Below are 57087 nucleotides of genomic sequence, written 5' to 3'. Positions count from 1 at the left end.
CGAATACGCCGTGATCGAAGGCGAGGCGCCGGTGTCCGAGATGCGCGACTATGCGATGGACGTGAACCAGTACACGCACGGCCATGGCCGTTTCTCCGCCACTTTCGGCGGCTGCAAGCCATGCCATGACGCCGAACAGATCATCGCAGCCGCCGCTTACGATCCCGAAGCAGATCTGGACAACACCCCCGACTCGGTCTTCTGCGCCCACGGTGCCGGCTACCCCGTCAAATGGTATAAGGTCCCTGAATTCGCCCACGTAGACTACGCCATGTGAGGTGGTGACTACCAAATCTGCGGCCGAATGAATCCGTTGGTCTCCAAGAACCGTTGAATATCGCGCATTTCCGGCATATTAATGGAATGGGCCATGCCCGGATACACTTGTTCGGTCAACGTGCCGTGCTCGTGCCAGAACTCACCCATCGCCGTCACATCGGCTTTCGGGAAGATGTCGTCTGCAGCACCATGCCCGTAGAACACCGGCGGCTTCAACGCAGCCAATTCGGCATCGCCCGCAACGGACCCCGGTGCCAGCCATCCAGAGCAGGAGACGGCTGCGGCATATCGCTTCGGATTGAAACGCAGCAGATGCGCGGCCAAGAGGCCGCCCTGCGAGAATCCCATGGCAACCACCGGCCGAGTGGCGGGAATATGCTCCGCAACCCATGCATCAATGGCTTGGGCGGCTTCAGTCGCCTGCTTGTCTAATGATTCGCCCTCCGGCACACCTTCATGCGCCCACGCACCGAACCATGTATATCCCATGCCATAGGCGATGGGTGCCTGCAAACTGGCATAATCAGCCGAACCGGCACCGCAATAGTTCAGCAGATCGGGCAAATCGTATTCATTGGAACCCCAGCCGTGCAACAGCACGAACACCGGAGCGGTTTCGGGACCGGTCAAACGGGTCAGAGCTTTGGTGATCTTCATAGCCTCAGTGTATCCACCGTTTGGGCGACAATAATGCCCTGATGTTCGCCCATCGAGTAACGTCCCATAAGTAATGCGTATAGCGCAGCGGCCGTGCCACGTGTTCTGATACTCTACGATGACACGGCAGGGGGACAGGTATGTTCGGCCCCCGAAATCGTACATGGGTGGCTAAGACCGTTTATGCGCAGGAGAAGAAACGAGAAGCAAAGGAAGGAGCGCGCCCAATGACATTCGATTGGTCGTTCGTGCAGCGTTACGCGCCTTTCTTCGTCAACGGCACATTGATGACCTTATTCATATCCGTGTTTGGCATATTGCTTGCCATCGCGGTGGGTCTGGTCTGCGCTGGCGTGGAAATCGCGCGTATCCCGGTCGCCCGGCAAATCGTGAGAATCTACATCGAACTCAGCCGCAATACGCCATTGCTGGTACAGCTGTACTTTCTGTACTTCGGCCTGCCCAAACTCGGCGTAGTATGGTCCGCCGAAACCTGCGCGATAGTCGGCCTTGGATTCTTGGGCGGTTCCTACATGGCCGAGGCAATGCGCGGCGGATTGGAAGCGGTGCCCAACGTGCAGCGCGAAACCGCGTACGTGCTGGGACTGACTTCCACGCAAACCATCACCCGAGTCATTCTGCCGCAAGCAGTGTCCACCGCCATTCCCGGCGTAGTGGCCAATGTGATCTTCCTGTTTAAGGAATCGAGCGTCGTCTCCGCCATTGCGCTCGCCGACGTGATGTACATGGCCAAGGATCTGATCGGCATGTATTACAGCACCTATGAGTCGTTGTTCATGCTGGTCGTGGCCTATCTGGTGATTCTGCTGCCGATTTCCATCTTCGGCACATGGTTGGAGCGGAGGTTCGATTATGAGCGGCGCTGAAATACTGCTCCAGCCAGGCGTATTCCCACGTCTGTTGCAAGGCCTGTGGGTCACCGTGTGGATAGCCGGCGTATCCGTAGGCGCGTCCATCCCGGTCGGCCTGTTGATGGGCTGGTTGATGACGCTGAAGAATCCCGTGATCCGGGCCGCGATGCGCATCTACCTCGACTTCATCCGCATTATGCCTCAGCTGGCGTTGCTGTTCCTTGCCTACTACGGTTTTGCTCGATGGTTCGATTGGAATCTCGATGCCACCGGTGCCTGCGTGCTGGTGTTCATCCTGTGGGGAGGCGCCGAGCTGGGCGATCTGGTGCGTGGCGCATTGCAGTCGATTCCCAAAGTGCAGTACGAATCGAGCTACGTACTGGGGTTGAGCCCGTGGCAGACCTTCTCCCGGGTGATTCTGCCGCAGGCTGTTCGCCGTATGCTGCCGGCATCCGTAAACTTGGCGACACGTATCGTCAAAACGACATCATTGGCCGTGCTGCTCGGTGTGGTCGAGGTCATCAAGGTCGGCCAGCAGATTATCGACGCGAACCGATTCCAGTTCCCGACCGGAACCTTGTGGATTTATGGCGTGATTTTCTTTATGTACTTCATCGTGTGCTGGCCGCTGTCCATTGTGGCCCGCCGACTGGAAAAGAGGTGGTCGAATGACTGAACCCGAAACGACCTGCAAGGGTTTCGAGGTGAATCATCTGGTCAAACAGTATGCGAATGCCGACAAGCCGGTGCTGGATGACATCTCCTTCAAGGTGGAGCATGGTTCGGTGCTCGTGGTGCTGGGTCCTTCCGGCTCGGGCAAGTCGACGCTGCTGCGCACCATCGCCGGTCTGGAACCGATTCAGGGCGGCACGATTTCCATCAACAATCAGGTGATCGATGCCGGCAAGCCTGGCACGGAACGAGCCGGACGATCCGACCGGTCCAGTGAACTGCGCACGCGTATCGGCATGGTGTTCCAAAGCTACGATTTGTTCCCGAATAAAACGGTGCTCGGCAACATCACCATGGCGCCGGTGCTCGTGCAGAAACGCGATAAGTCCGAGGTGGAGGCTGAAGCGATCCGGTTGCTTGGCCGCGTGGGACTTGCCGATCGCAAGGACTCTTGGCCGCACGAATTGTCCGGCGGTCAGCGCCAGCGTGTGGCCATTTGCCGTGCGCTGATTCTGCACCCGGAAGTACTGCTGCTCGATGAGATTACGGCGGCTCTCGACCCCGAAATGGTGCGTGAAGTGCTCGACGTGGTGCTCGAACTGGCCAAGTCCGGGCAGACGATGCTTATCGTCACCCACGAAATGCAGTTCGCGCGAGCCATCGCCGACCACATCATCTTGCTGGACGGCGGGCACATCGTCGAGGAATCGTATGATGCGCAGGCGTTCTTCGAACACCCGCAAACCGAACGTGCGCAGCAGTTCCTGCACACCTTCGAATTCGAGTGATTCGATTGTGTCATATCGACGTATTTGAGAAGAAATATCAATAACAACAAGAGAAGGAGAACCCAATGAGTATCAAGGTTGGGAAATCATTCAAAGCACTGATTGCCGCAGGCGCGGCATTGGTAATGGCGGCGTCCATGGCCGCATGCGGTCCGTCGGCAGGCACCCCGAGCGAAGCGAAGTCCTCCGACACGGGCACCAGCTCCAGCGCCAACGCCAAGGCCCGCAGCCTCGACGAGATCAAGAAGAGCGGCAAGATCAAGATTGCCGTCTTCTCCGACAAGGCGCCATTCGGCTACGTGGACAAGGACGGCAAGTACCAGGGCTATGACGTCTACTTCGCCGAACAGCTGGCCAAGGATCTGGGTGTGGAGCCGGAATACACGTCGGTCGACCCGGCCGCCCGTGTGGACGTGCTCACCTCCAACAAGGTCGATCTGGTGCTCGCCAACTTCACCGTCACCGATGAGCGCAAGGAGAAGGTCGACTTCGCCAAGCCGTACATGAAGGTGGCGCTTGGTGTGGTCTCCCCGGAGAGCGCCCAGATCACCGATGTCAGCCAGCTCGACGGCAAGACCCTGATCATCGCTAAGGGCACCACCGCCGAAACCTGGTTCGAGAAGAACGCGCCGAACGTCAAGCTGCAGAAGTACGACCAGTACGCCGATGCCTACAACGCGCTGCTGGACGGCCGTGGTGACGCCTTCTCCACCGACAACACCGAGGTGCTCGCCTGGGCCAAGTCCAACAAGGGCTTCAAGGTCGGCATCACCCACCTTGGTGACGACGACACCATCGCGCCCGCAGTGCAGAAGGGCAACACCGAACTGCTGAACTTCGTGAACGACGAGATCGTCAAGCTCGGCAAAGACAACTTCTTCCACAAGGATTACCAGGAGACTCTGGAGCCGGTCTACGGCAACGAAGTCAACCCCGATGACATCGTGGTAGAAGGCGGAGCCGTCTGACGGACAGTCCGGTGGACTGTCCGTAGGCGACGCCGAGCCGCGGCAGCGGCGAGGTGTGTTGGGCCGGTCGTCAGGCCGTCCATTCTTGCAGGACGGAGAGGTCTGATATACCCGTCCATAACCAACACATATAGCAACGCCGGCCTTCGGGCCGGCGTTTTGCGTTAAGGTCGTAATCGTGCCGCGCGGGGAACGGCTTCGCGCAGATGACGCAACACTTTAAGGGGGTGCGCAATGACCAGGTTCAATACTCAGCTCGTCCACGGACTGCCGGTTGGAGACAACAACACCGGAGCCGTGAACCCGCCGATCTACAATTCAACGACATATGCTTTCGAGAGGGTCGACGCGATGCCCCGTTACGACTATGCGCGCAGCGGCAATCCCACACGTGACTTCCTGGAACAGCAGATCGCCCAGCTCGAGCAGGGAACGCGTGGTTTTGCGTTCGCCTCCGGTCTCGCGGCGATCCACGCGGTGCTGAGCATTTTCAAGCCCGGCGACCGCATCGTGGTCGGTGACAATATTTATGGCGGATCGTATTCCCAGCTCAATGAGTTCTTCACTCGCTGGGGAATCATCGTTGAGGCCGTCGACACTCAGGACATCGCAGCATTGGAGGCCGCCGTCAAGGGCGACCGCGCGAACGGCATCGTGCCTGCCCAAGCCGTCTACTTTGAAACCCTGACCAATCCTCTACTCAAGGTGAACGACGTGCGCGCCATCTCCACGGTGGCCCACCGTTTCGGGGCGCTTTCGATTGTGGATAACACGTTCGTGACCCCGTATCTGCAGAAGCCGCTTGCTTTGGGTGCCGATGTGGTGATTCACTCCGCCACCAAGTATCTGGCCGGTCATTCTGATGTGAACGCCGGTCTGGTGGTCGTTTCCGGTGAGGATCTGGCGAGCCGCGTGTACTTCGCGCAGAACCGTTTGGGTGGTGTGTTGGCTCCTGCTGAGTGCGACGCGGTGCGCCGCGGCATTCAGACGCTGGCCCTTCGCATGGATCGTCAGCAGGAGAATGCCAATGCCATCGCCCGCTACCTGCTGGTGCATCCGCTGGTTAAGGCGGTGCATTACCCGGGTCTGCCCGGCGCAGGCGACCAGCGTCTGGCTGCCAAAGGTCTCAAGGGGGTCGGTGGCGTGTTGAGCTTCGAGGTCGTGCCTGGCGTTGATCCGGCTGACGTGCTCAACAACCTGCACCTGTTCCGTCTTGCTGTGTCGTTGGGTGCGGTGGAGTCTCTTGCCGAGCTGCCGTGTCGTATGACGCATTTCGAACTGCCTCGCGAGGAGCGTCTGAAGATCGGCATCACCGATGAATTGGTGCGTCTCGCCGTTGGCATCGAGGACGCCAACGATCTGATCGAAGATCTCGGCCAGGCGTTCGATATCGCTTACGCCCGTTACATCGATCGGCATGCCGACTTCGACGTGTTCCAACAGCTGACTTCGGGGGTGTTTGCCTGATCTAATACTTTTCTGCCTATTTTTCTACTCCTGGGGAGCGGCGTCGGTTGTGCCACACCGGCGCCGCTTTTTTTATGCTCTGGTTCCGCCTCCGCTGGCAGAGGGCTGTCGGCGTAGCCGACTGGGGGTGGTTAAGCGGACCGCCCGCATTATGCCAACCGCGATATCACAGCATCCCCGTTACGATGAATACGGTTTGATAGTGCACCGCGTAAAAGTCAAGCGCGGCGGAACAAAGAAAGGACCTGATATGACCATCGACGTCTACGGTGCCACATGGTGCGGCGACTGCCGCCAGGCAAAGAACACTCTCGACAAACTGGGCGCGGCATACACTTGGCACAACATCGAGGAAGAGGAAGGTGCCGCCGACCGTGCCGTGGCGATCAGCGGCCAGATGCACATTCCGGTGGTGCGGTACGATGACGGCTCGTTCCAAGTGGAACCCTCTGCAGTGGATATCAGGAACAAGCTGCAGGAGCTGGGGCTGCTGGCTGACTAGGAATCCGTGGTCTGAGCTGCATAAGGCGTGCGTCATCGATCGGTCTTGATGGCGCACGTCTTATCTGTTTATGCGGATCAGAGAGTAGGGGGCTTACGCTTCGGTGCCCACTACTGTTCCAGTTGCCGGGCTTTGACCCCAATGCGATTTCGGTAGTCGGCAAGCATATTGGCAAGCGTAACTTCCCTCATGGAATCCGACATGGCTTTGGCCACTGGAGCATACGCATCTTTGAGAACGTCGTGGATATTCCGAGCCACGGGGCATGTGTGATTCCCTCTCTCGTGGATGCCGATCACATCATCGAGGTTCGTGGATTCCACTGCCTGATGGATATCGAGCAGAGTGATTTCCTTGGGGGGTGCGGGCAAGTTCGGCGCCGCCGGTTCCGCGTGCCACTGTGATGAGCCCCGCGCGTTTGAGCGCTCCCAAGGCGTTACGAATGCTGACGGCGTTCGTCCCGGTGCTTTCGGAGAGCAGCGCGCTGGGCGCCGATCGTTATTTCGACTATCGCATCGAGAACTATGCTGAAGCTCTTTCTGACGCACCGGTTGACCATGTCATCGACACCTTAGGCGAAACGGCAAAGTTGTTATCCGGATGGAGTGACCGAGCGTCTTTGCGCTGATTGCTGATTTGATATGCGTTATCGCCAGATATGAAAAGAGAACCATGACTCCCTTTTGATGAGATTGTCTGAAGGTCAACGATTGGTCCGGATGCAATATGTGTCCAAGGAAGTTTCTGAAGCGTTGGTGTCGCAAATTACTAAAGGGTTCGGCATCGATGTCAACATAATCTTTGGAGATATCGACATCGTCGCGGATACCCCGATAGGGGGCATCGTGGCCATTTTCGATGGTGAACCGGTACGGATTGACGCGGCTTTGAATTATTTGAGGCAGCGTAATATTGCGGCCGAGGTGCTGAAAGAGGGCTGGGCAGCTTGGTGTGTTCCGGCATTCGGCGGATATTCTATAGCCATTGCTTATAAGCGCGCATTGACAATTGCGATACCGATGTGCCGGTGTCGCGTACCATGACTTGCTAAGTTCGGGAATAGAGTCGAGCCCGCCACAATAGAGCGGCATGAGGAAGAAGGATTAATGGACGTTGATTTCCGAACGCAAGCCATCCACGCCGGCTACGAGCCGCTGGATAACGGCCGTGCCGCTGTGCCGCCAATCTATGCCTCGGCCGCATTCGACCTGGGTGACGCGGCGCGCGGCGATGCGCTCGCGGGCGGTGACATCGACGGCTTCGAGTACTCCCGTGTGGCCAATCCCACTGTCGATGCACTGGAAAAGCGGCTTGCCGCGCTGGGGGACGGTATCGGCGCCGTGGCTGTCGGCTCAGGCATGGCCGCAGCATACTGATTGGATGCCGCACTTTTTTATAAGAAGCCAGCATGCACACATAGTGAACAGTTGTACACATATGCGTACGATGTCTACCGCTTTGTTTTGAACGCTGATACGATGGAAATCACGAGTCGAGGCCGAGGGCGGTTTCGACGTGGGTGAAGGGAAAACATCATGGCCGTATTCTTTGCTGGTCCGCTGATTATCATCGTGCTACTCATCGTGCTGCTGAGTGCCGCACTCTTCGTCGTGCCGCAGCAGCAGGCCTACATCATTGAGCGATTCGGCAAGTTCCTTAAGGTCCAGTTCGCCGGCATCCATATCCGCATCCCGTTCGTGGACCGCATCGCCATGAAAACCAACATGCGTGTCAACCAGCTTAACGTGCAGCTGGAAACCAAGACTCTTGACAACGTGTTCGTCACCGTGGTGGCCTCCACCCAGTTCCGCGTGAACCCGAACGATGTGGCCACCGCCTACTACGAGCTGCGTGACCCGGCCGGTCAGCTGCGCTCCTACATGGAGGACGCGCTGCGTTCCGCTATCCCCGCACTGTCTTTGGATGATGCCTTTGCTCGCAAGGACGATGTGGCGTTCGACGTGCAGAAGACCGTGGGCGCCGAAATGAGCCGTTTCGGCTTCACCGTGGTCAAGACGCTGATCACCGCCATCGACCCGAGCCCACAGGTCAAGAACGCGATGGACTCCATCAATGCCGCCCAGCGTGAAAAGGAAGCCACCCGTCAGCGTGCCGAGGCCCAGCGTATCCAGATCGAGACCCAAGCCGCCGCCGATGCGGAGAAGACTCGCTTGCAGGGTGAGGGCCAGGCCAATTACCGCCGCGAGATCGCCAACGGTATCGTCGACCAGATCAAGAGTCTGCAGGCTGTGGGCATGAACATCAACGACGTGAACAACGTGGTGCTGTTCAACCAGTACCTCGACGTGATGCGCTCGCTGTCCGAATCGAACAACACCAAGACCGTGGTGCTGCCCGCCTCCACGCCCGGCGGTTATCAGGATCTCTACGAGCAGGTCACCAAGGCCATGCTCACCGCTTCCGAGACGAAGTAATCACCCCGTTTGCGAATCCCCATCCATCGATAGTGAAGCCCCTCCAAGCGAGGGACTTCACTATCGCTATGCCTGAAGGAATGCCGGAATGGCCTCGGCCGCCGCGTATCCCTTGCGATACATCATTTCCAGACCCTCGAAGTTCTTTTTTAGGGTGTTGAGGCCATAGAGGTCTTCCGGGGCGAGAATCAGCACGCGGCCTTCTGCCTCGTAATGCTTGGCGAGTTCGAGTTCGTCGTTGTAGGTCTTGTAGCGCATGCGCAGCTTCTCGGCCGCGGCGGGGTGGGAGCGTTCGAGGATGCGGGCCGGAGCCAAATCCTTCTGCTGCTTGCGCACTTCGTCACGCAAGCGGGACAGAATCAGAATCACGCGATCGTAGCCGTCCTCCAGCGCCTTCTGCACCGGCACCGGATCGGCGATGCCGCCATCGAAATACGGCACACCATCCACCACATACGGCTCGCAGGCCACCGGCACGGCGGACGAAGCCTTGATGATGTCGAAATCATCAAAACGCACGCGCGATTTGTCGAAGTACTTGGTCGAGCCGTCCTCGGCATTGCAGGCCACCACGGTGAACCCGGTCTCATTGGCCTCGAACGCCGCGAAATCCAACGGATTCTCGCCATCGTGATTGCTCAGCGTGCCGTAGATGTAGTCGAGGTTGGCAAAGTTGTGGTTCTTGAAGAAGCTTTCCGCACTCGCGTACTCCTTGCGGAAGGCGTACTTGGTGTAGAAGGTGTGGTTGCGGCCGTGCTGGCGTGCGATGAATGAGGTCATATTGGCCGCGCCGGCGGAAACGCCGTAGCACATATCCACGTCGATGCCGTCCTCCAGCATGCGGTCCATAACACCACAGCCGAAAATCGCGCGGAACCCGCCGCCGACATCAATCATCGCCGTCTTTGTCATACCAACCCCCTGTTCACTTGAATCTGGTATGAGCTTACGCGTGCTGCACGGACAACGATATGGGCAGTGTGCTGTGAATTTGTCTGGTTCTTCCTTGGCTTCCCTCAGAGAGGGGAGCCAAGAACGGCTCATACGTTCAGCAATTTGCGTGACAACTCGGCAATCCGTTCGGACGGATCGGAATTGGCGAGCTCCACGCCGCCGGTCGCGTCTTCGGGTGCCAGTTTGCCCAGGGACTCCAACACCACGCCCAGATGGCGCACGGTACCCTCATTGCCGTCGATGACAGCAGCCCGTTCGGGCAGCAGCTCGCGGAAGTAGTCGCGGTAGAACACGAAATGCGTGCAGCCCAGCACCACCGAGTCGATATGCTCCATGTCGTACTGGTCGAAGTAGCCGTGCAGCGTGCGCATCACCAGGTCATGGTCGCCGAGCCGCCCGGATTCCACGATCTCCACCAAGTCGGGGCAAGGCTCCTTGAAAATCGTGTTGTTGGAATCGAATCGATCCATCAGTTTGGCGAACTTCCGCTCACGCAAGGTCAGGGGAGTGGCCGCCACAATCACCCTCTGGGGAATATGATGCGGGTCGGAAGGCACGTCACCACGGTCGCACGCCACTTTCAGGGCCGGCTCCATGCCGATGATCGGAATATCGTAGTGTTCGCGCAAATCGTTCACCGCGGCGGAAGTGGCGGTGTTGCATGCGATGACCACGGCCTTGACGCCTTGACGCACGAACCGTTCGACAATATCGAAACTCAGGGCCCTCACTTGTTCAGGCGTCTTGATGCCGTACGGTGCGTTGGCCGAATCACCAAAATACAGCACATGCTCGGCCGGCATATCCTTGGCGATTTGGCGAGCCACGGAAATACCGCCAAGACCCGAATCGAATACGCCGATTGGAGCCGAAGAGCTCATGCCTGAATCCTCCCTATAGCCATGCCTGCAACCGTATGTTGCCGCGACCGATCACAAAGCCGATTGTTTTGCGGTGTTGTTTCGCTCCCTAGAGTACTCTGAAAGCCATGAGTCTTCCGCAACGAGTAACCAAGACACACGCAACCGGCAATGATTTCGTGGTATACCTCGACAAGTCCGGCAAATTCGAGCCTACCGCCGATGAGGTCCGATTCCTGTGCGACCGTCACTTCGGCATTGGCGGTGACGGCCTGATTCGCCTGACACGGCCTGATTTCGTGTCTGATTTAAGCGATGATCAGCTTTCGGACGTACTGGCCGGGGGCACGAAATGGTTCATGGACTATCGCAATGCGGATGGATCGTTGGCGGAGATGTGCGGCAACGGTACACGCGCCATCACCTTGTTCGCTCAGCGTGAGGGTGTGGCCGACTCCACCGAGCCGTTCCGCCTCGGCACCCGTGCCGGCGTCAAGATTCTGACGCCACGCGGCAATATGAGGCCGTACGGAGCCAACGTGTTCCAGGTCGAAATGGGGGAGTGGAAGATCGGCGAAACCGACGCCTACGAGGTCACCATCCCCGGCACTGAGGGCTCGGCGCGCGGTACGTTCGTGGATATGGGCAACCCGCATGTGGTCGCGGTGATCGAGGATGCCTTCGCGTCCCTGCCAGTGGTTGAATCACTGGATTTGGTCACCAAACCAGTGGTGGCTCCGGTCATCGAATCCGACCAGAACGTGGAATTCGTGCGGGTCGACGACATCGACCAGAACACCGGCGTGGGTGAAGCCACGATGCGCGTCAACGAACGTGGCTGCGGCGAAACCCTGTCCTGCGGCACCGGCCTGTGCGCCACAGGCATTGTGCTGCGGGCCAAGACCGGCATCAGCCACTGGGACATCACCGTACGTGGCGGTACCCTGCGCGTGGACGTCACCGACAGCGACGTAAAGCTGACCGGAGCAGCCACGCTGGTCGCCGATATCGATTTGTTGTAAAGGAATCAGGCAGCGAACAGGGCCGCGCCTTCGGTGACGATGATGAGTACCACGATCGCCACGATCCACAGTATATCGACCATGAGGTCGATGTTGAGGCGGTAATACTTATTGAGTCCGGCCGGCACCATTGCGACCTCAGCCTCACCGTCGCTATCATCAGCCGCCACAGCCTTACGCGACGGCAATCCCTGCACGGCCACGGTCGCATGGCTCAACGCCATGAACTGGATGGTGGTGGAGAACATCAGGGTCAGGCACCACGGGCACAGCGCGTGAATCACGAACAGCGACTGCGTGCTCAGCCAGTACGAGTAAGCCAAAGCGGCCAGTCCGCCCAGCCACGTGCAGGTCGCGAACCAACGCGGCACCTTCACACGCGCCAGACCGATCACCGCGATGGTAACGAACACCGATTCGGCGGCGATGCCGAAGAACGCGTTCGGATAGCTCAGCCCGCCGAACTTCGCGATTTCCGCCTGCCAGGACTGGGCCACCGCCGAACAGGACACCGCCGAGTTCAGATCGCAGCCGAGCGCGGACTCCGGATGCCGAGCCAATTGCAAAGTCTCAGCGGACAGAATGAGCGAGGCCCCCAACGCCACTGCCGAGGCAATCAGCATGATGAGATATGTCCAAGTGGCACTGTGGCGCCATCCAATCAACGGTCGTGCCTCCGCCAAGCCAAGCGGCGTGGTGTTCGTGGTGCTGGATGATGTGTCGGTTGCGGTGTTACGAGTCATCATGTCCCTTTCGATAGCGCTGCGCTCCAGATTAGCCTCTGCGGTTGTCAGCTGGGTGCCGAATGTCTGGTTTCGGCCGTTGGCAGAAGGTGACGACCTGTCTGCGCCTTGCGTGGGAATGCTGAAATGAGGTTACGATGGAAGGTATGACTGGATATGTGATGCCTTTGGAACCGCCCGCCGTCGGGTGGGACATCCACTGCCATACCGCCTTCTCGGATGGCACGGAAACGCCGGCCACGTTGGCCGAACAATCCAAGGCATTGGGACTCAAGGGCGTGGCCATTTCCGATCATGACACCACCGCCGGCTGGCCGGAGGCCGAAGCCGCGGCTCATAGGGTCGGTTTGCCGTTGCTCCGCGGCACCGAGATCACCGCCACGGATGAGAACGTCTCCGTGCACATGCTCGGCTACCAGTATGATCCCACGAATCAGCACATCACGGACTTGTTCGCCAATACTCGAGCCGCACGGTTGCAACGCACGCAGCGCATGGTCGAATTGTTGTCTCGTGATTATCCGATTACCTGGCAATCCGTGCTCGCCCAAGTCAAGGAGGGTGGCAAAACCACCATTGGCCGGCCTCACATCGCTGATGCTTTGGTGAGTGCCGGCGTATATCGGACTCGTTCGGAAGCGTTTGCGGATGCGGTCAGCGCCTCATCCAAATACTATATTCCCACGCCTTCGCCGACCTCTCATGAAGTGGTGGCCGCCGTCAAGGGAGCAGGCGGTGTGATTCTGATCGCCCATGCCGGTGATGTGAGCCGTAACCGCAGACTGTTGTCCGATGACCAGATCGAGGCATTGATCAGCGAAGGACTGGACGGGCTGGAGGTATGGCACCGTGGCAATTCACCGGAGCAACGAGAACGGCTGCTCACCATCTGCCGCCGGCACCAGCTGCTGGTCACCGGTGGGTCTGACTGGCATGGCAAAGGCAAACCGAACAAACTGGGGGAGAACCTCACCGACGAGGCCACTGTCGAAGAGATCGTTCATCGCGGCGTGCTTCCGCTATATCGGTGATTCAGCAATACAAAAGCGGCCTTGAGATAATGCCCAAGGCCGCTTATGCGCGATTCATGGTCACAGCGTGCCGAAGCCGACGGCGTGCTTGGTTTCGGAGCCGATGATCGCGTAACCGAGTGCCTTGGCGGGCACGATGATGCGACGGCCCTTGTCATCGGTCAGATCGATCGTCGCGTTGTCGGCCACGGCCTGCGCGATGGCCTGGCTCACATTGTCGGCTGATTCGTCGGTGCTGAAGTTCACCGGTCGTGCCACGTTCTGAATGCCCAGTTCGATATCCATATAAGGCTCCTTGTTCTGCCGTCTTTGTGACGAACATCATGGTAAGTGGCCGTCGCCGGCCGAGGTTCTGTACTCTATTGTGCCGCGTGTCTGCGTCGTCATGTGCGGTGTTACGCGCTCGGCGTGGCGCGGAACACCGCACACGACATTATTTGGATGATGTGGACGATTCGGCCAGCGGATTGCCCTCGCTGTCATACCCGTCCAACCCGGCACGGGCATCGCGCAGAGCGCGTTCTTCCCGCTCCAACAGCGGAATCACCGTGGTTTGGGCACTCGAGGCTCCGTACTGAACGAGACTGTCCGGAGTATCGTCATTCACCGCATCGTCGGTCGGGGCGGCGGATTGAGACGCAGGGGAAGCGTCGGTTGACGTCGTGCCGCTATGCCCGTTCATACTGAGGAGCTCCTTCAGCGTGATCGTCACCGAAGAATGGGAAGCGCCATGTGAGGGCTGCGGTTTGGTCGATCCCGTACCGGTTGCGATGCCGGAGACATTCGCTTGCGGGTGATTGGCGGTCCGGTCAGCATCGGGTTCGACTTCCGGGGTAAGATCCACGTCGCCAGCGGCCACGATGTCAGCGGAACCGGTGCGATCGGGATCGGGCGTGTCGTCCGAGACCTCGGCCGCCGCGGTACCGGTGTCGGACTGCTGCGGTTGTGCGGGTGCCTGATGACGGTCGTCCTGCAACAATGTGCCGACGGTGATTGTGGAAGGCAAACCGGGCTTCGTTGACGAGGCGGCGGCCGACCCTGCGGCTGGGGCCGGTGCCGGAGTGTGCTTGATCACGCCCAACTGGTGTGCGAGTCGTTCGACCTGTGCCTTGAACTGCATGATGTGATCGTTGTCCGCACGGTTCAACGCCTGAATGAATTCGCCCACCTGTTCCATCTGCAGCCACAGGTTGGCCCTGAGCATGATGAGATCGTCAAGTCGAGAGCCCATCATGCGGCCGTATGCGGAAAGCACGGCGTTGCGATGGGATTCGTCGAGCTTGCCGAAAATCCAGGCAAGGTCTCGTGCCGGATCGTTGACCTGCATATCCTGCCAGTTGGTCACCGTGGTGATGGTGGAACCGGAGAACAGGAAGTCGCCGTCGGAAAATCCGCCGTGAACCGTGCAGGTGGAGAACGACCACAATCCCTCGGTGTCCATGATGCGCGCCCAGCTGTCGGTGATTTCTTGGGGAACATGGCCGGCGGAGCGTAAGCGGCGAATCCAGGCGGTCAGCTGCGAACGAATCTGACCGGTGGTAACTACCGGATATTTGGCATTGGCCAGAAAAGTCGAAGGCAGGCGATGAATGGCTCCGATGGCGGTGCCGACGGCCGCGCAGTCATCCAATGTCAACAGGTCGAGAGGCCGCGCCTGGCCATCACGGTGGACGGCAATCATCACGGTCGTCTCGCCTGTGGGACCGGGCTTGCGCGGGGTCAGCGGTGTGGACTCCGCCTGGGTCTGCTGCCCCACGGCCTGTGCGGTGGCCGTCTGGCCGGGTCGGGAAACGTCTCCCGGGGCGAACGCGACCACACGGTCCATATCGAAGCCGAGGCCACCAGGCTCGCGCGCGGCTGCCAGTGTCTGCGCCGCTTTCACACGGCGAATCAGACGCGTACGCCCTTCCTTGGTGTCAGTGGCGTATACGTCGTACAACTTGCCTGAGGCATCTTGGATCACGGTCTGATCGATGCCTTTGGCCTCGTCGGTTGCGCTGGCCTGCACGTTCTCGCGTACGCCGGCCACCCCCAGATTCGGCAGGACGGCTGAGGCGAGTGCCGCCAACATATAATCGCTACGTTTCATCACCCTTCCACACTAATACATCCGTGGCGATTCGCACCGCAGAATGACACGCAAAACGCATGATTCTGGCGATGTTTTGTCGTGAGCCCGATTCAGCCATAGGCATGAGTCGTGCCGTGAGCGCGAATCGTGCCACAATGGACGCATGGAACAGGCGCAGGGGATTCTTGAGGGGCTCGATGAGCGGCAGCGTACCGCCGCGACTACGTTGCAAGGGCCGGTGCGCATTATCGCCGGCGCAGGTGCCGGTAAAACACGCACGGTCACGCGGCGAATCGCCTATGCCTGCGCCACCGGGGCATGGAAGCCGGAGCGGGTGCTTGCCGTCACCTTTTCGGTAAAAGCGGCGGCGGAAATGCGCGCACGATTGGGCCAGCTCGGCGTAGGGGGAGGTACTGGACGTTCCGGTTCGGGTGCGGGAACTGCCGGAGTCACGGCCGCGACCTTCCACTCAGCGGCATTGCATCAGCTCAACAGCGTCTGGGCAGACATATGCGAGGCTCCATTTCCGCATGTGATCGAAGATCAGCGTGACGTCGTCTCCCGCGCGATCATCCGCGCCACCGCACGTACCGATGCCGATCCGCTGACCGTTCGCGATGTGCTCGCCGAAATCAATTGGGCCAAAATCTCGTTGGTGGCGGTGGAAGATTATGCCCGGGCATGTGCCATCGCCCATAGGCAGCCGCCCGCCGGACTCGACACCGCTCGGTTCGCCGACGTCTACAGCGCCTACGAGCAGGAAAAGACCTCGCGTGGCGAAATCGATTTTGACGATATTCTGTTGCTCGTATGCCATATCATGGATGGTTTTCCCGAAGCCGCCGCCCAAATTCGTTCCACCATCGGCTGGCTCACCGTCGACGAGTATCAGGACGTCTCGCCCCTGCAACACAGGCTGCTGACCCTGTGGCTGGGCGGGGGAGGGCCTGACGGCAAGAGCGCAATGAACCGCAACGTATGCGTCGTGGGCGATCCGGCCCAGACCATCTACTCGTTTGCCGGTGCTTCCAGCTGGGATCTGCTGCGTTTCGCCGATGAATTCGGGCCGCTCGCCGCCGATGTCAATCTCAACACCGACTATCGTTCGACGCCGGAAGTCGTGAACCTCGCCAACCGGGTGCTTGCGGCCGCGCCGAACCGTGAGGATTACCTGAAACTGGTTTCCGCCCGTGAATCCGGTCCGCGCGTTACCCGAACCGCTTATGAGAGCGATATGGAAGAGGCACAGGGCGTGGCGGCACGCATAGCCCGGTTGGTTGCCAACGGGGCCAAGCCGTCCGATTGCGCGATCCTCACCCGCATCAACGCCCAACAGCCGGTATTCGGTGCCGCCTTGCGCGCTGCGAGACTGAAATATCGCGTCCGCAAGGATTCGGGATGGCAATCATCCGCGCTCGCCGACGATGCCGCGTCCAAACGCGCACTATTGGAGGCGATGGGTTTGGACGCCACCGGACTTGCCGCAAACGACGATCTCGGGGTTACGATTTCCACGATCCACGCATCCAAGGGTCTGGAATTCAAGCACGTGTTTCTGATCGGCTGTTCGGAAGGGCTCTTGCCGTATGGTTCGCCGGAAACGGGGGATGCGCTGGAAGAGGAACGCCGGCTTATGTATGTGGGCATCACCCGAGCTGAGGATTCGCTGCATTTGTCGTATGCACGGACCAAGGATGGTTATGGAGCGCAGCGCAGACGCCCATCACGATTTTTGTGACGGGCGTCTGTAATGCATACTGAATGCTCCTGAACGTTCAGGAGCGGGAATTGGCTGAAGGCCGGTTGACTATGCCTGCGTATCCTCCGAGTTGCCGTTTTCACCGTCTTCGCCATCTTCGCCGAGCAGCTTGGACAGTTCGGCATCCCAATCGATATCGCCGGTCTTGCCATCTGCGGCAGGGTGAGAAGCGGAACCGTTGGCATCGGAAGAAGAACCTGAAGGGGCGTCGGATGACGGAGACGCGCCATCTGCGGGCTTGTCGCCAGGCAGCGAAGGCAGCAGATCGGGATGCGTCCACTTGGCGTCACGGCCTTCAGGGCCTTCGGCGGCGGTGATCATCTCCCATATCCCGGTGGCCTCGCGCATGCGCTTGGGACGCAGCTGCAAACCGAGCAGACTTTCGAACGTACGCTCGGCGGGGCCACCCATCGCGCGCTCGCGGCGCATCATCTCACGCAACTGTTCGATATGAGGCAGATGGGCCATACCGGCGCGCCACACCACGCAATCCACCCAGCCCTCGACCATCGCCAGCAGCGATTCCAGCGAAGCCAGCGCCTCGCGCTGTTCGGGAGTGTCGGGGATGCCGACCTTGGTGAGATTCACCGCGCCGGAAATCGACTCCGGATCCATCGACGTGGCGTCACGCAGCTGTTCCTCCATCGCATCCAGATCGATGGAGATGCCGCGTGCGTACTTGCCGATGAGCGCCTCGAAACGCGGCATCAGCCACGGTACCGAGGCGTACAGGCGGGCGTGAGCCATTTCCTGCAGGGCCAGGAAGGAAAGCACTTCAGATTCGGGGATTTTCTCGGTGGTCTCGAATCCGGAGAGCGCAGCCTCGAACGCGGCGGCGTCGGCGGCATCGGCGGAAGCATCAGAGCCGGAGACTTGGGCGGTACCGTCAGTTGCCGGAGTATCGCTGTTGCCGGCCGAAGTGAAGCCAATGGGATTGGCAGAAGCGTCGGTGGATGTGGAGAACGGATTGACCGAGTCGGTTGAAGTGCCGGCCGTGTCGGCCTCGGCCGCAGAAGCCTCACCGTTCAGCATCTTCGCGTATTCGGTGGCGTTCTGGGCAATCAGTCCACCAGCCGGGTTCTTCAGCAACGCGATGCCCTGATCGAAGCTGCCATGCACTTCATGGCTCAGATTGCCGGCCGCATGCCCCAACTGCATGGCAAAGGACGTGTTGCCCAGCAGCTTCATCAGTTGGGCTGGGTCTTTCATACCGTCGGGAATCGGAATCGGCACCGGTCCGGCGAACATGCCGGCAATCTCGCCATCGCCGAACGCGCCGCCAAGACGCTCCGAAATCACCGAAGCCAAAGCGTCGTTCATCGACTCGGCCACAGGAGCTGCGAACTTCGCCCACTGGTCGATGGTGCCCTCCACCCAGCCGGCGCGGGTCAGCACATCCGGATCGCCGGGTGCGGGATTGAACTCGCAGGCGGTATCCAGCCACAGGTTCGCCTCACTCATCGCGCGGCGAGCCGCCTCGCCATCCACGGCGGACACGCTGGATGCAGAACCGGAGGCGTTGGCCTGCTGCAAGGCAATCGACTTGGCGAGCTTGACGTTGATCGGCCCTTCCTCGACAGTGCGCTGCATATCACCCATCGTGTTGAGTCCGCCGGCGCTGAACGCGGCCATCATCTGCTGGACTTCAGATGGATTGGGCAGTCGGCTGGGGTCCTGACTCATCAGCTGTTCACGGATCTCCTCAGGCAACTGGCTGATCTGCTGCCAGGCCATCTCACCCTGAATGGGGCCGAAGCATTTGATCAGCCACTCGTGAATCGCGTTGTCGTCCATGCGTATCCTTCTTTGCCGCGGTGTGTTACCCCAAGTGTAGGGTCTGCCCGGGCCTGTTCGCTTGTGGCCGAGCATTATTTTCGGTTTATGTTCGTTTTCGGCCGATTTCGGCCCTCCGCTTACACTGTAGGGTATGTTTGCACGCCACAGGAATCAGGAACCAGACCTCGTCCAGGAGCAGGAGAGCCCGACTGCGGATTCGGAAGCGGGAGATGAGCACATGCCATCGTTCGAAGTGAAGCATGATTCGCGCCTATCTCGTGGAATCAGCCGTGCTCGGGCCTATGCGGCCGCTCGTTCGAAACGCCATTTCGTCGGTGCATTCGCCGTGTTGCTTGGTGTGGTGATTCTGCTGCTGCCCAGCCCGTACGTCATCGAGATGCCCGGACCCACCCAGGATGTGCTGGGCAAAGTTGAGGATGGTGCGGTTATCGACATCACTGGTACCGGCGTGACGACGTATAAGGATTCCGGCAAGCTGCTGCTGACCACGGTGAACGCGTCCGGCGTGCCCGGGTACCCGATCATCAACGCGCAGGCCGTCTGGGGTTGGGGCAATCCGCAGGTGGAGGTCATGCCGCGTGAGGCCACGGTACCGGTGGGCCAGAGTGCGGACCAGTATCAGAAGAAAGTCGAACAAGACATGGCCGGTTCCCAGGATTCGGCCAGTGCCGTCGGTCTGGCGTATGCCAAAGCCCATGCGGACGAACTGGACATTGACGCCAGTGCATTGCAACACGCCAAGGTGACGATGCACGTGGACAGCATCGGCGGGCCGTCCGCAGGCATGATGTACACGCTCGGTCTCATCGACAAACTCACCCCCGCCAACGAGAGCGGCGGCAAGACCATCGCCGGCACCGGCACCATAGACAAGGACGGCAAAGTCGGCAGAATCGGCGGCATAGAGCTGAAGATGCTTGGCGCCAAGCGCGATGGCGCCACATGGTTCCTGGCCCCCGCGTCGAATTGTTCGGATGTGGCAGGCCGCGTGCCGGATGGTCTGCGCGACGTCAAGGTCGCCACGCTGAACGAGGCGTATCAGGCGTTGGTGGCCATCGGCAAGGGGCAGGCCGACGATTTGCCTCATTGCGAGGCATGACACGCGCGGCCAGTCGTTGTTTCTGGTGAGACGACTCGCATGGGTCTGCCCACAATGCGGCGATTTTCGGCCGCGTTAACGCATTTGTTCGCGAAGACTTGCTAATGTGTCCCCTGTGAATCAAACGGCATCACAGAACGCTGAAGAATTTGGTTTCGAGCCCGGCGATATCGTCCAGGAGTGGCTCTGGGACGACGACGTGGACGATTCCATTCGTGCCCAGATTGAAGAGCTCACGGGCGAGGATCTCGTGGACGAGGACTACGACTCCGCTGTGGACGGCGTCATCGTATGGTGGCGCGACGGCGATGATGAGGACGAATTGTCCGATACGATCGTTGACGCCTACGCGGTACTGGGCAATGACGGCCCGCTGTGGATACTGACTCCCAAGCCCGGCCGCCCGGGTGCCACCAGCTCATCCACCGTGCAGTCCGCCGCACAGACCGCCGGTATGAACGCCGCCACCCCGCTGACCGTCAGCTCGGACTGGAACGGCATCCGCCTGCGCGCATTCGGCAAGGGCCGCTGATAAGCCTCAATCAATACGCTTGACTTTAAGCGTGTTGACCGGCGTCGTGTGCTGCGTAGTGCTGCTGGGCGTGACTGAATGTCATCGCGATTGAGCGCTACGGCACGCGTATGCGACACCACGTGTCGCGTAGTGCCGGCCATACGCTATTGTTGTCATTTGCGGGCAATTAGCTCAGTTGGTTAGAGCGCCACCTTTACACGGTGGATGTCGGGGGTTCGAGTCCCTCATTGCCCACTTTCATTTTTCATCGCTTCATGGAATCCCCTCATTCCACGGATATAGGCTGTGACGATATTCCCTGACAGTCTTCGGCAAGGGTTCTGAAATCTCAATGAGATGCGTGCAGAAGGAAACCGGCAGTACTGCTACAAAATCGTGAATTTCGGTCTTCTTGGTCAGATGCGTCTCAATAGTCACGTAAAGTTGTGGCAGAGTGTTTATATCCAGCAGGAGGTCGAATAGCCGATGGCGCAGGAACTTCGTGAAGGGGACGGCAAGTCGGGCATCGCACGTGCGGGCAAGCGCAAGTGGGGGTATGACCCCGCTCAGGTGGACGCTTTCCTGGAGCGCGCCCATGCTTTGTATGACAGCGAGGGCATGAATCTCACCCAGCATGACATTCAGAACGTGTCCTTTGATTTGCGCAAGAACGGCTATGTGATCGCACAGGTTGACGCCGCGCTTGGACGTCTGGAACGTGCCGTGGTCGATAAGCAGACCACATGGGAGATCGCACAGCACGGGCGTGTGACGTGGAAGGCGAAGACCGAGAAGCTGTATCACGAAGTCCAGAACCATGCGGAGCGTAACGAGCGCGAACGCTTCAAGTCCGGAGCGCCCAAGCAGCCTTCGTACGATAAGAAGCAGGTGGATCGTCTGGTCGACCAGATTGTGGACAAGGCGGCGGCCGCATTGGGCGTTGACGGCGTTACCGAAGACGATGTACGGTCTTTGGCCGATCTCAATGCGAATACGGTCAACAATGTGATCTTCACCCAGCGCAAGGGCAAGAAAGGCTATGACGAGCGACAGGTCGATTACTTCCTGAACGCCTGCGTACAGTTGCTGAGTCGCTTGGAATCCTATGCCCGTGTGGCCGATTTCGTGTCCGGCGAGCCTGCGGCTCCTGCCCAGACCGCCACGAACGTGACCGTTCAAGCGAACGGCGTCTCACCGTTGTTCGCTTCCGGAACGCAGCGCCCGGCAACTGACGAACGTTTTGCTCCGGCTGCCGTTGCTCATGACGAATCATTCGATGCCCTGCATCAGGCCGAGCAGAGCTTGTTCACTGCTCCGGCTCCGGTTGCTCCCGCAGCGCCGGCCGCGGCGGCACCGATTGCCTATGCGTCGGCTCCTGCATCGTTCGATGCTTCCACAAGCACCAATAGCACCAATGCGGAACAGCCGGTTTCCTTTGCTCCCGCAGCATACCTGGTGCATGCGTCCAACGAGTCTGCGGCGAAGCCCGTCTCCGAGACGCCTTCCGTGGCTCCTACCGCAGTTGCTGCGGCTGAGCCTCCCGTCAGTGCCCCGTCCGCGCCGGTTTCCGGTGTGACCGCTGGCAGCGTCCCCTCGTTTGCTCCGGCACAGGCAGCTCACGAACCCGCAGCTCCGTCATCGACCCCGTCGGTGTTCGCGGAACAGCCCGTGGATATGGTGCAGAACGATTCCTCTTTGGCCGCTCTCGCCCACATGGCTGCGGTTTCTCAGGAACTTCCGGCAGTGGATGCACCGTCCTTCGCTCCTAAGATGCCCAGCCTTGATGCACCGAATGCGCTGAAATTGAATGAGGTACCGGGTTCGGTTTCATCCCCGGCACCCTCCGCCCCGGCAGTACAGCCTGTGAATAGCACTGCTGACGAGGCTGCGTCCGCTGCTATGCCGGTCTCCTTTGCTCCCACCAGCAAGCCGGATCGTAACACGAACTCCATTCCGGTTCGCGTATCCGATAGTCAGCCTGCAGACAGCACGATCTCCCGTCCGGCTGCGGAATCATCTGAATACGTTGCCGCCTCCCATGACACGGAAGCAGCTCAGCCGTCACAGGATAAGCACGATTCCAGCGATTCGTTCCCGCTGCTGTTCCCGCTTGGCGGTAACTTCGATTCGGATATCCCCGACCTGTCGTTCCCCGCACTGAACAATGACGATACGAAGAAGGAACAGTGAGCATAGCCTCCAACTCCACTGTCATCATTCTCGGATCCACCGGATCCATCGGCACCCAAGGACTTGACGTCATCTCGCGTCATCCTGAACGATTTACCGTCACCGGTCTGGCGGCGGGCGGAGCACATATCGAGCTGCTGGCGCAACAGGCCGCACAGTTCCATGTGTCCGAAGTCGCGGTGTTTGATGAGACCAAGGTTCCAGCGCTGCAAGCAGCTCTCGCACAGGCCGGCGCACAAGGTGTCCGCGTGACCGGCGGTCCGGATTCGGTCATCGCCATGGCCGGCTCCGGTGCGAATGTCGTATTGAACGGCATCACCGGCTCCATCGGACTCGAACCGTCGATCGCGGCGCTCAAGGCCGGTTCCCAGCTGGCATTGGCCAACAAGGAGTCCGTAGTCGCGGGCGGGCATCTGCTGTTCAGCGCGCAAGTGCGCGAGAACCAAATCAACCCGGTCGATTCCGAGCATTCCGCCATCTGGCAATCCCTGCGCTCCGGAACCCACGCCGAAGTCGCCAAGCTTGTGGTCACCGCCTCCGGCGGACCGTTCCGCGGCTGGAAACGTGCCGACATGGAGAACATCACTCCCGAGCAGGCGCTGCATCATCCGACGTGGAACATGGGGCCGGTTGTCACCATCAACTCCTCCACACTGATGAACAAGGGCCTCGAAGTCATCGAGGCGTCCCGCTTGTTCAACGTGCCGCCTGAACGCATCGACGTGACCGTGCACCCGCAGTCCATCGTCCATTCCATGGTTGAATTTGTGGACGGCGCCACGATTTGCCAAGCTTCGCCGCCAGACATGCGTCTGCCCATCGCGCTGGGTCTGTCCGCGCCGGACCGCATGACCAATGTGGCCGCCGCGTGCGACTGGACGAAAGCCGCAACTTGGACCTTTGAACCGTTGGACGATGAGGCGTTCCCTGCCGTGCAACTGGCCCGCCACTGCCTGGCCGCCTCCGAGAAGCATACGGCGGTGCTCAATGCTGCCAATGAACAGGCCGTGCATGCCTTCCTCGAGCATCGTCTGCCATACCTCGGCATCGTGGACACGGTCAAAGCCGTGCTGGACCAGATGGACGCCGAGCTTCGTGGTAACCCGCTGTTCACGGACGTGGAGGAAATGAACCAGCTTGAGCTTGAAGCCCGCCGACGCGCCGACGACCTGATAAACAAGCAATGATGAATACCTTGAATACGGAAAATCCCATCGAAAAGCCGTTCCGCAAAACCGGTGATCCGGTCGACCTGACCAGCGAATCGCCCTTGCACCCGCGCCGCAAGTCCCGCCGCATCATGGTGGGTCCGGTGCCGGTGGGCGGGGGAGCGCCCATCTCCGTGCAGTCGATGACCAACACGCTCACGGCCAACGTACCTGCCACGTTGCAGCAGATCGCCGAACTGACCGCCGCCGGCTGCGACATCGTGCGCGTGGCCGTGCCGAGTCAGGACGATGCCGACGCACTGCCGGAAATCTGCCGCAAATCGCCGATTCCGGTCATCGCCGATATCCACTTCCAGTCCAAATACGTGTTCCAGGCCATCGACGCCGGCTGCGCGGCCGTGCGCGTGAACCCCGGCAACATCCGTAAGTTCGACGAAGTCGGCCCGGACATCTGCAAGGCCGCCACCGACGCAGGCATCTCGCTGCGTATCGGTGTGAACGCCGGCTCGCTGGACAAGGAACTCTACGCCAAATACGGTGGCCCGACTCCGGAAGCGCTGGTGGCCTCCGCCTTGAAGGAAGCGCACATGTTCGAGGACGTCGGCTTCCACGATTTCAAGATCTCCGTCAAACACCATGACGTCATCACCATGGTCGAAACGTACCGACTGCTCGCTTCCAAGGGCGATTGGCCGCTGCACCTCGGCGTCACCGAGGCCGGCCCTGCTTGGCAAGGCACCATCAAATCCTGCCTGGCGTTCGGTGCGCTCTTGGCCGAGGGCATTGGCGACACGATTCGCGTGTCTCTCTCCGCGCCGCCGGCCGAAGAGGTCAAGGTGGGTTGCAAACTCTTGGAATACATGGGATTGCGCCCCCGCAAGTTCGACATCATCTCCTGCCCGAGCTGCGGCCGCGCCCAAGTGGATGTGATCCAGCTCGCCTCCGCCGTCACCGAAGGCCTGAAGGACGTGACCGCGCCGATCCGAGTGGCCGTCATGGGTTGCATCGTCAACGGTCCGGGCGAGGCACGCGAAGCCGACCTCGGCGTGGCCTCCGGCAATGGCAAGGGCCAGATCTTCATCAAGGGCAAGGTCATCAAGACCGTGCCCGAAGACCAGATCGTCGACACGCTGCTCACCATAGCGAACGATATCGCCGCCCAAATGGAGGCCGACGGTCAAGTCCCCGTCAATTCCACCGGCCCGGTCGTGGTCCCAATCCAGCACCCCGGTCACTGATTCGGCCGAATAGGCCCTCGGCATAAATATCGCGGTCAGATTACAATAGCGCACGTGCCGCAAGAAGAAGAGCATCGCCTGACTGTTCGATCCAAGCCGTGGACCAGCACCCACCGGCTGATGGTCAGCCTGCCCATCTTCATTATCCTGATTGGCGTGCTGGTCTCCATTTCCAATCTGACCACGGTGCCTTGGAACATCGAACCCACCGGCCAGTCGATGGCCACGCTCACCGACGATACCGAAGTCACCTTCGATAACCCGTCCGGAGAAACGCTGCCGGCAAAAGGCACGTATGAGGTCACCGAGCGATACATCACGCTGAACATGACCAGCGACGGCAATCTGACCAAGGAGTCCGGTGCTCGGGGCAAGGCCAATGCGGACGGCGTCCAAGCTATCAAGGTATTGATTCGGGAACCTCAGAACGCATCAGGCAAGCGCCCCGGCGTGGTGTTCATGCACGGTGCCGGATACGGCACCTGTGACAACTCCTTTGGCGACGTGGCCTCCGGTATGGCTTCGGCCGGCTTTGTGACCGCAGTGCTCGACAAACCCGTCTGGAACACCACCGACATCAACCGCGATTATCCGGCCTCAGCCAAGGCTTATGATCAGGTCATCGAATACCTGCGAGACCAAAGCGATGTAGACGAGGCCAAGGTCGGCATCTATGCCACCTCCGAATCGACATGGATCTCCTCGTATCTGCTCGAGGACGATCCGGACGTCGCCTTCCAGATTCTCCTGAGCCCGATGGTGTTCAGCCCACGCCAATCACTGGGATTTTTCGTCACCCAGGACTTCACCCTTGTTGGCGCGAACGAAGGCTATCAATCCATCGTCCAACGTGTGTTCAGCGCGGACACCGGCCTGTTCGGACTGAACAATTTCGACCTCGCCACACTCAAACCCGCCGCCTACGCCGTACCCACCTATGTGGCTTACGGTTCGAAAGACGTGATGACGGCGCAGGTCGACGGTGTGCGTGCGATTCTCTACAACGCCCACAAAGCCGATAACTGGAATATGACCGTGCGCAGCTACCCGGTCGCCAACCATGTGCTGCGCTTGGGAGATGAGTCCGAAGCGGGCACCCCGTTTGCGGACGCCTATGTGGACGATCTCATCGACTGGGCCGTCGGCACTTCCGCCGGACTCACGCAGACCAGTGAAAAGGTGGCCGGCACCAATCTGTACCAATCAATCGGTCTGCCGGGCGCTTTGAAGGCAAGACGCGTCGGCACCATTTATGGTGTGATTCTGCACGTCACGGTGGTACTGCTGCTGCTCGCATCCATCGTGCTGGCACTGGTGGCGCTGGGTCGCAAAATCGCGGCGGATGCCCGATGGCGGCGAGAGAAGCGCGAGGCCAAACGTGCGGGCATGCTGATACCGGAACGGCCTGTGGTACTCGGTTTCGCACATGGTTTCGGCAATGCGCTGCTGACTTTGACCCTCACCACTCTTGCCACATTGCTCATCTTCTTCGCCGGACTCGGACAGGTGATCATGGGCGTGGTCAAACTTGCATGGGGTAGCGCACCTACCGAGACGCCGGGTGTCATGTATTGGAGCTGGCCGGTCATCCAAGTGGTGTCCGTGCTGGTGCTATGGGCTTGGTCCCGCGTCTTTATGCATCTGATAGAAGTCGCTTCCGTCCGCGGCCTGATTCAGATACCCCCTCGTCGCGAATCCGTTCGAGACATCGTCACCGGTGCTGACCCGGTACTGGCCTCCACCCGTCTGGGCCGAATCCTGTTCTGGCTGGTGGCCTTCACCATGCTGTACATACTGTTGGTGTTCGCCTTCTGGGGTCTGTTTATTTACTGACTACTTCATTGAGTAGAGTCTGCCAGGCGTCGCGGGGAAAGGAGATGAGATGTCGCTGTACCGAGACGAAGGTGTGGTGTTGCGCACCTCCAAACTGGGCGAGGCTGATCGTATCATCACCATCCTGACGCGTGGGCATGGCAAGATTCGGGCGGTCGCCAAAGGCGTACGTCGCACCAAATCACGCTTTGGTGCCAGGCTCGAGCCGTTCATGCGAGTCGATGTGCTTATCGCTGAAGGCCGCTCGCTTGACGTGGTCTCCCAAGCTGAAGCGGTCGCCGCTTATGGTGCTCCGATCGCGGCGGATTATGCGGCGTATGAGGCCGCCAACGTCATCGTTGAGACTATCGATAAAATCGCCAGCACCGAACATGAGCAGCTGCCGAACCAATATCGGCTGCTCATCGGCGCGTTGAACGCGCTCGCCAAACAATCCCACGCCCCGCAAGCCATAGGCGACTCCTATGTGATGCGCGCCTTGGCCTTGGCCGGTTGGACGCCACGATTGGGCACTTGCGTGGTATGCGGCAAGGCGGAGCCGGCGTACCTGTCCATCGCGTCCGGCGGTGTGATGTGCGAAGCCGACCACACTACCGATGCGCGCCGTATCGCACCGTTCGTGTTAAACCAGTTCGATGCACTGATTCGTGGCGATTGGTCGGTGCTTGATGCCGCGCCTGTGGAGCGGGTTGTGCAGGAGTTGGTTGAAGATTGGGGGGAGTATTACCTCGAACGCCCGATTCGTTCGCTGCGCTTGATAGATTCATGAGTATGGCTTTTGAGAACGTTGATTACACGTCGTTGGACATTCCCGCAGCTCCGTTCAGCGACCCCGCTCGTATTCCCGACTTCCCCAAGAACAAGGTACCCCGCCATATCGGTGTGATTATGGACGGTAATGGTCGTTGGGCCAAGCAGCGCGGCATGGTCCGCACCAATGGCCATCAGGCCGCCGAACCGGTGGTGTTCGACACTATCGCCGGTGCCATCGAAGCCGGTGTACGGTATTTGAGCCTGTACACGTTCTCCACTGAAAACTGGAAGCGCTCGCCACAGGAAGTGCGCTTCCTCATGGGTTTCTCGCGTGAAATCATCCACCGCCGTGTGGAACAGATGGACGAGTGGGGTGTGCGCGTGCGCTGGTCCGGCCGTCGCCCCAAGCTGTGGAAGTCGGTGATCGACGAGCTTGAAGCCGCCGAGGAGCGCACCAAGAACAACAAGGTCATCGATGTGGTGTTCTGCATCAACTATGGTGGCCGTGCTGAAATCGCCGACGCCTGCGCCGCCATCGCTCGCGAAGTGCGCGATGGCAAGATTTCCGGCGACCGTGTGACTGAGAAGATGATTGCCGACCATCTGTACAATCCGGACATTCCCGATTGCGACTTGGTGATCCGTACTTCCGGCGAACAGCGCACCTCCAACTTCCTGCCGTGGGAGGCCGCCTACGCCGAGCTCGACTTCGTGCCCGAACTTTTCCCGGACTGCGGCCGTGACGTGCTATGGCGCTCCATCGACCATTACATCCACCGCGATCGCCGATTCGGCGGTGTGAAATAGTCCTTGTTAGGCCCCCTCTGACGGGCTGAGCCGTAAAGCAAACGCCCGGTGGACTGTTTGTAGGCGAAGTCGAGACGAGAGTCGAGCCAGAAGAATGCGAGCGGCAGCTTGTCCGTAATTGCGGTCGAGCTGCCCGTGTAGCGGACTGAGGGGAGTTACCGGCACACCTCAGCCATCCTCTCTACAAACTCATCCAAAAAACGTCCCGAATCCACACCAAGTGCCACATGCACATGCGGCATGGAATGATTCACCAGCCCAACCGGGTCTCCGGTGGTCCGGCCTCGTACTCCATTGAAATCACCGGTATTGGTCTCCGCGCGCAACGCAAGATCAAAACAATCGACCAGTGAAGAATCAAGTGCAACCGCCGCCGCCAACGGATCATGCAACGGCATGCCGCCAGAGAACAGTGCGGGGTCGGCTTCCAAATTTGCCTTGATGGAAAAGTCCGCGAGATCAGCCAAGAACCGCCCGCGCTTGGTCCCCGTCGCACGCCACCGGTCGGCCGCCGATTGCGGTAGCAAACACTGGTGAGTCACATCAAGTCCCACCATTGTGATGTCTGCGCCGGAATGAAATACACGATTCGCGGCCTCAGGGTCTTGGATGATATTCGTCTCAGCTACCGCATCCCAACAATTACCGGGTTGGGTAAGCGTACCGCCCATCATCACCAGCCTGAGTTTCGATGCAATATCCGGTGCTCGAGTAATAGCCGCATCCACATCCGTCAACGGCCCGGTAGCCAGCACGGTAACGTCTCGGCCAAACTCGCGAACCTGCTCAATCAGATACTCAATCCCATCCGCAGCATCAACGGAGCACCTCCTTTTGCCCCCGCTGGCGAGAGCTGTCGGCATAGCCGACTGGGGATGGTCCACCGACTGAGAGCGGTTCACACGAGAACAAGCACCCAACGCCGGATGAGCATGAACATCCCCCGCCAAATACCCGCCAACAGAAACAACCTCATCGGGCACATCCACAGACATATCATCACTAGGCACACAAGCTCCATCAGCCAGAGCCCCGGACCCTGCCAGCCGAGTATTCCCCAGTCCATCATCCCCATGGAACTGGGCACACCCTGCATCAGGAATAAACGCATCAGCCCAAGAAGGATGCTCAGACCCTAAAAACACTGGAATATCCGCCCGACCAAACAAATCAAGCACCGCGCAAGTATTGGCATAAGCCGTGTTCGCATCCACATTGCCATAACCGGCAATCACGCCACCCAACTCGCACTCATCCGTCGACCCCAACAAATACGCCAACGCCAACGCATCATCAACACCCGTATCTATGCTGGCAATAATGCGGTCAGGACATTGGACCATAGAATCGTCTCCTTGTTAGCGTAATCCGCTATGAATAACCTTATCGGCCGATACGCAAAAATGCGTCCTTTCCTCATGGGAAGGACGCATTTTTGCGTAGATTCAAACTCGGAATATCGGAAATTACTTGCCGATGAATTCGTCGGTGGCAAGGTCCTTGGCCTGTGGGGCCTCATGAATTATCTTGTCATGACTGTCGGTGTATGCGTCTTCTTCAGCCAGGAAGTCGAAGTATTCCTGAGCGCCCTTGAAGTCGTTGGTGCCGAGCACGAAAGAGCCGTCCTTGATCTTGGCCGGATCGCCCCAGTACTGGCCGTCGACGATAACCTGCATGCTCTTCTTGACGAATTCGGGCTTGAGGTTGGCGTCAGGGGCTTCGTCCACGAGAATCTGCGCGGCGTCATCCGGGTTGGCGTACGCGTACTCGTAACCCTTTTGAGTGGCCTGAGTGAACTTCTTGACCAGGTCGGGATTGTTCTTGATGGTCTTGTTGTTGGTGATGATGCCGATGGTGTCGGCGTTGCCGGGCACGCCATAGTCAGGCTCGGTGAAGCAGTTGAGCTTCGGGCCGTACATGTCGGCTTGCACGCCTTCCCACGTGGCGTAGAAGCCGCCGAAATCGGCCTTGCCGGATTCCATGGTCTGGAAGGTGGAGGTGCCGACGGTCACCTTGTCGAATTCGCCCTTGCCACCATCGGTTTGGATCATGCGGCGCACCACGGCATCGGACTCGTTGGAGCCGAAGGTGGCGAAGGTCTTGCCATCCAAATCCTTAGGGGACTTGACGGCGGTGTTGGACGCCAGTGCGCACCAAATGGCGCTCGGCTTCTGCTGCACCTGCAGCACCTGCTTGATGTGAGCGCCCTTCAGCGTGTAGACGCCCACGTTGGTCAGGTTGGACAGGGCGAAGTCGGCCACACCGTTGTTCACGGCCTGTTCGGCACCGGCCTGGGCCACGGCCACGATATCCACGTCAAGGCCGGCGTCCTTGAAGTAGCCCTTGTTCTTGGCCACGTACACGCCGATGTGGTTGGTATCGGGTGCCCAGGAAAGCATGAAAGTGACCTTCTTGAGGTCGGAGGTGTTGGAGTTGGAGGAGTCGGCGGTGTTGGTCTGGCCACATGCGGCGAAACCGAAAGTCATGGCAAGGGCGCCCACGAGGGCAGCGGCCTTGGATACAAGGCTTTTCTTCATAATGATGGTTCCCTAATTCGTTGTCTCTCTATCGTTCTCTGGGATTGCTTCGAACGGAAGTCGGCAGAAAACGATATGGAGGGCCTTGATTTCCGTTCGACCAGCGCCCCCGACATTCCCTATGAAAGCTCGGGAAAGCCGGTTTGCCACACGCTGGTAAAGCTGTTCCATTATAGAGACAGGGTTGGAGACCTCATGAGAAGCCGCCTCGTTCAGTCGGTCCTGGCCGCCGGCTCGTGCCTTTGACGGTAAAAAAGAACTACTGGTCCGCGTCGGGGTCTTCGTCGTCGCCGGCCGGGCCGAGCAGGATGCGCTCGCTGGCGTTTACCGCCAGCATCAGTACGCATGTCATCAGGATAATGACGATGGTGGCGGAGAAGATCAGCGGCGTGCGGAATGAATTGTAGGCAGCCTGCAGCCAGATGCCAAGGCCCTTGCGTGCGCCAAGGTATTCAGCGGTGGATGCCGTGGCGAAGATGTATGCGGCAGATACTCGGATACCGCCATAGATCTGACGTGCGGCAACGCGCAGCTTCACGTGCCAGAGCGTCCAGACCGGGGTCGCGCCGCAGGTCAATGCGACGTCGGAATAGAACTGGGGCACTGCTTCTAGTCCGCGCACAGTCTGCACGGCGATGGGGAAGAGGCCGAATACCGCCACGATTACGATTTTGCCGGAAATCTCAAAACCGAACCAAATCAGGAACAACGGGGCGATGGAAATCAGCGGCATGGTTTGTGCGGCGGCAAGCAGCGGATAGAACGCCGCGTTGAACGTGTGCGAGCAGTACAGTGCAATGCCGATCATAATGCCGAAGAACACGGCAAACAGGAATCCAACCACGCCCTCATAGCCGGTGATTGCCGCGGCCGGGCCGAGCGTGTTCCATGTTTCGATGGTGGCGGCGAAAATCTCGCTTGGCGCGGAGATCATCGTGGGGGAGACATGTCCTAGATCCACCCACGTTTCCCAGACTGCCAGCAATACGATGACGGCGATGACGGTGGGCATGCGGCGCTTGAGGCGCTTGGCGATGGACATGGGATGTCACCTTGCTTTCCGCGCCAGTCCGGTTTGCTGGTGGCGCTTGCGGCCGGGGCGTGGAACAGTAAGGTGAGGAGCCTGCGCGCCTGCCGGTCGTGTGATGGATCGTGTTATATGCCGTCCATCAGTATAGGCGAAGGCGAACGACAGGGCGCACAAAAAAACCTCCCTCGTCAGAGGGAGGTGAAAGAGCTACTCCAGTCCGATGGACTTCATGTGGTGGAGCTTCAGGGAATCCACCTTGAGACTACCGGACTCGGCGACGAGCTTGATGGCGCGCGGGCCTTCGGAGGCGTAGGAGTAGGAGCTCAGCACTTGGTGGCCACCGTTGACGTAGACCTCCACGGAGCCGCGATCCACGAACACGCGCAGGTCCAGCTTGCCGGAGGCCAGTTCGGCGTCGGTCAGTGGGGCGGCGCGGTAGCCGCGATCGCCGTTGGCCATGGCCTGACGATCCACCACCACGCGGCCGATCTGGCCGTCATAAGCCACGTAGGTGTAGGCACCGTCCTCAGTGGCGTGAATCTTCAGACCCGCACGCTCGGCAGTGGAGGCAGCCAAGTCGATGGTCATTTCGATTTCCACGGCCTCGGCGTCGTCGGCGATGATCTGCTCGCCATCCATGTCGAGTGTGATCGAACCATGGTCGAGGGTATCCTCGCGCAGGCCTTCCATTTCGGCGACCGGCGCGGTGACCACGTCGCCGTCATCGCCAAGGGTGATCTCGCGCGGCAGGGTGAGCTGGCCACACCAGCCGTCATCCTCCATGGGAATCGGCTGCACGAACGGGCTCATCCAGCCATAGACGATCTGACGGCCGTCCACATTGAAGGACTGCGGGGCGTAGTAGTTGTGGCCGCAATCCCACAGGCGGAACTCGGTTTCCGGCTTGAATTCGCCGCCCGGCTCCCACGTGCCGATCATGTAGCCGGCGTTGCTGACGTTGCGGTTCATGAAGCCGCTGGGCTTGGACCCCATGGCGGAGAAGCCAATGACCCACTTCTCGTTGCCGTCCTTGTCTTTGATGGGGAAGAAGTCGGGGCATTCGAGCATGAACACATCCGGATCCGGGTGCTGGAAGAGCACACGCTCGTATTCCCAGCGGACCATGTCCTTGGAGGAGAACAGCCACATCTGGCCGCGCTTGTCCGCAGAGGAGACACCGAAGGTCATGTACCAGATGTCGCCGGTCTTCCAGACCTTCGGGTCGCGGTAGTGGTGGTCGACCTTGTCGGTCGGGCAGTCGATGATCATGCCCTGCTTGGTGGCGGAGGTGAGCTCGTCATTGTCCGGCAGCGCGGTCATCTGCACCTGCCAGTCGCCGCCGGTGTTGTCGTGGCCGTTGGCCCAACGGTGGCCGGTGTAGTAGAAGCGAAGGTCTCCGTTGTCGTCGATGACGGCAGAACCGGAGAACACGCCGTCCTTCTCCTGCTCTAGAGACGGTGCGAACATGATGGGCTCGCGCTTCCAGTTGAGCATGTCGGTGGAGGAGACGTGGCCCCAGTGCATCGGACCCCACTGGGTGCCGTAGGGGTGCAGCTGGTAGAACACGTGCCAGCGGCCCTTGTAGAAGCACAGGCCGTTCGGGTCGTTGATCCAGCCACCGTTGGAGGCGATGTGATACTTCGGGTACCAGCGGTTGTTGCGCTTGGCGGCCATCTCAGCCACGCCGGCTTCGGCTTTTGCCAGTTCAGCAGCGTGGTCGCGGATGGGGGTGAGAACAGGGGGTTCGGGAGTGAAGTCAGTCATGGCTGTCCTTTCAGGCCTTGGCCGCTTCCATCTGACGCAGCTGCTTGTCGGTGTAGAACGGGTCGCCGCCGACTTCCTGATCATCATGCTTGATGACGAAGAAGCCGTAAATCAGTGCGCACAGCACGATGGCAGAGATGACCCAGAAGGTCACGCGGGATCCCATGTCGTTGTTCGGCAGAATCTGAGCCATCTTGTCGTGGAAGGCACCCAGAGGGGTCGAGAAGATGACCTGACCCACTTGGGAAGCGATCTGGAAGCCCACCATGTACAGCGTGGCAGAGAGCTTGGTGTCGAAGTGCAGAGTGAAGTAGCGGAATGCCGGCAGGCAGAACAGCGGCACTTCGATGGAGTGGAACAGCTTGACGATGGAGACGGTGATCGGGTCGTGGAACACGCCGCACAAGCCGATGCGCAGGAACATCACGGTAGCGCCGAGCAGCAGAGCGTTGCGCACGCCGATCTTCTTCATGATGATCGGGACCACGCCCATCATTGCGGACTCAAGGAAGACCTGGAAACCGTTCAGGGTGCCGTAGGTGGCGTTGCCGATTTCTTCAGTGGGGAAGAGGTTGGCGTAGTAGGTCGGGAACATCTGCTGATCGAACACGGTGTAGAAGGTGTTGGTCAGCAGCATGAAGACGATGAGCACCCACAGGGTCGGCATCTTGAGAACGGCGACCATTTCCTTGAGGGACGGGTTGGTGGGGGCTGCGTTCGGGTCGGTTTCCTTCTTGAGCTCTTCCTTCTGCTCGGCCGGGACCCAGAAGGCGTACACGAGGAGCATGCCAAGGCCGAATGCGGAGCCGACCCAGAAGTTGATCAGCGGGTTGATGTTGAACAGGAAGCCGGCGCACAGCGCCACGATGGCGTAACCGAAGGAGCCCCAAGCACGGGACTGGCCATATTCGAAACCGAATTTACGGGAGTAGCGTTCGGTGACGGCCTCGAACAGGGAGCAGCCGGACATGAAGCCGGCAGACAGAACGATGGAGCCGATGAGTGCGCCGATCCAGCGGGTGGTGCCACCGGCGAGGATCATCGGGGCGTAAACGAATTGGACGAATGGGCCAACGCAGGCGGCGATTACCGAGACTACGATGACGAGCTTGCGCTTGATGCCGAGCTGATCCTGAATCACGCCGTACACAAACATGATGACCAGGGTGGCCAGCGAGTTGATGGAGTAGATGGTGCCGACTTCAGCATTGGTCAATCCAACGCCTGAGATGAGCCAGCGCTGGAAGAAGGACCACCAGATGCCCCAGGAGCAGAAGAACATGAAGATGCCGAAAGAGCTCTGCAGATAGGAAGGATTCTTCCATGCAGATTTGGTTGCACTTGCCATAATCATCCTTTGATTACTACTTGGTTGGTTATTGGTTATGTAACGCTTCTGCTCGGGCGGCCGTGCCTTTGTAGAAGTTGTTGCGTAGTAATTATTATGCGACGTCAATCGATTTACGTCAATCGATTGACGTAAATCGGCGTGTCGTATCCGTTCGACACGCAAAAGGCCTCCGTGCTGAACGGAGGCCTTGAGAAATCGTGTGGGACTCGGTTACTTCACCGAGGCCTTTTCGATCAGCGTGCAGTGGATCTTCGCCGGAATCGGCGCGTCGATCGGCGGCAGGGGAGCGGTGGTCGCTGGCCATGAGACGTCGTCCATCGAGCGTCCTTCGATAATCGACACCAGCTTGGCCACGGCCCAGTAGCCCATCTCGAAATGCGGCAGTTCCACAGTGGTGAGCATCGGTTCCAGCGTTTCGGCGAACACGCGATGGTTGTCCACGCCGACCACGGAGATGTCCTTGCCGACCGTGAGTCCTCGGCGTGCGGCGCATTCGTACACATACCAGGCGCGGGCATCGTTGAAGCAGAAGAATCCGTCCGGATGCTCGGCATCGAACAAATCGCTGACTGCGGTCAGTGCCGGCCCGTTGTTGAGCACATTGACGACCAGATGATCGTCATAGTCGAGGCCGGCGTCCCTGAGCGCCGCCTGATAGCCTTCCAAACGATCGTCCTGCGCAATCAGCGGCTCCAAGCAACCCACATAGGCGATACGTGCGCATCCGGCCTTAACCAATCTGGTGGTGGCGTCGTAGCCGATTTGGAACTCGTCCGGTTCCACGCTCGGGATTTTGCCAAGCGAGTCGGTGGCATCCACCAACACCAGTGGCGTCTTGGCCAGCGAGGAAGGCACATGGGTGATGCGGTTCGACATCTTGGCGTACAGAAAGCCGTCGGTGCCGTATCGCTTGAGTGCGGCGATTTCCTCGCTCTCGCTGTTCTCGCCGTCGGTGCTCACGGTGATGAGCATATAGCCGAACTGGCTTGCAGCGGTCTGCGCGCCCAGAATCATACCGCCGGCGTACGGGGTGGTGGCCACCTCCTCACTGATGAAACCGAGGATGTGCGTCCTGCCTGTACGCAGCGAACTGGCCAGCGGATTCGACTGGTAGCCGAGCTTGGTGGCGATGGCGCGTACATTGTCCGCAATTTTGGACTTTACGCGCCCCTCGTCGCGTCCGTTGAGCACCAGCGATACCGTAGAGACGGAAACCCCCGCCTTGTTCGCGATTTCCTTCATCGTAACCATGCGTCAAACGATACACCCTAATTGACGGACTGCCAGGAAAGTATCAGTTTTCTCCACCGACTCCGCCGAGGTTGCGCACCGCACCGATGAATAATGGTATGCCGTCCGGGGTGACGTACGAATACAGAAATGGGCGATCCACCGTGAACTCGACGTTGTCCACCGGCGCGCTAACGGAGTCTGCGCCGACCTTGGTGAAGGACATGGCCTTGGCGCCGGCTTCGTTCACCTCGATGCGCGTGCCTTGCAGAATCGAGCCGATATACAGGTTCTCGCCGTGCGAACCGGTGTCGATCATCTTGGTGAAGTCGGCGTCGCCTGCACTGAACGCATCGGTCACCCCCAGTTTTTCGAATGCCTTGATGGTGGCTTCCGAGTCGAACATGCTGTCGATGGTGAATCGCGGTAGCGTGACGTTCACCATGACCGAGTTGACGGAGACGCCCCATCCGGGCATACTGTCCGCGGCGCAACCCATTGCGCCCTCGCCAAGGGAAGCCGTCGAGCATGTACCGAACGCCCAACTGAGCTTCTCGGCATCGCCGGCCAACTCGTCGAAATGCCCTTCGGCCGGCAGCACGATGGCCAGATTGCCGCCGTTGTCGAACGGAATCTCCACCCGCTGCCAAGTGTTGTACTCATCATGTCCGTAAGCCATTTGGCTGAAGGTCCGGTGCATCATCGGCACCTGAGCATCTCCGGCTTCGCCGTGGAAGGTGCCGTTGCCGGTGGACTGCTCTTCGAACGGATCCTTCCAACGGTCATCCGCATAGACGGTGTTGATGATGGACAGGACTTCACGGTCACGCAGCGTGATCTTCGGCTTGAGCGAACCATTCGTATGCTTGGCGATCCAATCGGACATCTTTGCGGCGGCCTGATCGTCGAACGGTAACGTGGTGACTTCGGCCTCGAATATCTTCTTGACGGTGGATTGGTAATCGCTGGCAAGGGAGTAGTCGTTATCGGTCCACAGCGAGTTCGCGGCGCTCATCTCGGATTTCGCCCCCGAATATTGCCCGTTGATCGAACTTAGCAGCGATTGGTAGTCGCTGTCGGCCAGCGAACCGGAGCCCAGCAGCTCATTCAGTTGCGAGCGGGTCGTGCCATTGGCGCCTTGCGCGGCGATGGCCAACGCCATCCACATCGAAGCAGGGGAGTAGTTCACATTGCCGGTGCCTCGGTCGCCGGCTTCCATCGCCAGGAATTCCGGTGCGGTGCGGTAGGCGAAGGCTGCGGTGCTGTTGACTACCGGCTGCGTGGCGGGCGTGGCCTTCGGCTTGAACATATTGCGAACCAATGCGCTGCCATCGCCGGCCGTCCACCATACGCCGCCGGCGACGGCAAGGACAAGCACTACCGTCACGATGGCGGCGATACAAGCGTTACGGCATTTGCGTTGTCCGCGCAACCGGTACTGTTCCATCAGTTGCTCGCTCATGGTTGGCCCCTTTGCTTGGATCGGCTCGTGCATCATTGCATGAAATCGCTGTTTTCATTATATTGCGGCTTTCCCTTGAGCCCAGGAACGGTATGGGAACCCCGGCCGTAAGCGAAGATTGGTCCAGCCGAATGCCAGTGGTCCGATGATTGCGCTCGCCAACGGGAAAGACAGACTGCCGGATCGTGTCGAACCGAGTATCAAGTTGGTGATTCCCAACACCAATGGCCAGTGCAGAACCATACCGGGGAACCATACGAACAGGTTTTTGGCAGCCCTGTCAAGAACCTCGTCGGGCATGAGATACATTGATGAGCTCCACTGCAGTAGCAGCAACACCGCTATCAGTACAACCATGCCAATCCAATGCGCGCGGTTCCATGTGAACAGTCGTTGCATCCCGCGCTCGGCGGCGGCATTGCGCATATCGCTCCTGTTGAGCTTGCTGAGTGCTTGTGCACGGTTCATTGCCGTCCTCCTTTACCGCCTTGTCAAGGATTGATGATGATTCCATCGTAAATCACGCAGGAAATGTGGAATGATAGTTGTCATAGTGACCATGACATGTCAGGACGGAGCAGTTCGGCGTCGGGCACACTGAAGGGGTGAATGTAATGGGAGAAGCGCGCAACCGCAACATACTCATCGGCATTGTGGACAATGACCCATATGCGCTGAAAGTGTTCGGCACGCTAATCGAACGTATGTCCAGCGATTTTGCCGTGATATAGACCTGCGATTTGGGTGCTGTGGCCATCAGCCGATGCCTGAGCCCCACCAAGCGGCCTGACGTGCTGGTTACGGATATGTCTATGGGCGCATTGGATCGCACGCATCAAGTCATTGATGTGATTGAAGGCAGGGGAGAAGCGGCGCACAGTGCAGTGACTCCGCATGATTCGACCGTTGATGCCGCTCCTGGCATTGCATGTGACATCACAGACGCTGATTGTCCGCTGGAGACGCAGACCTATCCACCGGCACCGGCCTCAACCGTTACCAACAATTACTAGAACAACAAAACGGCGCCCTGCATATCACCACGCAAGACGCCGAATGGACATTATCAGCAGTTATTCCACTGTGAGGAAACCGATCACCCAACCGACTTCTGCGCAGTCTCCGCGCCAAAGAAGCCGACAATCAGCATCGATGCAATAGCAATCGCGCTGATGGCCACAAAGATGGACGTGGCACCAAGCGAGGTAAGCATCCAGCCCACCACCATCGGCATCAACACATTGAGCAGCTTGGCCACGGCGTTCGCGAAGCCGACGCAACGGAAGCGAACCTTGGTGGCGAACAGTTCCGGAGCGTACACAGCCACCACGGAAGCCATAAGCACGTACAGGCACATCATGAGCAGGAAGCCAACGATAATTGCGCTCACGGTAGAGGTCTGGAAGGCATACATCAAACCGAACACGCCAGTGAACAGGAAGGCCGGCACAATCGTGCGCTTGCGGCCGATACGGTCGATAAGCAGAGAGCCAATCAGGCAGCCGACCGGGGCACCGAGCATCATCACCGTGGAGGTGAGCAGCGAGCTGGACAGGTTAATACCACGCTTGACCAGAATCGTCGGAACCCAAGAAGTGAAGGCGTAGGAGCACACGTTCGTGGCGGCCACAGCAACCACAGCCACAAGCAGGCAGATGCCGAGCGAACGGCCTCCGGCGTTGCGGGTGTCGCTGGTGTCGGCCTTGGCGGCTGCGTCGATCGGTTCGGAACCGTTGGCCTCAAGCTGCTTGACGATGGCGTCGGCCTCATCGTAACGGCCGCGCACGGCGAGCCAACGCGGGGATTCGGGGATGTCGCGGCGCAGCCACCAGATGATGGCGGCCACCAGGCCGATGGCCACGAACAGCGGACGCCAGGACCAGCGGGGGATGATCCATGCACACAGCAGCATAGCGATTGGCACACCGCAGTTGGCCACGAGCGAGACAATCGCGCACCAGTGGCCACGGCGGTTCATCGGTGCGAACTCGTTGACCATGGCGAAGCCGGTGACGATTTCAGCGCCGAGGCCCAGGCCGGCACCCAGACGGCACAGGGACAGCACAGCCATGTTCGGGGCGAATGCGCCGAGGAAGGTGAAGCCGCCAAACAGCAGCAGGTTGATTTGGTAAGCCACGCGGCGGCCCTTCAGGTCACCGACGAAGCCGGCCAGCAGCGAACCGACCAGCAGACCCAGGAAGCCCGCGGACATAAAGGTGGAATTTTGCGCAACGGTGGACCAGCGGGTAGCCAACGTGCTGGAGGCGACGGCGCTGCCAATATATACGTCGATGCTGTCCATCAGCATGCCAGCGGCGACCAGCGTCACGATGCGATGGAACATCGGGGTTTCATGTGCGCGATCCATGCGCGAGATAATATCCTGAACCTTGGCTTGATCCGTCACGGTGGTACGTGCTTGTGCGTTTTCCATAGCCGCGGGATTGCCGGAAATCTGCTGTTCAGCAGCAGTCATATTTGAGCCCTCTTCTTGCAAACCTGCCCGCGTGCAACTGCTCAATGGTGTTGCGGCGAGCGAACTCTTGATTGGACTGTGTGTTCCGTTCGCCCTCCCATTGTGTGGGATGAACGACGTTTGCGATCCAAGTCTTGAATTCTACGTAGCGAGCCAATCGTTGTGAGATAGCTCACTACATGGGGCTTAACTATAGGTTCGATTTTGTGGCACGCCGCGTTGCGGTCACATCGTGAACGATAACAGAGGTTGTGACGCTCCTATATATGCCCCACTTACGCTCTTACCCCGTCGAAAGAAGGCAGAACCGTGATTCCCATGGGGCGGTAAAACACTCATGGGGCGGTATTTGGCCCATGGGGCGGTTAGCGGATTATGCCTTTCCGCAGAATAGAGCCGTTTTCGACTACCGCCCCATGAGGGTTTTACCACCCCATGGGTGAGCTACCGCCCCATGAAACGTGTAATAACAAAGCATGCCCTTGCTGGTGGAAGCGATGCTTTGCTACTTCGCCTGCTTGTCGGCGAGGATCTCATCCACCAGCTTGGGCTTTTCGGTCAGCTGGCCGGTGAAGCCGGGGCGGATATCCATGTGCAGCACCAGAGAAGTGCGGTAGCCCTGCTCGGCGAGCTTCTTGGCGGCCTCACCGGCCACCTTGAGCACGTCGTCCAGATCGCCTTCCACGTTGGTGAACAGGGCGTTGGTTTCCTGCGGCAGGCCGGATTCGCGAATCACCTCGACGGCCTGAGCCACGTATGGCGAAACCTCGGAGCCCACGCCATTGGCCGACACCTGAATGGCGGCCACGGTATTGAGGTACGGTTTGCCGGTTTCCGGGTCGATCGGCACTTCCTGAGTAACGGCATTACGGTCAATAATCATAATTCTCCTTTTATTACTTGGCTCCCCTCAGAGAGGAGAGCCAGTAGGACTCAGCGATACTTCCAGAAATGATCCATCGGGCCGGAGCCGTGGCCAAGATTCAGCTGGGCCTTCAGTGCACCGGTCAGATACTTCTTCGCATGCTTGATGGCCTTGGGCAATGTGTCGCCAAGCGCCAGATACGAGGCGATGGCGGAGCTCAGCGTGCATCCGGTGCCGTGCGTGTTCGGATTATTGATACGCGCGCCATCAAACCAGGTCACGGTTCCATCCGTCTCGGCAAGCACATCGTTGGCATCCTCGGTGCCATGACCACCCTTGACCAGCGCGGCACAGCCATAACGCTCCACGAGGCGGTGGGCGGCGGCCTCCATATCCTCCTGATCGCGAATCAGCGTATCGGTCAGCACTTCGGCCTCGGGAATGTTCGGAGTCACGACCGTGGCCATCGGGAACAGCTTGCCGGTCAAGGCCGCAATGGCATCGTCACTGATGAGATTGGCACCGGAAGTGGCCACCATAACCGGGTCGAGCACGATGTTCGTGGCGTGATGGAAGGTGAGTCGTTCAGCGATGACGTCGATGATGTCAGTGGCAGACACCATGCCGATTTTCACCGCGACCGGCGGAATATCCTCAAACACCATGTTGATCTGGTCGGCGAGAATGTCCGGTTTGGTGTCCTGAATGGAACGCACGCCGGTGGTGTTCTGTGCGGTGAGCGCGGTGATGGCGCTCATGCCGAACACGCCGCAGGCCAGCATGGTCTTCAGATCGGCCTGCATGCCGGCACCGCCGGACGAGTCGGAGCCGGAGATCGCGAGAACAGCGGGAAGTGTAGATGTTGCAATTTGTGCCATAGTGTTCATTCTAAGTGGGGCCCATGATGTTTTTCGGAGCGGTTTTCCTTGATGTTTTGCCGCTCCTGTGGTGAGACGGGGAAGGTTTGCTGATTGCGATTGATTCATGAAATGTTCGGGAGGAGGCATGGCTGATAACGATGTACTGCGCCGTGACGGCGTCTTGGTGCGCATCACCGGAACTCACCGCATATTTTGGCGTAATGCCTAACGGACACACCACACAGCTCACATTTCCGCGTCAGGAAGTGTTCGATGTGGGCGACGTGTTGCTCGTCGGTACGGATTTCTATCGCAAAGTGCCGCATGATGTGTGGCCGTTGAAGCCCCGTGTGGGCATCGTGCGCCGTGCGCTCAACGAAGGCGTGGTCCTGGAGACTTCCGACGGCCTCGGTCCAGATGGCGCACACTTCGGCACCGCCTTCGAGCGAGTCGAGCGTCGTCCCGAATTAAGACACCACCGGGCATAATAATTGGCTCCCCTCAGAGAGGGGAGCCAGAGAGGTTTACTCCTGGGCGGTGGAGTAGAGCTTGCCGCCCTGGGCGGTGTACTTTTCGCTCATCGCATCCATGCCGGCGAGGATTTCTTCGGGGCTGAGCACGTTGGCGGACACCACGCCGTTATCGACATTGGCCTTGGCCGTAGCCAGTGCCTCGGAGTCGATGCCTGCAGCAGCCTCCTTCACGATTTGCTGCTGAGCGGCCTCGCCACCGAATGCCTTGCGGATGTTCTGGGAGATGGCCATCGAGCAGAACTTCGGGCCGCACATCGAGCAGAAGTGCGCCATCTTGGCCGGCTCGGCGGGCAGGGTATCGTCGTGGAAGGCGATGGCGGTGTCCGGATCGTAGGACAGATTGAACTGGTCGAGCCAACGGAACTCGAAGCGAGCCTTGGAAATCGCATTGTCGCGATCCATCGCGTGCGGGTGGTGCTTGGCGATGTCTGCGGCGTGGCAGGCGATCTTGTAGGCAATCACGCCCTGCTTCACATCATCCTTGTTCGGCAGGCCGAGGTGTTCCTTCGGGGTCACGTAGCACAGCATAGCGGTGCCGTAACGACCGATCTCGGTGGCGCCGATAGCGGAGGTGATGTGATCGTAACCCGGAGCGGTATCGGTGGTCAGCGGTCCGAGGGTGTAGAACGGGGCGTTGTGGCACACGGCCTTCTCCAGCTCGATGTTCATGCGTACGGTGTCGAACGGCACGTGGCCCGGGCCCTCGATCATCACCTGCACGTCCTTGGCCCAGGCGCGCTCGGTCAGCTCGCCCAGAGTCATGAGCTCGGAAAGCTGCGCGGCGTCGTTCGCGTCGGCTAGGGAGCCGGGGCGCAGGCCATCGCCCAGAGAGAACGCCACGTCGTACTTGGCGAAGATGTCGCACAGCTCGTCGAAGTGCGTGTACAGGAAGCTCTCCTGGTGGTGGCGCAGGCACCAGTCGGCCATGATGGAGCCACCGCGGGAGACGATGCCGGTCACGCGGTTGGCGGTCAGCGGCACGTAACGCAGCAGCACGCCGGCGTGGATGGTCATGTAATCCACACCTTGCTCGCACTGTTCGATTACGGTGTCGCGGAACAGTTCCCAGCTCAGCTTGGAGGCATCATCCTCGACCTTTTCGAGGGCCTGGTACATCGGCACGGTGCCGATCGGCACGGGGGAGTTGCGAAGAATCCACTCACGGGTGGTATGGATGTCGTTACCGGTGGACAGGTCCATCACGGTATCGGCGCCCCACTTGGTGGCCCACGTCAGCTTCTCCACTTCCTCATCGATGGAGGAGGTGACGGCCGAGTTGCCCATGTTGGCGTTGAGCTTGGTCAGGAAGGCGGATCCGATAATCATCGGCTCGGCCTCGGGGTGGTTGATGTTGCAGGGCATCACCGCGCGGCCGGCGGCCAGCTCGGAGCGCACGAGCTCCACATCGCAGTTCTCGCGGGTGGCCACGTACTGCATCTCCGGGGTGATGATGCCGTGGCGGGCGTACCACATCTGGGTGATCGGGTGGTCCTTGGCACGCATCGGCTCATGCTTGCGTCCACGCCATTCCTTGGTGGCGCGGCCGCGCTTGATGGCGCGCTTGCCATCGTCCTCAAGGTTGCGGCGGCGGCCCTCGTAGTCTTCGATGTCGCCGCGGTCGCGGATCCAGTCGAGACGCAGGGGCTTCAAGCCTTCCTTCGGGTCGCACTTGGGGCCTTCGGTGTTGTAGTCGTGGAACGGCGGGTTCGGGCCCACGCCGGGCGTGTCGCTCAGCTTGATTTCGGTGTACGGCACTTCCAGGTCGTAGGAACCATACTGATAGGTGAACGGTACGGACTTGGTCTTGCGGATGTGCGCCTTGTCGCGCTGCTTGGAACCACGGGCGGCGATGTCCACGCGCTGCTGCTTGGCAAGCTTCTGGGCATCCTTGGCGTCCTTGGCGTTGGTGAACTTCTTCTCAGTGGCCTCGGAACCGGGCTTCGCGGCCCCTTCCTGAGCAGCCTGAGTGTCAGTAGCGGGGGTGTGGGTTACGACGCGCGGAGCGTAGCCGTGCTTCTTGTCGCCGCGGACGGCCTTCCAGCCTTCGACCATGGTGCGCGCGGCCTCTTCCGGGTTCTCGGCACCCGCGATGGCGGAGACCGCGAACCAGCCGGCGGCCTTGGTGCCGGCGAGCATGGCCATATCGGCTGCGGTCACGCCGCCGCCCACGACCACCGGGAATTCGCTGGCAGCGCAGATGGTGTTGATCTGGGCGGCGTCCAGCGTCTTGCCGGAGCCGTCGTTGCCGCCCACGGAAGCCTCGGGCTTGGTGGTGGAGACGTGCAGAGGACCGGCGCCAATGTAGTCGATGCAGCCGTCGGGCAGCTCGTTGATGAGCCGAACGAGGCTTTCGGTCTCAGCCGACAGGCCCACGATGGCCTCGTCGCCGAGCAGGGCGCGGGCTTCGCGCGGCTCCATGTCGGTCTGGCCGATGTGCACACCGTCCACCTTGATGCCCTTGCGGCGGGCCTGCCACACCACGTCGGCACGGTCGTCGATCACAAAGGCCACGGAATCGGACTTCTCATTGTCCTCGATGATTTGCGCGATGTCGCGAGCCATGTCGGTCAGCTCAGAGGCATCGGCCTCCTTGGCGCGCAGTTGGATGAAGGTTGCGCCGCCGTGCAGAGCCTGATCCACCACGTCGGTCAGCGGACGGCCTTTGCAGTCCTCCGGCCCCACCACGAAGTACGCGGACAGGTCGAAGCTGTCGCGCATGGAGGCGTATGGGTATTCATTACTCATTATTATTCCTACCTTTGTTGTTTCTTGTGGAAGTCTTATTGGAAAAAACTGTTATGAGCTCCCTCATCAGAGGGAACTGAAACTACTGCACCAAAATCTCGGATTCCGCCACCTGTTCGGCGGTCACATTCCACAGCGCGTCAAGGAACGCAACTTGGAACGAGCCCGGTCCGTGCGAAGTTGTATCGGCCACCTCTCCCGCGCGGTTGTACAGCAGAGACGCGGACAGGGCGGCGGTCAACGGATCGGAGACCGCCAAATACATGGCAGCCACGCCGCCCAGCGAGCAGCCGGCACCGGTGATCTTGGTCATCATCGCGCTGCCGCCCGGCAGTCGGTACACGGTTTCGCCGTCGGTCACCAGATCGGCGATGCCGGACACAGCCACTGCACAGCGGGTGGAAGCGTCATGGGAGGAATGCTTGGCATGCTGTTCGGTCAGATACTGTGCCAGCGCCACCGCCGCACCGGTTGCGGACTCCACGTCGTCGACGGATTCCACTCCGGCGGGGCGGTGCTCGGAAGCGTCCCCCACGGTTTCGGTATTGAGCCCCCACATGTTCGCCAGCGCGATTACCTCGGAGGCGTTCGCGCGAATCATGGTCGGGGGAGCGGCCTTGAAGGCCTGAAGAATGGCGGTGCGGGTGTGGCCGATGCCGGCGGCCACCGGGTCGAGCACCCACGGCTTGTCCAAGTAGTTGAGTCGCTGGGCGATTTCGGGCAGTGCGTCCTTATAGAACGGCAGCAGCGTGCCCACGTTGATGTAGTTCGCGCCCGCGATTTTCGCGGTTTCGATCACGTCGTCCGGCAGGAAACTCATGGCCGCAGTGCCGCCGGCCGCCAGTTGCGCGTTGGCAACCAAATTGATGGTCACAAAATTGGTGAATGACTGGGCCAACGGAGTCGTCTCGCGTACGCGGCGAACGGCATCGGCGATATTGTCACGGATGGGTGAATCGGCTGGAACCGGAGTCCCGGCGGTATAACCGCTGGACACGCCGGTAAACGATGATGCACTATTGCTCATTTACTGCTCCCTACGATGGTCTTAACCAACAGGTTCTAAGGGTCAGGCTCAGGCCTTTCTCAACTCGCGAACCACATGCGAGTTCCCCTGCATTACAGTGCCGACGCTATGCGCCAACATGGACATTATCGTGACGGATTTGTTCGATACGTGTCGTCAGGTCTGGCGCGTCCCCGTCCATTCGTGATACATAGACGCCTCCGCCGAGCAACATCTCCCGAATTTGTGACGCTGACGCGATGTCAGTGGCACAAATTCGGGAAGGGTAAAACAACAGGAACAATATGGAGGTGTTGCGATATAGGAATCGCTGCGAACGGCCGCTCGTGAGACGCGGAACATATACCGGACAATGCCGCCTGACCTGTCACCATATACGGCTATCCTGAAGCGGTTGTTATTAGACCCCAAACCGTTCAAACCAGAAGGTGCATTGTGGCTCAGTCCAAACTCGATGAAGTCGTATCCCTTGCGAAGCGTCGCGGCTTCGTGTTCCCCGCCGGCGAAATTTACGGCGGCACCCGTTCCGCTTGGGATTACGGCCCTCTCGGCGTCGCTCTCAAGGACAATATCAAGCGTGAATGGTGGCGCTCCATGGTCGTCACCCGTCCTGATGTCGTCGGTGTCGACACTTCCATCATTCTGCCGCCCGAAGTGTGGGTGGCGTCCGGCCACGTGAGCGTGTTCAACGATCCGCTCGTCGAGTGTCTCAACTGCCACAAGCGCAACCGCGCCGACAAGCTCGAGGAATCCTACGCCGAGAAGCACGGCGACAAGATGCCGGAAAACGGCATGAAGGACATCGTCTGCCCGAACTGCGGCACCCGTGGCCAGTGGACCGAACCGCGCGACTTCAACATGATGCTGCGCACCCACCTCGGCCCGGTCGAGGACGAGAACAGCCTGCACTACCTGCGTCCGGAGACTGCACAGGGCATCTTCGTGGACTTCAAGAACGTGATGACCTCTTCCCGTTCCAGGCCGCCGTTCGGCATCGCCAACATGGGTAAGTCCTTCCGTAACGAGATCACCCCGGGTAACTTCATCTTCCGCACCCGTGAGTTCGAGCAGATGGAGATGGAGTTCTTCGTCACGCCCGGCACCGATGAGGAATGGCACCAGTACTGGATCGACGCCCGCACCCGCTGGTACATCGACCTCGGCGTCAAGCCGGAGAACCTGCGCCACTACGAGCATCCGAAGGAGAAGCTCTCCCACTACTCCAAGCGCACCGTGGACATCGAATACAAGTTCGGCTTCCAGGGTTCCGACTGGGGCGAGCTCGAAGGCATCGCCAACCGTACCGATTACGATTTGAGCGCGCACTCCAAGCACTCCGGCGAAGACCTGAGCTACTTCAACCAGGCCACCGGCGAGAAGTACGTGCCGTACGTCATCGAACCGGCCGCCGGCCTGACCCGCTCCCTGATGTGCTTCCTCGTGGACGCCTACGATGTGGACGAGGCCCCGAACACCAAGGGCGGCGTTGACAAGCGCACCGTGCTGCGTCTCGACCCGCGTCTGGCCCCGGTCAAGGCCGCCGTGCTGCCGCTGAGCAAGAAGCCTGAACTGCAGACCGTGGCCCAGAACCTGGCCGACGACCTGCGCTTCAACGAGTGGATGATCGACTACGACGAGTCCGGTGCCATCGGTCGTCGTTACCGTCGTCAGGACGAGATCGGCACCCCGCTGTGCATCACCGTGGACTTCGACACCCTCGAGGACCACGCCGTGACCATCCGTGAGCGTGACACCATGGCCCAGGAGCGCGTCGCTCTTGACAAGGTGGCCGATTACGTGGCCGCCCGCATCGGCGAGAAGCGCACCCGCGTGCCCCTGAAGCCCGTGGAAATGGGCGGTGAGCCTTGGCCTGAGTCCGGCGTTCAGGAAGCCGGCGGCCTGTACTAAGCCGGAGTCGCACAACTTGGGCTCCCCTCTGTGGGCTGAGCCGTAAGGAAAACATCCCAGTGGGCTGTTTGTAGGCGAAGTGGCGGCGATAGACGCCGGGGCTCCTCTCTCAGGGGAGCCCCTACTTATTTTCTTAGGAATCACATGGCACAATCCGAATCCGAAACAGTGCTCACCGAGCATCACGAGACCGACAACCTCGACCCACGTACGGACGCGCCGGCGCGCCCCGGGACCCCGGTGCATATCGCCCCGGTCCAACTCGGCAACATCACCGTGCCGACCCCGGTGGTGCTCTCGCCGATGGCGGGAGTGACCAACTGGCCCTTCCGCGTGATTTGCGAGGAATACGGTCCCGATGGACTCTACGTGGCCGAGATGATCACCGCTCGAGCCCTCGTGGCGCATAACCCGAAAGCACTGCGCCTCTGTCATTTCGCCAAAAGCGAAAAAATCCGTTCACTGCAGTTGTACGGCGTGAACCCCTCCATCACCGAACAGGCGGCGAAAATCGTGGTCGACGGCAACATGGCCGACCATGTGGATCTGAACTTCGGTTGCCCGGTGCCCAAGGTCACTCGTCGAGGCGGTGGTTCGGCCTTGCCTTGGAAAACCGACATTTTCACTGAGCTATTACAGCGCGTGGTCGCCGTATGCGAGCCGGCGGGCATCCCCGTCACCGCGAAGATCCGCGTCGGCATCGACCATAACCATGAGACCTTCCTCGAAGCCGGACACATCGCGCAGGAGGAGGGCTGCAAGGCCGTAACCCTGCATGCCCGTACCACCGCCGAATACTATGGCGGTCATTCCGACTGGTCCCGCATCGGCGAGCTCAAGGAACACCTCAACATTCCGGTATTCGGCAATGGCGATATCTGGGGTGCCGAGGATGCGCTCGAAATGGTGCGCGAGACCGGCTGCGACGGTGTGGCCATCGGCCGCGGATGCCAGGGCCGGCCGTGGCTGTTCGCCAACATCAAAAACGCCTTCGAGGGCAATCCCGAACGGCTCAACCCGAATCTGGGCGAGGTCTGCCGCGTGATTCACCGTCATGCCGAGCTGCTTACCGAGTTTTATGAGGGCGATGAGATGATGGCCGTCCACGATCTGCGCAAGCACATCGCCTGGTATCTGAAAGGATTCCCGGTGGGCGGCTCCACCCGCAAGGCCTTTATGGAATGCGAGAGCCTGGCCGATGTGGACCGCGAGATCGGCAAGCTCGACCCGACTATCGAATACCCGCCACGCGTGGTCGACAAACCGCGCGGCCGCGTGCGTTTCGCCAAGAAGGTGCACTTGCCATATGGCTGGTTGGAATCGCGTACCACCACCCACGAAGAGCGTGAGGCGCTCTTCGGTGACGACCCAATGGACGCCAGTTACTGAGAAAATACTGAAAATACACGCAACACGCGCCATTCTGCGCGTGAATTTCCCTCCAAGAGTAGCCTGTTTGCGCTACTCTTGGGTGTAACCGTGAAGTGACAGGAGCCAAACGTGAGCGAGATCGCGCAGAATGAGTTCAACGACAAGACCAACATCAAGGTTGTTGGCGTCGGCGGTGCCGGCGGTAATGCCGTCAATCGCATGATTGCCGAGGGATTACAGAATGTTGAATTTGTGGCGGTAAATACCGATGCGAAGGATCTTCTGCGCTCTGATGCGGATGTCAAGATTTCCCTTTCCGATAAGTCCAGTCGTGGTCTCGGTGCTGGTGCCGACCCGGAGCGTGGAGCCAAGGCGGCCCAGGACCACCAGTCGGATATCGAAGAGGCGCTTAGGGGTGCCGACATGGTGTTCGTCACCTGCGGTGAGGGCGGTGGCACCGGTACTGGCGCCAGCCCGATCGTCGCTCGTGCGGCTCATCAACAGGGTGCTCTCACCATCGCGGTTGTTACTCGTCCGTTCAGCTTCGAAGGCCCTCAGCGTTCCGCTTCCGCCGAATACGGCATCGACAACCTGCGCAAGGAAGTCGACGCGCTGATCGTCATTCCGAACGATCGCCTGCTCGAGCTTTCCGACCGTTCCATCGGCATCATTGAGGCATTCAAGACCGCTGATACCGCACTGCTTGCCGGTGTTCAGGGCATCACTGACCTGATTTCGATGAACTCCTATATTCACGTCGACTTCAACGATGTGAACTCCATTCTTCGTGGTGCTGGTACTGCGCTGTTTGGTATCGGTTCCGCACGGGGAGAGGATCGTGCCACGCAGGCCGCCGAAATCGCCATCAGCTCTCCGCTGCTTGAGGAAAGCATCGAAGGCGCACACGGTGCGCTGATCAACATCGCCGGTCCGACCGACCTGAAGCTGCAGGAGGCTTCTGCTGCCACCGAACTGGTGCGCAAGGCCATTCACCCTGAAGCCCAGATTATTTGGGGTCTTGCTCTGGACGATGCTTATGGCGATGAAGTGCGTGTCACTGTTATTGCTGCTGGTTTTGACCCCGTCGCCGCTCAAGATGACGACACTCAGAGCACGGTGACGCCGGTTGTGCCAACCGCCGCCGATCCTGCGACTCCCGTGGCACAGCCAGCTCCAGCACCGGCACCGGCTGCACAGCCCGCTGCCACTGCCCAACCGGCATTCACACCGGCTACCGGTGACTCCGCATCGTTGCCTTTTGATGATCCGACTTCCGCTCATCCGAATATCGCCGTGAACGATCCGGCTGGCGATCTCGACATCCCTGACTTCCTGCGCTGAAAGGATTGATCCATGGCTGGGTTCATGAAAAACGCGATGTCCTATCTGGGCATGAGTGACGTTGTGGACGATGAGGACGACTACATCGAGGAGGACGAGGAGCAGAAGCCGGCTTCGAAGTCCGCATTTGATTCCGACCATACGGTCACGCCGCTGGCGTCAACCACCGCGCCTGCCGCATCGTCGACTACCAAGCCGTTCCCCGGTGGCCGTGTGAACAGAATCACCACCATCCATCCGAAGTCATATGAGGATGCTCAACTGGTCGGCCGCGCATTGCGTGACGGTGTTCCGGTCGTACTGAATCTCACCGGTGTGGCCGAAGCCGTGGCATATCGCATCGTGGACTTCTCCGCCGGCGTGGTGTTCGGCGTGCGTGGTTCCCTCGAGCGTGTCACTCCGCGCGTGTTCCTGTTGAGCCCGGCGCAGGTGAACATCAAGGTCGAAGAGCCGACAAAACCAGCCTCGGCACACGATTTGTTCGCTGACTGACCGGTTCAGTAGTTTTCGCATTCGACGTTATATCGGTATTCGGCCGACTCCCAGCAAGGAGTCGGCCGATTCTTATTGTGCTCCGAGCAAACTTTTCATGCGCGGTTGTTAGTCTGTCAGCATGCTTTCCTTAGTGTTCTCTCTGATCGGCCGCATTCTTGCATGGCTCATTAACGCGTATATCACGGTTCTGTTCGTGCGCATGATTCTGGACTGGGTCTCCGTTCTCGCACGAAACTGGTATCCACGTGGTGTGGTGGCCCAGCTGATCAATATTGTGTATTCCATTACCGAACCCCCTCTGCGCTGGCTACGTCGCTATATTCGCCCATTGCCGCTCGGTTCGATTTATCTTGATGTCAGCTTCATTGTGCTGTATTTTGCGCTGGTGGTACTGGAAAGTGTTGTTCTGATAGTGTTCTGAGGCCGTTTTTGACCCGCCGGAGGCATATATCTGGCATAAAAACCCACGTCGAATGTTCTGAAACGATGGGGTCGTGATAGCATTCTGACTTGAGACCAACGTAAGTGCGGGCGATGCCCCAAAGCGAGGTGCAAGATTTATGGCTCTGTTGACGCCGAAGGATATTAGGGAGCACACCTTCCAGACTGTTCGATTCAAGGAAGGTTATGATGTCGACGAGGTCGATGACTTCCTTGATCAGGTCACGGAAACCGTCGAGGCTCTTGGACGTCAGGCGGTAGCCGGCGGTCAGGCCACCCAGACTCTGGGTCCTGACGTGACCAACCTTAATGCGAAGATCTCCGATCTTACCGGTCAGGTGCAGCAACTCGAGTCGGAGAATGCTGGTTTGAAGAACGCTGTGGCTCAGGCCCAGCAGGCCGCTCAGGCTGGCAATGATCAGGCAGCACAGCTTGTCTCTGCCAAGCTCAGCGAAGCCGAGGAATCCAACCGCGCGCTGTCCTCCCAGAATGAGCAGCTCAAGGGTCAGGTCGATCAGCTGAACGCTCAAATCGATCAGCTCACCGCTCAGGCTGCTCAGGCCTCCGGTGACCAGGAGGCTGTCGGTCAGCAGATCGCCGCCATTCAGCAGGAACGTGATCAGTTCCGCGCGGCCAACGAGGAGCTGTCCCGTCAGCTCGCCGCTGCTCAGCAGCAGGGTTCCGCCGCTCAGCAGCAGTCCGCTCAGATCGCTGAGCTGTCCCGTCAGCTCGAAGAAGCCAAGCAGCGTGAAAACCAGCTTCGTGCTCAGGTTTCTAAGGTCGAGCCGAGCACCGAGACCGGTTCTCTGCAGAAGATCGCTGGCGCCGCTTCCATGCCGGGCACCGAGCCCGAGCGCGCCACCGCCATGCTGACCCTGGCTATGCAGCTGCACGATCAGTACGTGGAGAAGGGCAAGAACAAGGCCAAGGAAATCACCGAGGCCAGCCAGAACAAGTACAACGATCTGGTCACCAAGGCCAACAACTACTCCGAGCGTACCCGTTCCGAGGCCGACGACTACTCCACTCGTACTCGTTCCGACGCCGACACCTATTCGGATCGTACCCGCTCCGAGGCCGACGCTTACCGTGACCAGACTCACGCGGATGCCGAGACCTACTCCCAGAACACCCGTTCTGAGGCCGACGCATACTCCGTCAAGACTCGTCAGGATGCGGACAACTACTCCAAGTCTCAGCACGATGACGCTGACAACTACGAGAAGGAAGTGCAGCAGCGTGCCGCCGAGTATGACAAGAACACTCGTTCCGCGGCTGATGCGTACGACAAGAACACCCGCTCTGCAGCCGATACGTATGCCGAGCAGGTGCGCGACAACCTTCAGGCTCAGTCCAAGGTCGTCGAGGGCAACATCCAGAGCCTCAAGCAGTTCGAGACTGAATACCGCGCCCGCCTCACCGAGTACCTCGGCCAGCTGGCATCGCAGGTTTCCGAGTCGAACAACTACGTCGACCAGACCTCGTCCAAGACCAACTGAGCGTAGGCAGGTACAGGTCGTATGACGAACCAACAGGGACGGCTGCGCACCCGCGTGGCCGTCTTTGCATGTGTGGCCGCGGCTGCGCTGATTGTCGATCAGCTCACCAAGGCTTGGGCGATGGCCGCGTTATCCAACGGTCAGACCATTCGCGTGATTCCCGGACTGCTGTCCTTCACCTTGGTGCGTAATCCGGGCGCGTCCTTGGGCATGGGATCAGGCGCTACTTGGGTAATCAGTCTGTTGGCCGTTGTGGCTTGCGTGGCCCTTGCTGTGGCTGGGGTGCGCACTGTCTCCATGAAATGGTCGGTGGCGATTTCTTTCGCGTTTGCAGGCGCTCTGGGCAACCTGATTGACCGTGTTATGTACGCTGACGGCTTCCTCGACGGCAAAGTGGTGGATTTCCTTAACTATGGCTGGTCCGTTGGCAATGTGGCGGATATCTATCTGGTAGTCGCCGGTGTGGCCCTGGTGATTCTGATTCTTATGGGGGAGCCGTTCTCACACAAGGATCTCATCGAGCAATCCGACGAATCCCTACAGTCTGAGCCGGAGGCGGACGCCAAGTAATGAGTCGAATAGTCCCTGCTCCCGATGCATTGGTGGGTAAGCGTTTCGACGTAGCCGTGGCCAAAATGCTGGGTATTTCACGATCTAAAGCCGCCGATCTGGTTGACTCCGGGCAGGCGCGCGTTTTAGGACGTGAAGTTGCGCGGTCCAGCACATTGCAGGCGGGGGAGACCGTCGAATTTGATTTGGCGGAGGAACAGGCCGAGCCTGAGCCTATCGCAACTGATATGGCCGTTGTCTACGAAGACGATGATGTCGTTGTAGTCGATAAGCCTGTAGGCGTGGCGGCGCATGCCTCGGTTGGCTGGACCGGTCCAACCGTGCTCGGATCACTGCGTGACCGCGGCGTGCATATCACTTCCTATGGTGCGGCCGGGCGTGAGGGCATTGTTTCTCGCCTTGATGTAGGCACTTCCGGCTTGATGTTGGTGTGCAAGTCCGACCTTGCGTACACCGAGATGCGTCGGCAGTTCGCCGAGCATGAGGTAAAGAAAACCTATCATGCGCTCGTGCAGGGTGGTCTTAAAGAGAACAAAGCAACCATTGAGGCACCGATCGGGCGCGCCAAAGTGTCCGATTTCCGCTTCTGCGTGACTCCGGCCGGCAAACCGGCCGTTACGCACTGGGATGTGCTGGAGCGTTTCGGCCATGAGGCCACTCTGGTATCCGTGAATCTGGAGACCGGACGTACTCATCAGATTCGCGTGCATTTCTCCTCGATTGGGCATCCCCTGTGCGGTGACCCCATGTATGGTGCCAATCCGGTGCTGTCTGAGGCCTTGGGACTTGACCGGCAGTGGCTGCACGCCATGAAGCTCGAATTCCGTCATCCCCGCACCCGCGTCTGGACCACGGTCCGGTCCCAGTACCCGGCCGACTTGGCTGCCGCCCTCGATGCCATGCGTGCCCGACATATCGAACCCGCTGAACCTGCCGAATATGCCGAAGTTCTGGTGGACTAATTCCGCAACGTGTGCATCATGCGTTTTAATATTTAGATTCAGTTCCGGCTTCGCCGGATTCATCCCAGAATAACGAGAGATCGGTCATGATGGCTCTCCGTCATGACCATACCCCAAGTGACTGCGGATGCTGAGTACCGTTCAGGCCAATGGTCGGTAACCGTACGTGAATTACCGGTATTTCCGCTCAACGTGTCTCGGTACTCCAGCGTGAAGTGAACAGAAATGAGCCAAAGCAGTAAGGCTGAGTACGAGTATTCGTGGCCGTCATCAATCGATGGTGGTCATTGGGATTCGCGCCATGTACTACGCAGTATGTTGTACGCTCTGCCTGGCTGTGACTGGATTCTGGGGCCCGCTGCCGGTTGACGAGGCTGAAGGCATGTAAAACTTATGCATACTGATCTGTTTTCTTAAATTTGGCTTTATCAATGGTGTCGCGCAGGCTCTTTACCCGCGTTCGGATTCGATCGTTCGTTTTCTCCATGGTCGTCCGGGCTCGATCGAGCCGGACCGGTGCCATATCCGGATCGCAGATGACTGGCGATTCCGGAAGATCTACGAAAACGTCATCTTTAGATGACGATTCAACGTTTCATATTGCAGGTCTCCTTACGGGGCGTTACGTCCGATCGCATTCTTTGAAAAATGGGCCACCTAGATTTCCGAGGAGATTGAAGGGCAACACGTGACTTCGGTAGACCAAAGCTGCCGGAATATCTCCGTCAAACCGCCTGTAGCTCGATGGTGTTGTCGCATTGTGCGGCGATGCCAAGATCGTGGGTGACGATGATGAGGGTCTTGCCGTATTCGTGCTGGAGGCGGAGCATTTCGTCGAAGACATGTTGGGCGAGATCGCGGTCGAGCGCGCCGGTGGGCTCGTCGGCGAGGATCAAATCCCCGGGCTTCAATATGCATCGTGCGAGGGCGACGCGCTGCTGTTCACCGCCGGAGAGGGTCATGATCTTGTCTCCCGCGACATGGCCGAGTCCGAGCCGGGAGAGCATGGCCTTGGCCTTGCGCTGCCTGACCTGTTTGCTGTCACGGGTGAAGCGCATGCCGAGGGTGACGTTGTCAAGGGCGCTCATGTCGTGGTAGGGGGCTGCGGATGCGGGCAAGCCATTTCTTGGAAGACGTTTCGTCGAGATTGGCGGGAGCTTGCGTCAGCAGGCGTCGATGAAGGCGCTGAGGATGCGACGTTGGTTGCTATCGGCGCGGTGAGAGAACTCAGGATGCCATTGGACGGCCCAGACGAAACGCTTGGCCGGCATCCAGACCGCCTCCACGATGCTGTCCGGCGCAGTGGCCATCGGTTCCAGTCCCTGGCCCAGCGTGCGAATCGCCTGATGGTGATAACTGTTGACGCCCAGCGTATAGGCGCGCGGATGATACGGCCTGCCGAAGGAATCGACCTCATCGGCCTCCGCCTCACTCGGGCCGTTGTCTCCCAGCGGCCACAACGCGCGGGCCAACGGCGAATCGGGCGCGATCGACACTTCGTGGACCACCGGGTCATACGGCGGCTTGTCGCCATGATGCACGACCGGGCTGGGATGTTCGTCCGGCAGATCCTGCCACAACGTGCCACCCAAGGCGACGTTGAGGCTCTGGATGCCGCGGCAGATGCCCAGCAATGGCTTGTCCGCCGCGATGACGGAGGGGATCAGGCGCTCCTCCATCCGGTCGCGGGCCTTGCATAGTTTGACCGTCTTGGGGCCGGCCGCCTCGCCATACCGTTCTGGATCCACGTCGTGGCCGCCGGTGACCAGGAACCCATCGCATTGGCTGACCAGCTGTTCGATTGTAGTCTCGTCGTCGGTCAGCGGCAGCATCACCGGGATGCCGCCGGCTTCGATGATGCCGTCGAAATAGCCGGGCAGCATCCACAGGCTATTCAGTGTGTCGTCCCACAACGGGACCACGCCGATAAGCGGACGATGGGCCATCGATACCTCCAAATACAGACTTACTGATAAAGCGACTCAACTTGCTACAGTCTCAAACCTGAAAATTGTACCACTGTGACTTGCGGGCGGAGCCTACCCCGATGTCTATTTAGAAGTGCAACACCCTTGTTGGTCCTGCAATTCTAACAGTTCGTCGGCGAACGCCTCGGCGGGCGTGCGGTAGCCGAGCACGC

54 protein-coding genes, 1 tRNA gene, 2 pseudogenes and 1 riboswitch (1 of these 58 only partly in view) are annotated in these 57087 nt (G+C 59.6%); of the genes and pseudogenes, 33 read left to right on the top strand and 24 right to left on the bottom strand.

Features of this window, described 5'->3' with window-relative positions:
• On the top strand, positions 1-277 hold the 3' portion of the coding sequence (locus Q5H31_RS00280; RefSeq protein WP_302457367.1) for a translation factor GTPase family protein. The gene continues 1979 nt to the left of window position 1, outside the view; the window shows 277 of its 2256 coding nt (coding positions 1980-2256); the start codon falls outside the window, past its left edge; the stop codon is at positions 275-277.
• 8 nt (positions 278-285) lie between these two features.
• Here Q5H31_RS00280 and Q5H31_RS00275 read toward each other — a convergent pair whose 3' ends face one another.
• Entirely contained in the window at positions 286-936 is a 651-nt protein-coding gene (locus Q5H31_RS00275) for an alpha/beta hydrolase (protein ID WP_288648613.1), read from the bottom strand.
• 227 nt (positions 937-1163) lie between these two features.
• Here Q5H31_RS00275 and Q5H31_RS00270 point away from each other — a divergent pair, with 227 nt between their 5' ends.
• From Q5H31_RS00270 to Q5H31_RS00245, 6 genes are all read left to right on the top strand, one after another.
• Positions 1164-1823, top strand: a complete 660-nt coding sequence (locus tag Q5H31_RS00270; RefSeq protein ID WP_007058318.1) for an amino acid ABC transporter permease — start codon at positions 1164-1166, stop codon at positions 1821-1823.
• Positions 1810-2484, top strand: coding sequence for an amino acid ABC transporter permease (locus tag Q5H31_RS00265; protein WP_007053272.1), 675 nt, complete (start codon positions 1810-1812; stop codon positions 2482-2484). The genes Q5H31_RS00270 and Q5H31_RS00265 overlap by 14 nt, the downstream gene beginning before the upstream one ends.
• Positions 2477-3268 carry an amino acid ABC transporter ATP-binding protein gene (locus Q5H31_RS00260; RefSeq protein ID WP_007054028.1) on the top strand — a complete coding sequence of 264 codons (792 nt, stop codon included), beginning with the start codon at positions 2477-2479 and terminating at the stop codon, positions 3266-3268. Before Q5H31_RS00265 ends, Q5H31_RS00260 begins: the two co-directional genes overlap by 8 nt.
• Before the next feature lie 65 nt (positions 3269-3333).
• Positions 3334-4236: a cysteine ABC transporter substrate-binding protein gene (locus tag Q5H31_RS00255; RefSeq protein ID WP_007056925.1), complete on the top strand. Its 903-nt coding sequence runs from the start codon at positions 3334-3336 to the stop codon at positions 4234-4236.
• A 234-nt stretch (positions 4237-4470) separates the two neighbouring features.
• Positions 4471-5703: a PLP-dependent aspartate aminotransferase family protein gene (locus Q5H31_RS00250; RefSeq protein ID WP_013410420.1), complete on the top strand. Its 1233-nt coding sequence runs from the start codon at positions 4471-4473 to the stop codon at positions 5701-5703.
• A gap of 250 nt (positions 5704-5953) precedes the next feature.
• On the top strand, positions 5954-6205 hold the full coding sequence (locus Q5H31_RS00245; RefSeq protein ID WP_007054033.1) for a mycoredoxin: 252 nt from the start codon (positions 5954-5956) through the stop codon (positions 6203-6205).
• 110 nt (positions 6206-6315) lie between these two features.
• Here the strand turns inward: Q5H31_RS00245 and Q5H31_RS00240 are convergent, their stop codons facing one another.
• Together Q5H31_RS00240 and Q5H31_RS00235 are read right to left on the bottom strand one after the other, a co-directional pair.
• A complete protein-coding gene (locus tag Q5H31_RS00240) occupies positions 6316-6528 on the bottom strand; it encodes a hypothetical protein (RefSeq protein WP_007053277.1) in 213 nt (70 codons plus the stop codon).
• Positions 6506-6649, bottom strand: coding sequence for a hypothetical protein (locus tag Q5H31_RS00235; RefSeq protein ID WP_302457377.1), 144 nt, complete (start codon positions 6647-6649; stop codon positions 6506-6508). The genes Q5H31_RS00240 and Q5H31_RS00235 overlap by 23 nt, the downstream gene beginning before the upstream one ends.
• Between Q5H31_RS00235 and Q5H31_RS00230 the strand changes: the two genes are divergently transcribed.
• From Q5H31_RS00230 to Q5H31_RS00215, 4 genes are all read left to right on the top strand, one after another.
• Positions 6648-6833 carry a hypothetical protein gene (locus Q5H31_RS00230; RefSeq protein WP_007054035.1) on the top strand — a complete coding sequence of 62 codons (186 nt, stop codon included), beginning with the start codon at positions 6648-6650 and terminating at the stop codon, positions 6831-6833. The two genes, Q5H31_RS00235 and Q5H31_RS00230, sit on opposite strands and share 2 nt — an antisense overlap.
• Before the next feature lie 58 nt (positions 6834-6891).
• The gene (locus Q5H31_RS00225) at positions 6892-7248 is read left to right on the top strand and encodes an NIL domain-containing protein (protein ID WP_226784190.1); all 357 of its coding nucleotides are present in this window, start codon (positions 6892-6894) and stop codon (positions 7246-7248) included.
• Positions 7249-7311: 63 nt separating this feature from the next.
• Entirely contained in the window at positions 7312-7581 is a 270-nt protein-coding gene (locus Q5H31_RS00220; protein WP_187400791.1) for a PLP-dependent transferase, read from the top strand.
• 159 nt (positions 7582-7740) lie between these two features.
• A complete protein-coding gene (locus Q5H31_RS00215; RefSeq protein WP_007053281.1) occupies positions 7741-8640 on the top strand; it encodes an SPFH domain-containing protein in 900 nt (299 codons plus the stop codon).
• 66 nt (positions 8641-8706) lie between these two features.
• Here the strand turns inward: Q5H31_RS00215 and Q5H31_RS00210 are convergent, their stop codons facing one another.
• On the bottom strand, positions 8707-9552 hold the full coding sequence (locus Q5H31_RS00210) for a patatin family protein (protein WP_008782662.1): 846 nt from the start codon (positions 9550-9552) through the stop codon (positions 8707-8709).
• 128 nt (positions 9553-9680) lie between these two features.
• Entirely contained in the window at positions 9681-10475 is a 795-nt protein-coding gene (gene murI, locus Q5H31_RS00205) for a glutamate racemase (protein ID WP_007053283.1), read from the bottom strand.
• Between the two features lie 107 nt (positions 10476-10582).
• On the opposite strand from murI, the gene dapF reads away from it, so the two are divergent.
• On the top strand, positions 10583-11476 hold the full coding sequence (dapF, locus tag Q5H31_RS00200) for a diaminopimelate epimerase (protein WP_007053284.1): 894 nt from the start codon (positions 10583-10585) through the stop codon (positions 11474-11476).
• Positions 11477-11481: 5 nt separating this feature from the next.
• Here dapF and Q5H31_RS00195 read toward each other — a convergent pair whose 3' ends face one another.
• Positions 11482-12219: a vitamin K epoxide reductase family protein gene (locus Q5H31_RS00195; RefSeq protein ID WP_187400985.1), complete on the bottom strand. Its 738-nt coding sequence runs from the start codon at positions 12217-12219 to the stop codon at positions 11482-11484.
• Positions 12220-12356: 137 nt separating this feature from the next.
• On the opposite strand from Q5H31_RS00195, the gene Q5H31_RS00190 reads away from it, so the two are divergent.
• A complete protein-coding gene (locus Q5H31_RS00190; protein WP_007053286.1) occupies positions 12357-13250 on the top strand; it encodes a PHP domain-containing protein in 894 nt (297 codons plus the stop codon).
• Between the two features lie 60 nt (positions 13251-13310).
• Here Q5H31_RS00190 and Q5H31_RS00185 read toward each other — a convergent pair whose 3' ends face one another.
• Positions 13311-13535 carry a DUF3107 domain-containing protein gene (locus Q5H31_RS00185; RefSeq protein ID WP_007054042.1) on the bottom strand — a complete coding sequence of 75 codons (225 nt, stop codon included), beginning with the start codon at positions 13533-13535 and terminating at the stop codon, positions 13311-13313.
• A gap of 148 nt (positions 13536-13683) precedes the next feature.
• Positions 13684-15339, bottom strand: a complete 1656-nt coding sequence (locus tag Q5H31_RS00180; protein WP_007054043.1) for a phosphotransferase — start codon at positions 15337-15339, stop codon at positions 13684-13686.
• A 145-nt stretch (positions 15340-15484) separates the two neighbouring features.
• Here Q5H31_RS00180 and Q5H31_RS00175 point away from each other — a divergent pair, with 145 nt between their 5' ends.
• Positions 15485-17059: an ATP-dependent helicase gene (locus Q5H31_RS00175; RefSeq protein ID WP_007054044.1), complete on the top strand. Its 1575-nt coding sequence runs from the start codon at positions 15485-15487 to the stop codon at positions 17057-17059.
• Positions 17060-17128: 69 nt separating this feature from the next.
• Here the strand turns inward: Q5H31_RS00175 and Q5H31_RS00170 are convergent, their stop codons facing one another.
• Positions 17129-18874, bottom strand: a complete 1746-nt coding sequence (locus tag Q5H31_RS00170; RefSeq protein ID WP_007054045.1) for a zinc-dependent metalloprotease — start codon at positions 18872-18874, stop codon at positions 17129-17131.
• A gap of 220 nt (positions 18875-19094) precedes the next feature.
• On the opposite strand from Q5H31_RS00170, the gene Q5H31_RS00165 reads away from it, so the two are divergent.
• The 9 genes from Q5H31_RS00165 to Q5H31_RS00125 all read left to right on the top strand — a co-directional run bounded on the left by Q5H31_RS00165 (position 19095) and on the right by Q5H31_RS00125 (position 28480).
• Positions 19095-19976, top strand: a complete 882-nt coding sequence (locus Q5H31_RS00165) for a S16 family serine protease (RefSeq protein ID WP_014485489.1) — start codon at positions 19095-19097, stop codon at positions 19974-19976.
• Between the two features lie 115 nt (positions 19977-20091).
• Positions 20092-20508, top strand: a complete 417-nt coding sequence (locus tag Q5H31_RS00160; RefSeq protein ID WP_007058705.1) for a DUF3052 domain-containing protein — start codon at positions 20092-20094, stop codon at positions 20506-20508.
• A gap of 163 nt (positions 20509-20671) precedes the next feature.
• Positions 20672-20745 (top strand) — tRNA-Val (locus Q5H31_RS00155).
• Positions 20746-20976: 231 nt separating this feature from the next.
• Positions 20977-22680 carry a DivIVA domain-containing protein gene (locus Q5H31_RS00150; RefSeq protein WP_302457366.1) on the top strand — a complete coding sequence of 568 codons (1704 nt, stop codon included), beginning with the start codon at positions 20977-20979 and terminating at the stop codon, positions 22678-22680.
• Positions 22677-23867 (top strand): 1-deoxy-D-xylulose-5-phosphate reductoisomerase, encoded by a 1191-nt coding sequence (gene dxr / locus Q5H31_RS00145; RefSeq protein ID WP_117791710.1) that lies wholly within the window; start codon positions 22677-22679, stop codon positions 23865-23867. The genes Q5H31_RS00150 and dxr overlap by 4 nt, the downstream gene beginning before the upstream one ends.
• Positions 23864-25087, top strand: coding sequence for a flavodoxin-dependent (E)-4-hydroxy-3-methylbut-2-enyl-diphosphate synthase (gene ispG / locus Q5H31_RS00140; RefSeq protein ID WP_007054049.1), 1224 nt, complete (start codon positions 23864-23866; stop codon positions 25085-25087). The genes dxr and ispG overlap by 4 nt, the downstream gene beginning before the upstream one ends.
• A 54-nt stretch (positions 25088-25141) precedes the next feature.
• Complete coding sequence (locus Q5H31_RS00135) at positions 25142-26920, top strand: S9 family peptidase (RefSeq protein ID WP_101629067.1); 1779 nt, start codon at positions 25142-25144, stop codon at positions 26918-26920.
• A gap of 49 nt (positions 26921-26969) precedes the next feature.
• The gene (gene recO, locus Q5H31_RS00130) at positions 26970-27689 is read left to right on the top strand and encodes a DNA repair protein RecO (RefSeq protein ID WP_007055411.1); all 720 of its coding nucleotides are present in this window, start codon (positions 26970-26972) and stop codon (positions 27687-27689) included.
• Positions 27690-27691: 2 nt separating this feature from the next.
• A complete protein-coding gene (locus tag Q5H31_RS00125; RefSeq protein ID WP_007055433.1) occupies positions 27692-28480 on the top strand; it encodes an isoprenyl transferase in 789 nt (262 codons plus the stop codon).
• Positions 28481-28635: 155 nt separating this feature from the next.
• Here Q5H31_RS00125 and Q5H31_RS00120 read toward each other — a convergent pair whose 3' ends face one another.
• The 8 genes from Q5H31_RS00120 to Q5H31_RS00085 form a co-directional block, all read right to left on the bottom strand.
• On the bottom strand, positions 28636-29823 hold the full coding sequence (locus Q5H31_RS00120; RefSeq protein WP_060662266.1) for a nucleoside hydrolase: 1188 nt from the start codon (positions 29821-29823) through the stop codon (positions 28636-28638).
• Positions 29824-29946: 123 nt separating this feature from the next.
• Positions 29947-31017: an ABC transporter substrate-binding protein gene (locus Q5H31_RS00115; RefSeq protein ID WP_010081279.1), complete on the bottom strand. Its 1071-nt coding sequence runs from the start codon at positions 31015-31017 to the stop codon at positions 29947-29949.
• Positions 31018-31276: 259 nt separating this feature from the next.
• Positions 31277-32059 carry an ABC transporter permease gene (locus tag Q5H31_RS00110; protein WP_007056912.1) on the bottom strand — a complete coding sequence of 261 codons (783 nt, stop codon included), beginning with the start codon at positions 32057-32059 and terminating at the stop codon, positions 31277-31279.
• 195 nt (positions 32060-32254) lie between these two features.
• Entirely contained in the window at positions 32255-33811 is a 1557-nt protein-coding gene (locus Q5H31_RS00105; RefSeq protein ID WP_302457365.1) for a glycoside hydrolase family 32 protein, read from the bottom strand.
• Positions 33812-33821: 10 nt separating this feature from the next.
• The gene (locus Q5H31_RS00100) at positions 33822-35159 is read right to left on the bottom strand and encodes an MFS transporter (protein ID WP_012471771.1); all 1338 of its coding nucleotides are present in this window, start codon (positions 35157-35159) and stop codon (positions 33822-33824) included.
• Between the two features lie 213 nt (positions 35160-35372).
• Positions 35373-36413 (bottom strand): LacI family DNA-binding transcriptional regulator, encoded by a 1041-nt coding sequence (locus Q5H31_RS00095; protein ID WP_007054057.1) that lies wholly within the window; start codon positions 36411-36413, stop codon positions 35373-35375.
• 43 nt (positions 36414-36456) lie between these two features.
• Positions 36457-37890 (bottom strand): serpin-like protein SerU, encoded by a 1434-nt coding sequence (serU, locus tag Q5H31_RS00090; RefSeq protein ID WP_302457364.1) that lies wholly within the window; start codon positions 37888-37890, stop codon positions 36457-36459.
• A 21-nt stretch (positions 37891-37911) separates the two neighbouring features.
• Positions 37912-38322 (bottom strand): hypothetical protein, encoded by a 411-nt coding sequence (locus Q5H31_RS00085; RefSeq protein ID WP_007053306.1) that lies wholly within the window; start codon positions 38320-38322, stop codon positions 37912-37914.
• Positions 38323-38660: 338 nt separating this feature from the next.
• Between Q5H31_RS00085 and Q5H31_RS08205 the strand changes: the two are divergent.
• Positions 38661-38941 (top strand): annotated as a pseudogene (locus Q5H31_RS08205) (2CS histidine protein kinase); the annotation flags it as partial.
• A gap of 9 nt (positions 38942-38950) precedes the next feature.
• On the opposite strand, the gene Q5H31_RS00080 reads toward Q5H31_RS08205, so the two are convergent.
• The 3 genes from Q5H31_RS00080 to thiD all read right to left on the bottom strand — a co-directional run bounded on the left by Q5H31_RS00080 (position 38951) and on the right by thiD (position 42073).
• Complete coding sequence (locus tag Q5H31_RS00080) at positions 38951-40330, bottom strand: MFS transporter (protein ID WP_007058690.1); 1380 nt, start codon at positions 40328-40330, stop codon at positions 38951-38953.
• A gap of 505 nt (positions 40331-40835) precedes the next feature.
• On the bottom strand, positions 40836-41213 hold the full coding sequence (locus Q5H31_RS00075; protein WP_007053312.1) for a thiamine-binding protein: 378 nt from the start codon (positions 41211-41213) through the stop codon (positions 40836-40838).
• Between the two features lie 50 nt (positions 41214-41263).
• Entirely contained in the window at positions 41264-42073 is an 810-nt protein-coding gene (gene thiD / locus Q5H31_RS00070; RefSeq protein WP_007055440.1) for a bifunctional hydroxymethylpyrimidine kinase/phosphomethylpyrimidine kinase, read from the bottom strand.
• 127 nt (positions 42074-42200) lie between these two features.
• Between thiD and Q5H31_RS00065 the strand changes: the two are divergent.
• Positions 42201-42465: pseudogene (locus tag Q5H31_RS00065) on the top strand (26S protease regulatory subunit); the annotation flags it as partial.
• A gap of 114 nt (positions 42466-42579) precedes the next feature.
• On the opposite strand, the gene thiC reads toward Q5H31_RS00065, so the two are convergent.
• Entirely contained in the window at positions 42580-45333 is a 2754-nt protein-coding gene (gene thiC, locus Q5H31_RS00060) for a phosphomethylpyrimidine synthase ThiC (RefSeq protein ID WP_014485495.1), read from the bottom strand.
• 82 nt (positions 45334-45415) lie between these two features.
• Positions 45416-46360: a hydroxyethylthiazole kinase gene (locus Q5H31_RS00055; RefSeq protein ID WP_302457363.1), complete on the bottom strand. Its 945-nt coding sequence runs from the start codon at positions 46358-46360 to the stop codon at positions 45416-45418.
• A riboswitch (TPP riboswitch) is annotated at positions 46351-46459 on the bottom strand. (Overlaps the previous gene by 10 nt.)
• 336 nt (positions 46460-46795) lie before the next feature.
• Between Q5H31_RS00055 and Q5H31_RS00050 the strand changes: the two genes are divergently transcribed.
• The 8 genes from Q5H31_RS00050 (at position 46796) to Q5H31_RS00015 (ending at position 54947) form a co-directional block, all read left to right on the top strand.
• Positions 46796-48268, top strand: coding sequence for a glycine--tRNA ligase (locus Q5H31_RS00050; protein ID WP_007053317.1), 1473 nt, complete (start codon positions 46796-46798; stop codon positions 48266-48268).
• 144 nt (positions 48269-48412) lie between these two features.
• Complete coding sequence (dusB, locus tag Q5H31_RS00045) at positions 48413-49657, top strand: tRNA dihydrouridine synthase DusB (protein ID WP_007056907.1); 1245 nt, start codon at positions 48413-48415, stop codon at positions 49655-49657.
• Positions 49658-49768: 111 nt separating this feature from the next.
• Positions 49769-50980 carry a cell division protein FtsZ gene (gene ftsZ, locus Q5H31_RS00040; RefSeq protein WP_007054067.1) on the top strand — a complete coding sequence of 404 codons (1212 nt, stop codon included), beginning with the start codon at positions 49769-49771 and terminating at the stop codon, positions 50978-50980.
• Between the two features lie 12 nt (positions 50981-50992).
• Positions 50993-51472, top strand: a complete 480-nt coding sequence (locus Q5H31_RS00035) for a cell division protein SepF (RefSeq protein WP_007053320.1) — start codon at positions 50993-50995, stop codon at positions 51470-51472.
• A 121-nt stretch (positions 51473-51593) separates the two neighbouring features.
• Complete coding sequence (locus Q5H31_RS00030) at positions 51594-51896, top strand: YggT family protein (RefSeq protein ID WP_007054068.1); 303 nt, start codon at positions 51594-51596, stop codon at positions 51894-51896.
• 139 nt (positions 51897-52035) lie between these two features.
• The gene (locus Q5H31_RS00025; protein ID WP_007054070.1) at positions 52036-53415 is read left to right on the top strand and encodes a DivIVA domain-containing protein; all 1380 of its coding nucleotides are present in this window, start codon (positions 52036-52038) and stop codon (positions 53413-53415) included.
• Positions 53416-53436: 21 nt separating this feature from the next.
• Positions 53437-53985, top strand: coding sequence for a signal peptidase II (gene lspA, locus Q5H31_RS00020; protein ID WP_007054071.1), 549 nt, complete (start codon positions 53437-53439; stop codon positions 53983-53985).
• Positions 53985-54947: an RluA family pseudouridine synthase gene (locus Q5H31_RS00015; protein ID WP_007054072.1), complete on the top strand. Its 963-nt coding sequence runs from the start codon at positions 53985-53987 to the stop codon at positions 54945-54947. The genes lspA and Q5H31_RS00015 overlap by 1 nt, the downstream gene beginning before the upstream one ends.
• A gap of 725 nt (positions 54948-55672) precedes the next feature.
• On the opposite strand, the gene Q5H31_RS00010 is transcribed toward Q5H31_RS00015, so the two are convergent.
• Entirely contained in the window at positions 55673-56065 is a 393-nt protein-coding gene (locus tag Q5H31_RS00010) for an ATP-binding cassette domain-containing protein (protein WP_071474843.1), read from the bottom strand.
• 45 nt (positions 56066-56110) lie between these two features.
• Positions 56111-56893, bottom strand: coding sequence for a gamma-glutamyl-gamma-aminobutyrate hydrolase family protein (locus Q5H31_RS00005; protein ID WP_007057395.1), 783 nt, complete (start codon positions 56891-56893; stop codon positions 56111-56113).
• Between the last annotated feature and the right edge of the window lie 194 nt (positions 56894-57087).

It is taken from the genome of uncultured Bifidobacterium sp. (assembly GCF_959020155.1).
Classification (GTDB): Bacteria; Actinomycetota; Actinomycetes; order Actinomycetales; family Bifidobacteriaceae; genus Bifidobacterium.
The sequence above is the reverse complement of the archived record's forward strand: the minus strand, read 5'-3'. Positions and strand labels throughout refer to the sequence as shown.

Excerpts from the sequence above, each read along its gene's own strand:
- Q5H31_RS00275 (WP_288648613.1), bottom strand. The coding sequence starts at position 936 with ATGAAGATCACCAAAGCTCTGACCCGTTTGACCGGTCCCGAAACCGCT.
- Q5H31_RS00270 (WP_007058318.1), top strand. The coding sequence starts at position 1,164 with ATGACATTCGATTGGTCGTTCGTGCAGCGTTACGCGCCTTTCTTCGTC.
- Q5H31_RS00265 (WP_007053272.1), top strand. The coding sequence starts at position 1,810 with ATGAGCGGCGCTGAAATACTGCTCCAGCCAGGCGTATTCCCACGTCTG.
- Q5H31_RS00260 (WP_007054028.1), top strand. The coding sequence starts at position 2,477 with ATGACTGAACCCGAAACGACCTGCAAGGGTTTCGAGGTGAATCATCTG.
- Q5H31_RS00255 (WP_007056925.1), top strand. The coding sequence starts at position 3,334 with ATGAGTATCAAGGTTGGGAAATCATTCAAAGCACTGATTGCCGCAGGC.
- Q5H31_RS00250 (WP_013410420.1), top strand. The coding sequence starts at position 4,471 with ATGACCAGGTTCAATACTCAGCTCGTCCACGGACTGCCGGTTGGAGAC.
- Q5H31_RS00245 (WP_007054033.1), top strand. The coding sequence starts at position 5,954 with ATGACCATCGACGTCTACGGTGCCACATGGTGCGGCGACTGCCGCCAG.
- Q5H31_RS00230 (WP_007054035.1), top strand. The coding sequence starts at position 6,648 with ATGCTGACGGCGTTCGTCCCGGTGCTTTCGGAGAGCAGCGCGCTGGGC.
- Q5H31_RS00225 (WP_226784190.1), top strand. The coding sequence starts at position 6,892 with ATGAGATTGTCTGAAGGTCAACGATTGGTCCGGATGCAATATGTGTCC.
- Q5H31_RS00220 (WP_187400791.1), top strand. The coding sequence starts at position 7,312 with ATGGACGTTGATTTCCGAACGCAAGCCATCCACGCCGGCTACGAGCCG.
- Q5H31_RS00215 (WP_007053281.1), top strand. The coding sequence starts at position 7,741 with ATGGCCGTATTCTTTGCTGGTCCGCTGATTATCATCGTGCTACTCATC.
- Q5H31_RS00210 (WP_008782662.1), bottom strand. The coding sequence starts at position 9,552 with ATGACAAAGACGGCGATGATTGATGTCGGCGGCGGGTTCCGCGCGATT.
- murI (WP_007053283.1), bottom strand. The coding sequence starts at position 10,475 with ATGAGCTCTTCGGCTCCAATCGGCGTATTCGATTCGGGTCTTGGCGGT.
- dapF (WP_007053284.1), top strand. The coding sequence starts at position 10,583 with ATGAGTCTTCCGCAACGAGTAACCAAGACACACGCAACCGGCAATGAT.
- Q5H31_RS00195 (WP_187400985.1), bottom strand. The coding sequence starts at position 12,219 with ATGACTCGTAACACCGCAACCGACACATCATCCAGCACCACGAACACC.
- Q5H31_RS00190 (WP_007053286.1), top strand. The coding sequence starts at position 12,357 with ATGGAAGGTATGACTGGATATGTGATGCCTTTGGAACCGCCCGCCGTC.
- Q5H31_RS00185 (WP_007054042.1), bottom strand. The coding sequence starts at position 13,535 with ATGGATATCGAACTGGGCATTCAGAACGTGGCACGACCGGTGAACTTC.
- Q5H31_RS00180 (WP_007054043.1), bottom strand. The coding sequence starts at position 15,339 with ATGAAACGTAGCGATTATATGTTGGCGGCACTCGCCTCAGCCGTCCTG.
- Q5H31_RS00175 (WP_007054044.1), top strand. The coding sequence starts at position 15,485 with ATGGAACAGGCGCAGGGGATTCTTGAGGGGCTCGATGAGCGGCAGCGT.
- Q5H31_RS00170 (WP_007054045.1), bottom strand. The coding sequence starts at position 18,874 with ATGGACGACAACGCGATTCACGAGTGGCTGATCAAATGCTTCGGCCCC.
- Q5H31_RS00165 (WP_014485489.1), top strand. The coding sequence starts at position 19,095 with ATGCCATCGTTCGAAGTGAAGCATGATTCGCGCCTATCTCGTGGAATC.
- Q5H31_RS00150 (WP_302457366.1), top strand. The coding sequence starts at position 20,977 with ATGGCGCAGGAACTTCGTGAAGGGGACGGCAAGTCGGGCATCGCACGT.
- ispG (WP_007054049.1), top strand. The coding sequence starts at position 23,864 with ATGATGAATACCTTGAATACGGAAAATCCCATCGAAAAGCCGTTCCGC.
- recO (WP_007055411.1), top strand. The coding sequence starts at position 26,970 with ATGTCGCTGTACCGAGACGAAGGTGTGGTGTTGCGCACCTCCAAACTG.
- Q5H31_RS00125 (WP_007055433.1), top strand. The coding sequence starts at position 27,692 with ATGGCTTTTGAGAACGTTGATTACACGTCGTTGGACATTCCCGCAGCT.
- Q5H31_RS00120 (WP_060662266.1), bottom strand. The coding sequence starts at position 29,823 with ATGGTCCAATGTCCTGACCGCATTATTGCCAGCATAGATACGGGTGTT.
- Q5H31_RS00115 (WP_010081279.1), bottom strand. The coding sequence starts at position 31,017 with ATGAAGAAAAGCCTTGTATCCAAGGCCGCTGCCCTCGTGGGCGCCCTT.
- Q5H31_RS00110 (WP_007056912.1), bottom strand. The coding sequence starts at position 32,059 with ATGTCCATCGCCAAGCGCCTCAAGCGCCGCATGCCCACCGTCATCGCC.
- Q5H31_RS00105 (WP_302457365.1), bottom strand. The coding sequence starts at position 33,811 with ATGACTGACTTCACTCCCGAACCCCCTGTTCTCACCCCCATCCGCGAC.
- Q5H31_RS00100 (WP_012471771.1), bottom strand. The coding sequence starts at position 35,159 with ATGGCAAGTGCAACCAAATCTGCATGGAAGAATCCTTCCTATCTGCAG.
- Q5H31_RS00095 (WP_007054057.1), bottom strand. The coding sequence starts at position 36,413 with ATGGTTACGATGAAGGAAATCGCGAACAAGGCGGGGGTTTCCGTCTCT.
- serU (WP_302457364.1), bottom strand. The coding sequence starts at position 37,890 with ATGATGCACGAGCCGATCCAAGCAAAGGGGCCAACCATGAGCGAGCAA.
- Q5H31_RS00085 (WP_007053306.1), bottom strand. The coding sequence starts at position 38,322 with ATGAACCGTGCACAAGCACTCAGCAAGCTCAACAGGAGCGATATGCGC.
- Q5H31_RS00080 (WP_007058690.1), bottom strand. The coding sequence starts at position 40,330 with ATGACTGCTGCTGAACAGCAGATTTCCGGCAATCCCGCGGCTATGGAA.
- Q5H31_RS00075 (WP_007053312.1), bottom strand. The coding sequence starts at position 41,213 with ATGATTATTGACCGTAATGCCGTTACTCAGGAAGTGCCGATCGACCCG.
- thiD (WP_007055440.1), bottom strand. The coding sequence starts at position 42,073 with ATGGCACAAATTGCAACATCTACACTTCCCGCTGTTCTCGCGATCTCC.
- thiC (WP_014485495.1), bottom strand. The coding sequence starts at position 45,333 with ATGAGTAATGAATACCCATACGCCTCCATGCGCGACAGCTTCGACCTG.
- Q5H31_RS00055 (WP_302457363.1), bottom strand. The coding sequence starts at position 46,360 with ATGAGCAATAGTGCATCATCGTTTACCGGCGTGTCCAGCGGTTATACC.
- dusB (WP_007056907.1), top strand. The coding sequence starts at position 48,413 with ATGGCACAATCCGAATCCGAAACAGTGCTCACCGAGCATCACGAGACC.
- Q5H31_RS00035 (WP_007053320.1), top strand. The coding sequence starts at position 50,993 with ATGGCTGGGTTCATGAAAAACGCGATGTCCTATCTGGGCATGAGTGAC.
- Q5H31_RS00030 (WP_007054068.1), top strand. The coding sequence starts at position 51,594 with ATGCTTTCCTTAGTGTTCTCTCTGATCGGCCGCATTCTTGCATGGCTC.
- Q5H31_RS00025 (WP_007054070.1), top strand. The coding sequence starts at position 52,036 with ATGGCTCTGTTGACGCCGAAGGATATTAGGGAGCACACCTTCCAGACT.
- lspA (WP_007054071.1), top strand. The coding sequence starts at position 53,437 with ATGACGAACCAACAGGGACGGCTGCGCACCCGCGTGGCCGTCTTTGCA.
- Q5H31_RS00015 (WP_007054072.1), top strand. The coding sequence starts at position 53,985 with ATGAGTCGAATAGTCCCTGCTCCCGATGCATTGGTGGGTAAGCGTTTC.
- Q5H31_RS00005 (WP_007057395.1), bottom strand. The coding sequence starts at position 56,893 with ATGGCCCATCGTCCGCTTATCGGCGTGGTCCCGTTGTGGGACGACACA.